Annotated in this window: 56 protein-coding genes; 42 read left to right on the top strand and 14 right to left on the bottom strand. The window is 52.9% G+C overall.

Going from position 1 to position 57,671, the window contains the following annotated elements:
- The first annotated feature begins 336 nt into the window (after positions 1–336).
- Positions 337–1,293: a 23S rRNA pseudouridine(955/2504/2580) synthase RluC gene (gene rluC, locus EDI29_RS15610; RefSeq protein ID WP_137741629.1), complete on the top strand. Its 957-nt coding sequence runs from the start codon at positions 337–339 to the stop codon at positions 1,291–1,293.
- A 58-nt stretch (positions 1,294–1,351) separates the two neighbouring features.
- Here rluC and EDI29_RS15605 read toward each other — a convergent pair whose 3' ends face one another.
- Complete coding sequence (locus EDI29_RS15605) at positions 1,352–1,936, bottom strand: Maf family protein (RefSeq protein ID WP_137741628.1); 585 nt, start codon at positions 1,934–1,936, stop codon at positions 1,352–1,354.
- A 140-nt stretch (positions 1,937–2,076) separates the two neighbouring features.
- On the opposite strand from EDI29_RS15605, the gene yceD reads away from it, so the two are divergent.
- The 14 genes from yceD (at position 2,077) to ptsG (ending at position 14,415) form a co-directional block, all read left to right on the top strand.
- A complete protein-coding gene (gene yceD / locus EDI29_RS15600; RefSeq protein ID WP_005970520.1) occupies positions 2,077–2,598 on the top strand; it encodes a 23S rRNA accumulation protein YceD in 522 nt (173 codons plus the stop codon).
- Positions 2,599–2,614: 16 nt separating this feature from the next.
- Entirely contained in the window at positions 2,615–2,785 is a 171-nt protein-coding gene (gene rpmF / locus EDI29_RS15595) for a 50S ribosomal protein L32 (protein WP_011093369.1), read from the top strand.
- Between the two features lie 29 nt (positions 2,786–2,814).
- A complete protein-coding gene (gene plsX, locus EDI29_RS15590; protein WP_137741627.1) occupies positions 2,815–3,861 on the top strand; it encodes a phosphate acyltransferase PlsX in 1,047 nt (348 codons plus the stop codon).
- Positions 3,862–3,867: 6 nt separating this feature from the next.
- On the top strand, positions 3,868–4,821 hold the full coding sequence (locus EDI29_RS15585) for a beta-ketoacyl-ACP synthase III (protein ID WP_137741626.1): 954 nt from the start codon (positions 3,868–3,870) through the stop codon (positions 4,819–4,821).
- A gap of 17 nt (positions 4,822–4,838) precedes the next feature.
- A complete protein-coding gene (gene fabD, locus EDI29_RS15580; protein WP_137741625.1) occupies positions 4,839–5,768 on the top strand; it encodes an ACP S-malonyltransferase in 930 nt (309 codons plus the stop codon).
- Positions 5,769–5,782: 14 nt separating this feature from the next.
- Entirely contained in the window at positions 5,783–6,517 is a 735-nt protein-coding gene (gene fabG, locus EDI29_RS15575) for a 3-oxoacyl-ACP reductase FabG (RefSeq protein WP_107167703.1), read from the top strand.
- Between the two features lie 154 nt (positions 6,518–6,671).
- A complete protein-coding gene (acpP, locus tag EDI29_RS15570; RefSeq protein WP_005970506.1) occupies positions 6,672–6,908 on the top strand; it encodes an acyl carrier protein in 237 nt (78 codons plus the stop codon).
- An 81-nt stretch (positions 6,909–6,989) separates the two neighbouring features.
- The gene (fabF, locus tag EDI29_RS15565; protein WP_107167702.1) at positions 6,990–8,231 is read left to right on the top strand and encodes a beta-ketoacyl-ACP synthase II; all 1,242 of its coding nucleotides are present in this window, start codon (positions 6,990–6,992) and stop codon (positions 8,229–8,231) included.
- Between the two features lie 127 nt (positions 8,232–8,358).
- Positions 8,359–9,156, top strand: coding sequence for an aminodeoxychorismate lyase (gene pabC, locus EDI29_RS15560; protein ID WP_137741624.1), 798 nt, complete (start codon positions 8,359–8,361; stop codon positions 9,154–9,156).
- A 14-nt stretch (positions 9,157–9,170) separates the two neighbouring features.
- Positions 9,171–10,190 (top strand): endolytic transglycosylase MltG, encoded by a 1,020-nt coding sequence (gene mltG / locus EDI29_RS15555; RefSeq protein WP_137741623.1) that lies wholly within the window; start codon positions 9,171–9,173, stop codon positions 10,188–10,190.
- Positions 10,180–10,839 (top strand): dTMP kinase, encoded by a 660-nt coding sequence (gene tmk / locus EDI29_RS15550; RefSeq protein WP_137741622.1) that lies wholly within the window; start codon positions 10,180–10,182, stop codon positions 10,837–10,839. Before mltG ends, tmk begins: the two co-directional genes overlap by 11 nt.
- On the top strand, positions 10,839–11,849 hold the full coding sequence (gene holB / locus EDI29_RS15545; protein WP_137741621.1) for a DNA polymerase III subunit delta': 1,011 nt from the start codon (positions 10,839–10,841) through the stop codon (positions 11,847–11,849). The genes tmk and holB overlap by 1 nt, the downstream gene beginning before the upstream one ends.
- 19 nt (positions 11,850–11,868) lie before the next feature.
- Complete coding sequence (locus EDI29_RS15540; protein ID WP_137741620.1) at positions 11,869–12,666, top strand: metal-dependent hydrolase; 798 nt, start codon at positions 11,869–11,871, stop codon at positions 12,664–12,666.
- A 315-nt stretch (positions 12,667–12,981) separates the two neighbouring features.
- Positions 12,982–14,415, top strand: a complete 1,434-nt coding sequence (ptsG, locus tag EDI29_RS15535) for a PTS glucose transporter subunit IIBC (RefSeq protein ID WP_137741619.1) — start codon at positions 12,982–12,984, stop codon at positions 14,413–14,415.
- 62 nt (positions 14,416–14,477) lie between these two features.
- Here the strand turns inward: ptsG and EDI29_RS15530 are convergent, their stop codons facing one another.
- Positions 14,478–15,275 (bottom strand): helix-turn-helix transcriptional regulator, encoded by a 798-nt coding sequence (locus tag EDI29_RS15530; RefSeq protein WP_137741618.1) that lies wholly within the window; start codon positions 15,273–15,275, stop codon positions 14,478–14,480.
- 123 nt (positions 15,276–15,398) lie between these two features.
- On the opposite strand from EDI29_RS15530, the gene EDI29_RS15525 reads away from it, so the two are divergent.
- The 9 genes from EDI29_RS15525 (at position 15,399) to EDI29_RS15485 (ending at position 23,650) form a co-directional block, all read left to right on the top strand.
- On the top strand, positions 15,399–16,853 hold the full coding sequence (locus tag EDI29_RS15525; RefSeq protein ID WP_137741617.1) for an MFS transporter: 1,455 nt from the start codon (positions 15,399–15,401) through the stop codon (positions 16,851–16,853).
- Between the two features lie 218 nt (positions 16,854–17,071).
- A complete protein-coding gene (hinT, locus tag EDI29_RS15520; RefSeq protein WP_039323234.1) occupies positions 17,072–17,422 on the top strand; it encodes a purine nucleoside phosphoramidase in 351 nt (116 codons plus the stop codon).
- Positions 17,423–17,462: 40 nt separating this feature from the next.
- Positions 17,463–17,843 (top strand): YcfL family putative periplasmic lipoprotein, encoded by a 381-nt coding sequence (locus tag EDI29_RS15515; protein WP_137741616.1) that lies wholly within the window; start codon positions 17,463–17,465, stop codon positions 17,841–17,843.
- A 21-nt stretch (positions 17,844–17,864) separates the two neighbouring features.
- Positions 17,865–18,446, top strand: coding sequence for a penicillin-binding protein activator LpoB (gene lpoB, locus EDI29_RS15510; RefSeq protein ID WP_137741615.1), 582 nt, complete (start codon positions 17,865–17,867; stop codon positions 18,444–18,446).
- Positions 18,427–19,311, top strand: coding sequence for a thiamine kinase (thiK, locus tag EDI29_RS15505; RefSeq protein WP_137741614.1), 885 nt, complete (start codon positions 18,427–18,429; stop codon positions 19,309–19,311). The genes lpoB and thiK overlap by 20 nt, the downstream gene beginning before the upstream one ends.
- A 71-nt stretch (positions 19,312–19,382) precedes the next feature.
- The gene (gene nagZ / locus EDI29_RS15500; RefSeq protein ID WP_137741613.1) at positions 19,383–20,411 is read left to right on the top strand and encodes a beta-N-acetylhexosaminidase; all 1,029 of its coding nucleotides are present in this window, start codon (positions 19,383–19,385) and stop codon (positions 20,409–20,411) included.
- 28 nt (positions 20,412–20,439) lie between these two features.
- Positions 20,440–20,982: an alpha/beta hydrolase YcfP gene (ycfP, locus tag EDI29_RS15495; protein WP_010297273.1), complete on the top strand. Its 543-nt coding sequence runs from the start codon at positions 20,440–20,442 to the stop codon at positions 20,980–20,982.
- Between the two features lie 366 nt (positions 20,983–21,348).
- Positions 21,349–22,653 carry an NAD(P)/FAD-dependent oxidoreductase gene (locus EDI29_RS15490; RefSeq protein WP_039359595.1) on the top strand — a complete coding sequence of 435 codons (1,305 nt, stop codon included), beginning with the start codon at positions 21,349–21,351 and terminating at the stop codon, positions 22,651–22,653.
- A 457-nt stretch (positions 22,654–23,110) separates the two neighbouring features.
- Positions 23,111–23,650 (top strand): glycine zipper 2TM domain-containing protein, encoded by a 540-nt coding sequence (locus tag EDI29_RS15485; RefSeq protein ID WP_137741612.1) that lies wholly within the window; start codon positions 23,111–23,113, stop codon positions 23,648–23,650.
- Between the two features lie 225 nt (positions 23,651–23,875).
- On the opposite strand, the gene EDI29_RS15475 is transcribed toward EDI29_RS15485, so the two are convergent.
- Positions 23,876–25,084 (bottom strand): MFS transporter, encoded by a 1,209-nt coding sequence (locus EDI29_RS15475; RefSeq protein WP_137741611.1) that lies wholly within the window; start codon positions 25,082–25,084, stop codon positions 23,876–23,878.
- A gap of 135 nt (positions 25,085–25,219) precedes the next feature.
- Here EDI29_RS15475 and EDI29_RS15470 point away from each other — a divergent pair, with 135 nt between their 5' ends.
- Positions 25,220–25,810 carry a TetR/AcrR family transcriptional regulator gene (locus EDI29_RS15470; protein WP_137741610.1) on the top strand — a complete coding sequence of 197 codons (591 nt, stop codon included), beginning with the start codon at positions 25,220–25,222 and terminating at the stop codon, positions 25,808–25,810.
- A gap of 53 nt (positions 25,811–25,863) precedes the next feature.
- Here EDI29_RS15470 and yegD read toward each other — a convergent pair whose 3' ends face one another.
- On the bottom strand, positions 25,864–27,216 hold the full coding sequence (gene yegD, locus EDI29_RS15465; RefSeq protein WP_137741609.1) for a molecular chaperone: 1,353 nt from the start codon (positions 27,214–27,216) through the stop codon (positions 25,864–25,866).
- A 291-nt stretch (positions 27,217–27,507) separates the two neighbouring features.
- Between yegD and EDI29_RS15460 the strand changes: the two genes are divergently transcribed.
- Together EDI29_RS15460 and EDI29_RS15455 are read left to right on the top strand one after the other, a co-directional pair.
- Positions 27,508–28,518 (top strand): AraC family transcriptional regulator, encoded by a 1,011-nt coding sequence (locus tag EDI29_RS15460; protein ID WP_137741608.1) that lies wholly within the window; start codon positions 27,508–27,510, stop codon positions 28,516–28,518.
- A gap of 187 nt (positions 28,519–28,705) precedes the next feature.
- Positions 28,706–29,545 carry an oxidoreductase gene (locus tag EDI29_RS15455; protein WP_137741607.1) on the top strand — a complete coding sequence of 280 codons (840 nt, stop codon included), beginning with the start codon at positions 28,706–28,708 and terminating at the stop codon, positions 29,543–29,545.
- Between the two features lie 113 nt (positions 29,546–29,658).
- On the opposite strand, the gene mfd is transcribed toward EDI29_RS15455, so the two are convergent.
- Positions 29,659–33,111 (bottom strand): transcription-repair coupling factor, encoded by a 3,453-nt coding sequence (gene mfd / locus EDI29_RS15450; protein WP_137741606.1) that lies wholly within the window; start codon positions 33,109–33,111, stop codon positions 29,659–29,661.
- Between the two features lie 136 nt (positions 33,112–33,247).
- Between mfd and lolC the strand changes: the two genes are divergently transcribed.
- From lolC to cobB, 5 genes are all read left to right on the top strand, one after another.
- Complete coding sequence (gene lolC, locus EDI29_RS15445) at positions 33,248–34,450, top strand: lipoprotein-releasing ABC transporter permease subunit LolC (RefSeq protein ID WP_137741605.1); 1,203 nt, start codon at positions 33,248–33,250, stop codon at positions 34,448–34,450.
- On the top strand, positions 34,443–35,150 hold the full coding sequence (gene lolD, locus EDI29_RS15440) for a lipoprotein-releasing ABC transporter ATP-binding protein LolD (protein WP_137741604.1): 708 nt from the start codon (positions 34,443–34,445) through the stop codon (positions 35,148–35,150). The genes lolC and lolD overlap by 8 nt, the downstream gene beginning before the upstream one ends.
- Positions 35,147–36,394 carry a lipoprotein-releasing ABC transporter permease subunit LolE gene (gene lolE, locus EDI29_RS15435; protein WP_137741603.1) on the top strand — a complete coding sequence of 416 codons (1,248 nt, stop codon included), beginning with the start codon at positions 35,147–35,149 and terminating at the stop codon, positions 36,392–36,394. Before lolD ends, lolE begins: the two co-directional genes overlap by 4 nt.
- A gap of 84 nt (positions 36,395–36,478) precedes the next feature.
- Positions 36,479–37,390, top strand: coding sequence for an N-acetylglucosamine kinase (gene nagK, locus EDI29_RS15430; protein WP_137741602.1), 912 nt, complete (start codon positions 36,479–36,481; stop codon positions 37,388–37,390).
- Positions 37,391–37,401: 11 nt separating this feature from the next.
- A complete protein-coding gene (cobB, locus tag EDI29_RS15425) occupies positions 37,402–38,232 on the top strand; it encodes a Sir2 family NAD+-dependent deacetylase (protein ID WP_137741601.1) in 831 nt (276 codons plus the stop codon).
- A 416-nt stretch (positions 38,233–38,648) separates the two neighbouring features.
- On the opposite strand, the gene EDI29_RS15415 is transcribed toward cobB, so the two are convergent.
- On the bottom strand, positions 38,649–39,365 hold the full coding sequence (locus EDI29_RS15415; RefSeq protein ID WP_137741599.1) for a Crp/Fnr family transcriptional regulator: 717 nt from the start codon (positions 39,363–39,365) through the stop codon (positions 38,649–38,651).
- A 116-nt stretch (positions 39,366–39,481) separates the two neighbouring features.
- Here EDI29_RS15415 and EDI29_RS15410 point away from each other — a divergent pair, with 116 nt between their 5' ends.
- The 7 genes from EDI29_RS15410 to EDI29_RS15380 all read left to right on the top strand — a co-directional run bounded on the left by EDI29_RS15410 (position 39,482) and on the right by EDI29_RS15380 (position 44,845).
- On the top strand, positions 39,482–39,823 hold the full coding sequence (locus EDI29_RS15410) for a cupin domain-containing protein (RefSeq protein ID WP_137741598.1): 342 nt from the start codon (positions 39,482–39,484) through the stop codon (positions 39,821–39,823).
- A gap of 38 nt (positions 39,824–39,861) precedes the next feature.
- Complete coding sequence (locus EDI29_RS15405; protein ID WP_052901243.1) at positions 39,862–40,626, top strand: class I SAM-dependent methyltransferase; 765 nt, start codon at positions 39,862–39,864, stop codon at positions 40,624–40,626.
- 121 nt (positions 40,627–40,747) lie between these two features.
- Entirely contained in the window at positions 40,748–41,743 is a 996-nt protein-coding gene (gene btuC, locus EDI29_RS15400) for a vitamin B12 ABC transporter permease BtuC (protein WP_137741597.1), read from the top strand.
- A 52-nt stretch (positions 41,744–41,795) separates the two neighbouring features.
- Positions 41,796–42,347, top strand: coding sequence for a glutathione peroxidase (locus EDI29_RS15395; RefSeq protein ID WP_137741596.1), 552 nt, complete (start codon positions 41,796–41,798; stop codon positions 42,345–42,347).
- Positions 42,348–43,124 (top strand): vitamin B12 ABC transporter ATP-binding protein BtuD, encoded by a 777-nt coding sequence (gene btuD / locus EDI29_RS15390; protein WP_137741595.1) that lies wholly within the window; start codon positions 42,348–42,350, stop codon positions 43,122–43,124.
- Between the two features lie 149 nt (positions 43,125–43,273).
- Positions 43,274–43,786: an NlpC/P60 family protein gene (locus tag EDI29_RS15385; RefSeq protein ID WP_137741594.1), complete on the top strand. Its 513-nt coding sequence runs from the start codon at positions 43,274–43,276 to the stop codon at positions 43,784–43,786.
- 42 nt (positions 43,787–43,828) lie between these two features.
- Entirely contained in the window at positions 43,829–44,845 is a 1,017-nt protein-coding gene (locus tag EDI29_RS15380) for a lipoate--protein ligase (RefSeq protein WP_137741593.1), read from the top strand.
- Between the two features lie 211 nt (positions 44,846–45,056).
- Here the strand turns inward: EDI29_RS15380 and EDI29_RS15375 are convergent, their stop codons facing one another.
- On the bottom strand, positions 45,057–45,464 hold the full coding sequence (locus EDI29_RS15375; protein WP_137741592.1) for a hypothetical protein: 408 nt from the start codon (positions 45,462–45,464) through the stop codon (positions 45,057–45,059).
- A 353-nt stretch (positions 45,465–45,817) separates the two neighbouring features.
- Here EDI29_RS15375 and EDI29_RS15370 point away from each other — a divergent pair, with 353 nt between their 5' ends.
- On the top strand, positions 45,818–46,543 hold the full coding sequence (locus tag EDI29_RS15370) for an EAL domain-containing protein (protein WP_137741591.1): 726 nt from the start codon (positions 45,818–45,820) through the stop codon (positions 46,541–46,543).
- Between the two features lie 187 nt (positions 46,544–46,730).
- Positions 46,731–48,182, top strand: a complete 1,452-nt coding sequence (locus EDI29_RS15365; RefSeq protein ID WP_137741590.1) for a protein adenylyltransferase SelO — start codon at positions 46,731–46,733, stop codon at positions 48,180–48,182.
- Positions 48,183–48,201: 19 nt separating this feature from the next.
- Here EDI29_RS15365 and EDI29_RS15360 read toward each other — a convergent pair whose 3' ends face one another.
- The 6 genes from EDI29_RS15360 to ppsR form a co-directional block, all read right to left on the bottom strand.
- Complete coding sequence (locus EDI29_RS15360) at positions 48,202–48,999, bottom strand: heme ABC transporter ATP-binding protein (protein ID WP_137741589.1); 798 nt, start codon at positions 48,997–48,999, stop codon at positions 48,202–48,204.
- Positions 48,992–49,996, bottom strand: a complete 1,005-nt coding sequence (locus EDI29_RS15355) for a FecCD family ABC transporter permease (protein WP_137741588.1) — start codon at positions 49,994–49,996, stop codon at positions 48,992–48,994. The genes EDI29_RS15360 and EDI29_RS15355 overlap by 8 nt, the downstream gene beginning before the upstream one ends.
- Entirely contained in the window at positions 49,993–50,811 is an 819-nt protein-coding gene (locus tag EDI29_RS15350; protein WP_137741587.1) for a heme/hemin ABC transporter substrate-binding protein, read from the bottom strand. The genes EDI29_RS15355 and EDI29_RS15350 overlap by 4 nt, the downstream gene beginning before the upstream one ends.
- Positions 50,808–51,860, bottom strand: a complete 1,053-nt coding sequence (locus EDI29_RS15345; protein WP_137741586.1) for a hemin-degrading factor — start codon at positions 51,858–51,860, stop codon at positions 50,808–50,810. Before EDI29_RS15345 ends, EDI29_RS15350 begins: the two co-directional genes overlap by 4 nt.
- Positions 51,861–52,074: 214 nt before the next feature.
- Entirely contained in the window at positions 52,075–53,121 is a 1,047-nt protein-coding gene (locus EDI29_RS15340; RefSeq protein WP_137741585.1) for a 3-deoxy-7-phosphoheptulonate synthase, read from the bottom strand.
- Between the two features lie 192 nt (positions 53,122–53,313).
- Positions 53,314–54,135, bottom strand: a complete 822-nt coding sequence (gene ppsR / locus EDI29_RS15335) for a posphoenolpyruvate synthetase regulatory kinase/phosphorylase PpsR (RefSeq protein ID WP_137741584.1) — start codon at positions 54,133–54,135, stop codon at positions 53,314–53,316.
- Between the two features lie 300 nt (positions 54,136–54,435).
- On the opposite strand from ppsR, the gene ppsA reads away from it, so the two are divergent.
- A complete protein-coding gene (gene ppsA, locus EDI29_RS15330) occupies positions 54,436–56,814 on the top strand; it encodes a phosphoenolpyruvate synthase (RefSeq protein ID WP_137741583.1) in 2,379 nt (792 codons plus the stop codon).
- 85 nt (positions 56,815–56,899) lie between these two features.
- On the opposite strand, the gene EDI29_RS15325 is transcribed toward ppsA, so the two are convergent.
- Positions 56,900–57,671 (bottom strand): IS110 family RNA-guided transposase (locus tag EDI29_RS15325; protein ID WP_137741582.1); only part of this gene is annotated, 772 nt, incomplete at its 5' end.

Raw genomic sequence — 57,671 nt, 5'->3', positions numbered from 1 at the left:
GCAGCCCGCTAACTGCTTGATTTCGCATTACGTCTTACGCCATTGCTGCGTGTGTGCGTCATCAGGCAAATTTAATAATTTCGCAATTTCCCCTTGTTCTATCGGAAATCCGCGTGGGAAACGCAAAAGCATTATTCCACTGCTGATACCGTTATAGCAAGGTGACTTTGCCTGTCTGTATAAAGATAGTTCTGTTGTGATCACCAAAACGGACAGGGTTTGGTGCTACAGCCCAACGCATCCGTAAGTGCAACAATATCTTCATAAGTCAGACACACAGTTAAGCACAGAAAAAGAAGTGGCGCTATCGGGTTGCTCTATTTAGAATCGCGCATCATGAAAACAGATAATCCTTCAGTACAATTTGTGACGATCTCCGCAGATGAAGCGGGGCAGCGTATCGATAATTTTTTGCATACCCACTTAAAGGGTGTGCCTAAAAGCATGGTTTACCGTATCTTGCGAAAAGGTGAGGTAAGGATAAATAAGAAACGGGTCAAGCCGGAGTATAAATTGCTCGACGGTGATGTCATTCGAATTCCGCCTGTGCGACAGGCAGAACGCGATGAAACACCTGTTTCTGCCAGTCTTGGCAAAGTGGCGGCATTGGCTGAGTGTATTATTTATGAAGATGACTACCTGTTGGTGCTGAACAAGCCTTCAGGTACGGCCGTGCATGGCGGCAGTGGCTTAAGTTTCGGTGTGATTGAAGGGCTGCGTGCTTTACGCCCGGAAGCGCGTTTTCTGGAATTGGTACATCGCCTCGATCGCGATACTTCAGGCGTTTTACTGGTCGCCAAAAAACGTTCGGCCTTGCGTTCTCTGCACGAACAGCTGCGGCTGAAAGGGATGCAAAAGGACTATCTGGCGCTAGTTCGCGGTCAATGGCAGTCACATTGCAAAGTTGTTCAGGCGCCACTGCTGAAAAATATCCTGCAAAGTGGTGAACGCATAGTTCGGGTAAACAGCGACGGTAAACCGTCAGAAACGCGCTTTAAAATCGAAGAACGTTTTGAACACGCGACGCTGGTGCGGGCGAGCCCTGTTACTGGGCGTACACATCAAATTCGTGTACATGCCCAGTATGCTGGGCACCCCATCGCGTTTGATGACCGTTACGGCGATCGCGAATTCGATGAACAACTAAAGGACACGGGATTAAAACGTCTATTCCTGCATGCGCAGGCGCTACGTTTTGAACATCCGAACACGGGTGAAACGCTGAGAGTCGAAGCGCCATTGGATAGCGGGCTACGGCGCTGTTTACAAGCGTTGCGCAAGACAAAAAGCTAATCATTCACGCCGCTTTTATCTATCGGGGTAGCTTTCTATTGGGCTATCCCGATTCGTTTTATACCACCAGTGGATTCACGCCTTCCTTTTGTAACATCTGTATCAGCGCGATTAAAGGTAACCCAATGAGTGTATTAGGATCTCGTCCCGACAATCGCTCAAAGAGGGCAATGCCCAATCCTTCGCTTTTAAAGCTGCCCGCGCAGTTCCACGGCTGCTCTTTCTCCAGATAACCGTCAATTTCCGCTTCCGTTAGCGTACGAAAATGCACGTCAAATGGCTCTGCGAGGCTCTGTATTTCTTGGGTTGCGCTATTGAAGAGCGCTAAACCCGTGAAGAAGGAAACACACTTTCCGCTGGCCTGCTGTAACTGGCGTGTTGCGTTACCCTTATTATGCGGTTTTCCTGTTATCGCGTTCCCAAGGACGCAAACCTGATCGGAACCGATAATCAGGTGATTGGGGTAGTGCGCGGCCAGCACTCGTGCTTTGCTTTCAGCAAGGCGGATCACGAGATCGACAGCGTTTTCTCCGGGGGGAGGGGTTTCATCGATATCTGGTGATGCGCAAACAAAAGGGATCGCGAGCTTTTCCAATAAGGCTCGACGGTAAGGTGAGGTTGAGGCGAGAACAATCTGCTGCATAATTTTTTGATAAACCGTAGCGTAATGATGAAAGGCATTTTAAACTGTGCGCCGCTCTGGAAGCGAATATTGGTGAAAGGTGGTGCATCACTGCCTTTTTCTTTGACTCTATGTCGTTACGACGTTAATATGCGCGCCCTATGCAAAAGGTAAAATTACCCTTAACCCTTGATGCGGTCCGCACTGCTCAGAAGCGTTTAGATTACGTCGGTATCTATTCGGCTGAACAAGTAGAGCGTGTTGCCGAATCAGTGGTGAGTGTGGATAGTGATGTTCAGGCCTCTTTATCTTTCAATATTGATAATCAGCGTCTGGCAGTGATTGACGGTAACGCTGACGTTACGGTCACACTGATGTGTCAACGTTGCGGAAAGCCGTTTGAACATCAAGTCCATGCGACATTCTGTTTCAGCCCGGTCGTCAATGATGAGCAGGCCGAAGCGTTACCGGAAGCGTATGAGCCGATCGGCGTTGATGAATTTGGCGAAGTCGATCTGCTGGCAATGATTGAAGATGAAATTATTCTGATGTTGCCTATCGCCCCGGTGCATGATTCTGAACACTGTGAAGTGTCCGAAGCGGACATGGTTTTTGGTCAACTGCCTGCAGAGGCGGAAAAACCGAATCCGTTTGCCGTATTAGCCAGTTTAAAGCGTAAGTAATTAAGGAGTAAGGTCCATGGCCGTACAACAAAACAAACCTAGCCGTTCCAAACGTGGTATGCGTCGTTCACATGATGCGCTGACTACCTCTTCTGTATCCGTAGATAAAGTTTCTGGCGAAACTCACCTGCGTCACCACATCACTGCGGACGGTTACTACCGCGGTCGCAAGGTTATTGCTAAGTAATTCCTGCGAATTATTTGCAAGGCAATACCTTGACACGCCTAACTCTGGCGTTAGATGCGATGGGCGGGGATTTTGGTCCCTGCGTAACAGTGCCTGCTGCATTGCAGGCACTGGCTTCTAATCCAGCTCTCAATTTGTTATTAGTCGGCGATCCTGCTGCGATTACTCCATTACTTGCCAAAGTCGATTCTGATTTACTTTCCCGCTTAGAAGTTGTTCCGGCGGAGTCGGTTATTGCTAGTGATGCGAGGCCGTCGCAAGCTATTCGCGCGAGCCGTGGTACCTCAATGCGCATCGCGCTTGAGTTGATTAAAGACGGTCGAGCACAGGCCTGTGTGAGTGCTGGCAACACCGGTGCACTGATGGGGCTGGCCAAGCTCTTGATTAAGCCACTGGAAGGCATTGAGCGCCCCGCGTTGGTGTCAGTATTACCTCACCAGCAACACGGAAAAACAGTCGTGTTGGATCTGGGAGCGAATGTTGACTGTGACAGCACGATGCTGGTTCAGTTTGCCGTGATGGGCTCAGTGATGGCAGAAGAGGTGCTGGGACTGGCGAATCCTCGGGTCGCGTTGTTGAATATCGGTGAAGAAGAAAGCAAAGGGCTGAGCACTATCCGTGAAGCAGCGGCACAGTTAAAAGAGGCACCATCAATAAATTATATCGGTTATCTGGAAGGCAACGATCTGCTGACGGGGAAAACGGATGTGATGGTCTGTGACGGCTTTGTGGGTAATGTCACATTGAAAACGGTAGAGGGTGTGGTAAGGATGTTCCTGTCACTGCTGAAATCTCCCGCTTCAGGCCCAGGGCAAAAACAAAAGCGATCCTGGTGGTTGAAATGGCTGGGGCGTTTGTTACAAAAACGCTTATCAAAGCGTTTCGGCCATTTGAACCCCGATCAATATAATGGCGCATGCCTGCTAGGATTGCGGGGAACTGTAATCAAAAGCCATGGTGCAGCAAACCAGAGAGCGTTTGCGGTTGCTATTGAACAGGCAATGCAGACGGTACGGCGGCAGCTTCCCGAGCGGATTGCCGCTCGTCTAGAAGCGGTATTACCCAAGAGTGACTAAGCGTACATGTATACAAAAATAATCGGAACGGGCAGCTACCTGCCTGAAGAAATCAGGACAAACGCTGATTTAGAAAAGATGGTGGAAACGACGGACGAATGGATCGTCACACGTACTGGAATTCGTGAGCGCCGTATTGCTGCGCCGGATGAAAACGTTGCGACCATGGGATACAGTGCCGCGCAGAAAGCGCTGGAAATGGCGAATGTCGATCCTTCTGAGGTTGGCCTTCTAATCGTTGCTACAACATCATCAAGCCATGCTTTCCCTAGCTCAGCCTGTCAGGTTCAGCAATTATTAGGGATAAAGGATACGATTGCTTTCGATCTGGCCGCTGCGTGTGCAGGTTTTACCTATGCGCTGAGCGTTGCCGATCAATATGTTAAAAGTGGCGCGGTGAAATACGCACTGGTGATCGGCTCCGATACATTGTCTCGCACATTGGACCCTGAAGATCGCGGGACGTTGATTCTGTTCGGAGATGGTGCGGGTGCCGTACTGTTAACGCCGTCAGAGCAACCGGGTATTCTTTCCACCCATCTTCATGCCGATGGTCGTTATGGCGAGTTGCTGACGTTGCCGCATCAGGATCGTAACCATACAGATACGCCTGCTTACCTGACGATGGCGGGTAATGAAGTCTTTAAAGTGGCAGTGACTGAACTGGCACATATCGTTGAGGAAACGCTGCAAGCGGCTCAACTGGACAAAAGTGAATTAGACTGGCTGGTGCCTCATCAGGCTAACCTGCGAATTATCAGCGCCACGGCGAAGAAGCTGGGTATGGGGATGGACAAGGTGGTTGTGACGTTGGATCGTCATGGTAATACCTCCGCTGCTTCCGTGCCTTCAGCGCTTGATGAAGCCGTGCGCGATGGGCGTATTCAACCAGGGCAACTGGTGTTGCTTGAAGCCTTTGGCGGCGGGTTTACCTGGGGTTCCGCGCTGGTTCGTTTTTAATTAAACAGGATTGTGATATGACGCAATTTGCAATGGTGTTTCCCGGTCAGGGCTCGCAGACGGTAGGGATGTTGGCTGAACTTGCAGCAGAATACCCGATCGTCACCGAAACGTTTGCTCAGGCTTCTGAAGCGTTAGGTTATGACCTGTGGCAGCTTACCCAGCAAGGGCCGGCTGAAGAGTTGAATAAAACCTGGCAAACTCAGCCTGCATTGCTGACCGCCTCTGTTGCTATCTGGCGTGCCTGGCAGCAGCAGGGAGGAAAAACGCCTGCGTTGATGTCTGGCCATAGCCTTGGTGAGTATTCTGCACTGGTTTGTGCAGGTGTTCTGGATTTCCAACAGGCTGTTCGTTTGGTTGAATTACGTGGCAAACTGATGCAAGAAGCGGTGCCGGAAGGTACAGGCGCAATGTATGCCATTATCGGCCTTGATAACGATGCCATTGCCAAAGCCTGTGAAGAGTCTGCGCAGGGACAGGTGGTGTCACCAGTAAACTTTAATTCGCCGGGTCAGGTGGTGATAGCGGGTAATAAAGACGCCGTTGAGCGTGCGGGTGCTGCGTGTAAAGCGGCGGGAGCGAAGCGGGCGCTGCCGTTGCCTGTCAGTGTTCCATCACACTGTGCGTTGATGGAACCTGCTGCGAAGAAACTGGCTATTGCGCTCGAGTCCGTGACCTTTAATTCTCCGGTCATCCCAGTTGTAAACAATGTAGATGCCAGCATCGAAACCACGCCGGAAGCGATTCGTGATGCGCTGGTGCGCCAGCTTCATTGCCCAGTGCGCTGGACTGACTGTGTTGAATTTATGGCCTCTCAAGGGGTTGAGTCACTGTTAGAAGTCGGGCCGGGTAAAGTGTTGACTGGCTTAACCAAACGAATCGTCGATACCCTGACAGCAGCTGCGGTGAACGATCCTGCTTCTCTATCAGCGGCGATTGAGAAATAAGAACGGAGAAGACAATGAGTTTTGAGGGGAAAATTGCACTGGTTACCGGTGCAAGCCGTGGTATAGGGCGTGCCATCGCCGAGACGTTGGTTGCTCGCGGGGCAAAAGTCATTGGTACTGCAACCAGCGAAAAAGGTGCTGAAGCCATTAGTAGTTGGTTGGGTGAAAACGGTAAAGGTTATATGCTGAATGTTGCTGATGCGGCATCAGTAGAAAGCGTATTGGCAGAAATTCGCGCAGAATTCGGGGAAATTGATATTCTTATCAATAACGCCGGCATCACTCGTGATAACCTATTGATGCGTATGAAAGATGATGAATGGCACGATATTCTGGATACCAATCTCACGTCGGTATTCCGTATGTCTAAAGCAGTGATGCGTGCCATGATGAAGAAACGTTTTGGCCGTATCATTACCATCGGCTCCGTTGTGGGAACGATGGGCAATGCAGGGCAAGCTAACTACGCGGCAGCGAAGGCGGGGCTGATTGGGTTCAGCAAATCCCTCGCGCGTGAAGTCGCTTCTCGTGGTATTACGGTCAACGTGGTCGCACCTGGTTTTATCGAAACAGATATGACTCAGGCATTGACAGAAGAACAGCGAGCAGGCATTTTGGCGTCGGTTCCAGCTAACCGACTCGGTGATGCTAAAGAAATCGCCAGTGCTGTTGTATTTTTAGCCTCTGATGAAGCTGCTTACATTACTGGCGAAACATTGCATGTCAATGGCGGCATGTATATGATCTAAAAAGCTCGAAAACTATTTGCTTTATTTGCGGTGATAACCGCAAAATAGCACAAAATCGTGGTTCGACCAGCCGAGATTTTGTTGCATCTTTTCAAACATTTTATACACTACGAAAACCATCGCGAAAGCGAGTTTTGATAGGAAATTTAAGAGTATGAGCACTATCGAAGAACGCGTTAAGAAAATCATCGTTGAACAGCTTGGTGTTAAGCAGGAAGAAGTCGTAAACAATGCTTCTTTCGTTGATGACCTCGGCGCTGATTCTCTTGACACTGTTGAGCTGGTAATGGCTCTGGAAGAAGAATTTGATACTGAGATTCCAGACGAAGAAGCTGAAAAAATCACGACTGTTCAGGCAGCCATTGATTTCATTCAGGCTAACCAGCAGTAAGCGAACATATCTAGGCGGTCATTCGACCGCCTAAGTTTTTTTGTCCCGCAGTGTCTTTTTTTCCCTCCCTGGAGGATAAGCGTGTCTAAGCGTCGAGTAGTTGTGACCGGACTGGGCATGTTATCTCCTGTCGGCAATACAGTTGAGTCTACCTGGAGTGCTCTTCTTGCCGGTCAGAGTGGTATCAGCCTGATCGACCATTTCGATACTAGTGCCTATGCAACGCGTTTTGCTGGCTTAGTAAAGGATTTTAATTCTGAGGAATTCATTTCGCGTAAAGAAGCACGCAAAATGGATGCCTTTATTCAATACGGTGTTGCTGCTGGCGTTCAGGCCATGCAGGACTCTGGTTTGGAAGTAACGGAAGAGAACGCTCCGCGTATCGGTGCGGCGATTGGTTCCGGCATCGGCGGTCTGGGTCTTATTGAAGAGAACCACACTGCGCTGGTGAACGGCGGCCCGCGTAAAATCAGTCCGTTCTTCGTACCGTCCACCATCGTTAATATGGTGGCAGGTCATCTGACTATCATGTTCGGACTGCGTGGCCCGAGTATCTCTATCGCTACGGCCTGTACGTCTGGCGTGCATAATATTGGTCAGGCAGCACGTATTATTGCCTACAATGATGCGGATGTGATGTTGGCCGGCGGTGCGGAAAAAGCCAGTACGCCATTAGGTGTCGGCGGATTCGGTGCTGCTCGTGCGTTGTCTACGCGCAATGACGATCCTCAGGCGGCAAGCCGTCCGTGGGATAAAGATCGTGATGGCTTCGTGCTGGGCGACGGCGCTGGCCTCATGGTGCTGGAAGAATATGAACACGCGAAAAAGCGCGGTGCGAAAATCTATGCAGAAGTTGTTGGATTTGGCATGAGCAGCGATGCGTATCATATGACGTCTCCGCCGGAGAACGGTTCAGGTGCCGCGCTGGCGATGGAAAATGCACTGCGTGATGCGGGTGTGTCAACGAGCCAAATCGGTTATATCAACGCGCATGGCACCTCTACGCCAGCGGGTGATAAAGCGGAAACTCAGGCCGTGAAATCCGTATTTGGTGCGGACGCCAGTCGTGTACTGGTTAGCTCGACTAAATCCATGACAGGCCACTTGCTCGGTGCAGCAGGCGCAGTAGAGTCAATCTTCAGTATTCTTGCTCTACGCGATCAAGCGGTTCCGCCAACGCTCAATCTGGATAATCCAGATGAAGGCTGCGATCTGGATTTTGTGCCGCATGAGGCGCGTCAGGTCAGCGATCTGGAATACGTACTCTGCAACTCTTTCGGTTTCGGCGGAACCAACGGTTCTCTGATCTTCCGTAAAGTTTGATTGCAATCGCGTCTATAAAAACCCGGTTTCCGGGTTTTTTTTTGCCTGAATAAAATCAGACACACCTGCTTGTGGGCGATGCCGCTTTACTGGCAAGCTGACGGCGATGAATGACGCGGAGCTTATTATGCTGTGGATTAATGGTCAGTTACAGGAACAGCTTTCGGTACTCGATCGGGGTACGCAGTATGGTGACGGTTGTTTTACGACCGCCAGAGTCAGTGCTGGCGAGATTGTTTGGTTCGATCGACATATCGTTCGGATGCAACAGGCTACGGCACGCTTGTTATTCCCGCCTGTTGACTGGGAAAGCCTGATCGCGGAAATGAAACAGGCCGCACTGGGCCGTGCAAACGGTGTAGTGAAAGTCATGCTCACGCGTGGCGTCGGCGGACGTGGTTACGGCACACAAGGCTGTGCGCAGCCAAGCCGAATAGTGATACAGGCAGACTATCCTGTACATTATGTCGACTGGCGTGAGCAGGGCATTAGCCTGAATCTCAGCCCTGTGGCGTTAGCCAAAAACCCGCTGTTGGCGGGATTAAAGCATCTGAATCGGCTCGAACAAGTGTTGATTCGTGCGCATCTTGACCAGACCTCGGCCGATGAGACCCTCGTGCTTGACACCTCTGGTGCGCTAGTGGAATGCTGTGCCGCTAATTTATTCTGGCGTAAAGGGCATAGCGTCTATACGCCGGATTTGTCACAGTCTGGCGTAGATGGCGTTGCCCGGCAGCACATTATCGCTTTGCTGGCGGGGTCTGATTTCGAGTTACAGATCGTTAGTGAACCGATTGGCGTATTGGCCGATGCGGATGAAGTGTTGATTTGTAATGCATTAATGCCGCTAGTCCCCGTGAATCAGGCGCACGTCTGGCGTTACCACTCCCGAGAGCTTTATCAATTCCTGAGTTCTAACTGCTAGTAGATGGTTGATTTATGAAGAAAAAGAAAATTGGTTTGCTGATTATCGCTGCGGTTGTGTTGATGTTGCTGGTTGCGTGGCAGAAAATGCAGCGTTTTGCTGGTTCACCATTGGCTATCGAAAAAGAAACTATTTTCACGCTTCCTGCCGGTACGGGAAGAGAAGGGCTGGAAGCGCTGCTTCTCGATCAAAAAATTATTACTGATGGCGCGTTTTTTCCATGGCTGCTGCGTATTGAACCCGAATTGGCAAAATTCAAGGCGGGTACATATCGCTTTACGACGGGAATGAGCGTGCGCGAAATGTTGGTGTTGCTGTCCAGTGGAAAGGAAGCACAGTTCACCATCCGTTTTGTCGAAGGTTCACGCCTGAAAGAGTGGCTTGTCACGTTGCAGCAGGCGCCTTATATCAAGCATGCGCTGAACGATAAAACTGAGCAGGACATCGCGACTCAGTTAGACATCAAAGATAAGACGAACCCAGAAGGCTGGTTTTATCCTGATACCTATTCATATACGGCCGGTACGAGCGATAGCGCCTTGTTACAGCGTGCGCATCAGCGTATGAAAAAAACGGTGGATGAGGTATGGAAAGGGCGTGAAGAGGGCTTACCGTACAAGACACCAGACGAGTTGCTGACGATGGCGTCAATCATTGAAAAAGAAACGGCGATCAATGAAGAGCGCACGCAGGTCGCTTCCGTTTTTATCAATCGTTTACGGCTTGGTATGCGGTTGCAAACCGATCCCACGGTAATTTATGGCATGGGGGATGACTATAAAGGTGTGATAACCCGTAAAGCATTAGATACGCCGACACCTTACAATACGTATGTCATCGCCGGCTTGCCACCGACGCCGATCGCGATGCCGGGGAAAGCGTCATTGGATGCGGCTGCGCATCCAGCCAAAACGTCGTACCTGTATTTTGTGGCGGATGGAAAAGGCGGACACAGTTTTACCACTAACCTTGCAGACCATAACCGTGCTGTGAGGGTATACCGCTCAGCGTTAAAGGAACGGGATGAACAGTAAATTTATCGTCATTGAAGGATTGGAAGGCGCAGGGAAGACCACCGCGCGCAATATTGTCGTGGAAACGCTGCGTTCACATGGTGTGAAAGAGGTGGTGTTTACGAGAGAGCCCGGTGGCACACCGCTGGCAGAGAAGCTGCGAGAGCTGATTAAGCAAGGTATGGCCGATGAGAAGGTCACCGACAAAGCGGAAGTTTTAATGCTGTACGCGGCCAGAGTGCAACTGGTGGATAATGTCATCAAACCTGCGCTGGCAGATGGGAAATGGGTTATCGGCGATCGTCACGATCTCTCGTCACAGGCTTATCAGGGCGGCGGACGTGGGATCGATCAACAACTGCTGCGCTCGCTGCGTGACACCGTGCTGGGCGATTTTCGTCCTGACCTGACGCTCTATCTTGATTTACCGCCAGCCATCGGCTTGCAGCGTGCGCGTCAACGCGGAGAATTAGATAGAATCGAGCAGGAATCACTGGCTTTCTTTGATCGTACCCGTTCCCGCTATCAGGAACTGGCGGCGGAGGATGGCAGTATCCTGACGATCGATGCCTCACAGTCTATTGATGCCGTCAGTGCAGATATTCAGGCGACGTTACAGCAGTGGTTGCAGCAACAAGGGTTGCAGCCCGTTGCGCAGGGGCAGGGCTGATGGAGTGGTATCCGTGGCTGAATGCCTCTTATCGGCAGCTTATCGGTCAATATCAGGCGGGCAGGGGGCATCATGCGGTGTTGCTGCATGCGCTGCCGGGCATGGGCGATGAATCGCTGACTTATGCGCTAAGTCGCTGGCTGATCTGTCAGCGACCAGACGGCATGAAAAGTTGCGGCCAGTGCCACTCTTGTAACCTGATGACAGCGGGAACGCACCCGGACTGGCATGTGCTGAGCCCGGAGAAGGGCAAGCACAGTCTGGGGGTCGATCCGGTGCGTGACGTCGTGGAAAAAGTGTACCAACACTCTCGACAGGGCGGAGCAAAAGTGATTTGGCTGGCTTCTGCCGAGCAACTGACAGAAGCCGCTGCGAATGCACTGCTGAAAACGCTGGAAGAACCGCCGCAGAATACCTTCTTTCTATTTGGCTGTCGGGAACCCGCGCGGTTGTTGGCAACCTTACGTAGCCGTTGCCTGTATCACTATCTGGATGTCCCTAGCGAGACGCAGAGCGTACTGTGGCTGAATGCTCGCCATCGCCATGACAGCAAGGCATTGCGCACGGCGTTGAGATTACAATCGGGCGCGCCGCTAGCCGCCGAGGCGTTATTGCAGCCAGAGCGTTGGAAACAGCGTAGCGCGCTGTGTCAGGCGTTTTCTGCCGCGCTGGCTTCGCGAGATCAGCTCTCGTTGATACCACAGCTAAATCATGACGATGTTGATGTTCGTATTCACTGGTTGGCCACGCTACTGCTGGATGCCATGAAATGGCAGCAGGGGGCAAGCGAGCATTGGGTGAATCAGGATCAGATCGAACTGGTTGAGCGTCTGGCGCGCGAACCTTCCGCACATTTGCAGTATGAGCTGCAACAGTGGTTGGCTTGTCGGCAAAAATTGCTGACCGTCACGGGTGTGAACCGTGAGCTGCTGCTGACGGAACGCCTGCTTGATGGGGAGCGCACGCTTGCTTCATCGGTTAAGCGCGACAGCCATCCTTTTTCTGTTTAATTACTATCGAGTAAATATCATGTTGTTAGTGGATTCCCACTGTCATCTTGACGGTTTGGATTATGAGTCATTGCATAAAGATGTCTCCGACGTGCTGGATAAAGCGAAAAGCCGTGATGTCGGCTTCCTTCTGGCGGTAGCGACAACGCTGCCCGGCTATCGTGCCATGGTAGAGTTAATTGGCGAGCGCGATAACGTGGCTTTTTCCTGCGGTGTTCATCCGCTTAATCAGGAAGCCCCTTATGATTATGCCGAGCTGCGTGAGCTAGCCAGCGCCAGCCGCGTGGTGGCGATGGGGGAAACGGGGCTCGACTATTTCTATCAGCAGGAGACGAAAGCCCAGCAGCAGGAGTCGTTCCGCGAACACATTCGTATTGGCAATGACCTGAACAAACCTGTCATCGTGCATACACGCTCTGCCCGTGAAGATACGCTGGCAATTCTGCGTGAGGAACACGCTGAGAAGTGCAGCGGCGTTCTGCACTGTTTTACGGAAGATTTGGTCACGGCAAAAGCCTTGCTCGATATGGGGTTCTATATCTCGTTTTCTGGCATCGTGACGTTTCGTAATGCAGAAGAATTGCGTGACGTAGCGCGTTATGTACCGCTGGATCGGATGCTGATTGAGACAGATTCCCCTTGGTTAGCGCCTGTCCCGTTCAGAGGTCAGGAAAACCAGCCTGCGTATGTGCGTGATGTAGCAGAATACCTTGCTGTAGTGAAAGGTATATCGCTGGAAACCCTTGCCGCTGCCACGACAGAAAACTTCTCCCGCCTGTTTCATATCGATCCGACTCGGTTGACCGCTGCGCAATAGTGGCTGAGAATAGCCGAGTTTTTTTTATCCGTGTAATTAATAGCGCTTCATAATCCCCTTGATCAGGTTTTTCCTCTTCAAGGGGAGGTGTTTTTTAGCGATATATCACAAAAAAGTGCAATCTCTGTTCGTTCTCAGCCTGTTGGCTTGTGGAAACGTGATAGCAATCAAACATTGTGAACGCTATTTATTTTACTCTGCGTAAAAATTAAAGGGGGCTAAGACACCCCAACTCGCAAAGGCCATCCTCCCCACCTTTGCTTATAGATGAAGTATCAGAAGTAAAAGCACTATTACTCAGGAGCACACTCAATTATGTTCAAGAATGCATTCGCAAACCTGCAAAAAGTAGGTAAGTCGCTAATGCTGCCCGTATCCGTACTCCCTATCGCAGGTATTCTGCTGGGTGTCGGTTCGGCCAATTTTAGCTGGTTGCCTACAATTGTCTCCAGCGTCATGGCACAGGCCGGTGATTCGGTATTTGCCAACATGCCGCTGATTTTTGCTATTGGTGTTGCCCTGGGCTTCACCAATAACGACGGTGTTTCCGCACTGGCGGCGGTGGTGGCTTATGGCATCATGGTGAAAACCATGGCTGCGATCGCGCCGCTGGTTCTGAATCTACCGGCTGCCGAGATCGCTGCGAAGCACCTGGCGGATACCGGTGTTCTCGGCGGGATCATTGCCGGTGCGATTGCCGCGTATATGTTTAATCGCTTCTACCGCATTCAGTTGCCTGAATATCTGGGCTTCTTTGCCGGTAAACGCTTCGTGCCGATTATTTCGGGCCTGACGGCGATCATTACTGGTGCGGTGCTGTCTTTCATATGGCCACCAGTTGGTAGCGCGATCCAAACGTTTTCACATTGGGCTGCGAATGAGAACCCGATGTTAGCATTCGGTATCTATGGGGTCGTTGAACGTTCTCTGGTGCCGTTTGGTTTGCACCATATCTGGAACGTCCCTTTCCAAATGCAAGTGGGTGAGTTCACCAATGCGGCAGGTCAGGTTTTCCACGGCGATATCCCGCGTTACATTGCTGGTGACCCGACTGCGGGTAAATTGTCCGGTGGCTTCCTGTTTAAAATGTACGGTCTGCCAGCTGCGGCTATTGCTATCTGGCATTCAGCTAAGCCAGAAAACCGCGCGAAAGTGGGCGGCATCATGATCTCTGCGGCGCTGACCTCGTTCCTGACGGGGATCACCGAGCCAATTGAGTTCTCCTTCATGTTTGTTGCGCCGATCCTGTATGTGATCCATGCGATTCTGGCGGGTCTGGCTTTCCCAATCTGTATCCTGTTGGGTATGCGTGATGGTACAAGCTTCTCCCACGGTCTGATCGACTTCGTGGTACTGAGCGGCAACGGTAGCAACCTGTGGTTGTTCCCGATTGTAGGTCTGTGCTATGCGTTGATTTACTACACCATCTTCCGCGTTCTGATTGCCAAACTGAACCTGAAAACGCCAGGCCGTGAAGACAGCTCATCTGAGCAAACCTCAAAGGACAGCACAGAAATGGCTGCCGCTCTGGTTAGCGCGTTTGGTGGTAAAGAAAACATCACTAACCTGGATGCGTGCATCACCCGTCTGCGCGTTAGCGTAGGCGATGTGGCTAAAGTTGATCAGGCTGGCCTGAAAAAACTGGGCGCAGCAGGGGTGGTTGTGGCTGGTTCCGGCGTTCAGGCAATTTTCGGTACGAAATCCGATAACCTGAAAACTGATATGGACGACTACATCCGTAACCACTGATGGGTTGTTGGGGAGTTGCAAAAAAGGGGCGAAAGCCCCTTTTTTTTATGGTCAGCGCGGCCTCATTCCTTTCCCTGAGATTGCCGGGCGTAAACCACCAGACGCAGATGGCGATCTTCATCGATGATCAGCGACGTATGCTCGAAGGCTTCAGTCTTGCCGTCGATCATCAGTTGCCGCACGCCGCTGCACGGGGCGTGTACCTCATGCTGTCGCCACCACGTTTTGAAATCTGGCGATACCTGCTCCAATTCGTCTACCAGCTCATGAATATCGGCCTCCTGCGTCGCGCGTGCGAAATCGCGGCGAAAGCTCGATAGCATCTGTGGAGCCTGTTGCTCCCAGCCGATAAATCGCTCATGCAGTAACGGATCGGTGAACAGCAGCCAGAGCAGATTACGTCTCTCGGAAGGATGCGCGTCAAAGCCGAAAAGCTGGTTTGCTGGTTCATTGAAGGCCAGCACGTCCCAGCGCAGGTTGAGTATATAGGCAGGATGCGGAGCCAGATCGTGCATCAGACGCCGTACCAGCGGCGGCACCACGCACCACGTCTTACCCGGTTCGGCTGGTGGTCGCTCATGCGCCAGCAGGAACAGGTGGCGGCGTTCAGCGGCATCGAGCTTGAGTACCCGTGCCAGGCTGTCCAGAAATGCGGCCGATACACCGATATCACGTCCCTGTTCGAGCCAGGTGTACCACGTCAGACCCACGCCAGCTAATGCCGCCACTTCCTCGCGCCGCAGTCCAGGCGTGCGCCGTCTTCCACCGCTAGGCAAACCCACATCCGTGGGTGATACCCGTTCGCGGCGTGCGCGCAAAAAAGCAGCCAGATCGTGGCGAGTTCTTTCCAATGTTCTCATCGTTTACCGCATTGCTTTTAGTAATAGCATAAGTGGTTAAATTGTAATTGTTTAAAAAGGATTTGAGAATGATGGCGTCATCACTTTCGATACGCAAACTCTCGATATGCAAGGATACATAAGATGAACTCAAATTATCGCGCGTCGGCACTGCCTACGCCGGCTGTCAATAGTCCGCCGTGGCTTGGCCTGTCTGTGCTGCTCATGGCGGGCTTTGTCACGATTTTCGATCTGTTCGTGGTCAATGTCGCTATTCCCAATATGCAGGCCGATCTGGGCGCTAGCTTTGCACAGATCGGTTTTATCGTAGCGGGTTACGAACTGGCTTTTGGTGTGCTGCTGATTACGGGCGGTCGGCTAGGGGATATGTTTGGGCGACGTCGCCTGTTTGTCGTGGGGATGGCCGGATTTACGATCGCTTCTGCGCTGTGCGGGTTAGCGCCCGGTGCCGGGCTTCTGATTGGCGCGCGCATCTTGCAAGGGCTTGCGGCTGCGCTACTGTTCCCACAGGTTTATGCCTCTATTCGCGTTAACTTTAACGGCCACGATAGCCGCCGAGCCTTTGGACTACTGGGGATGACGTTAGGGTTGGCTGCTATCGCGGGTCAGGTACTGGGGGGATGGCTGGTACATGCTAACCTGTTCGGACTAGGCTGGCGCAGCATCTTTCTTATCAATGTTCCCATCGGTTTGCTGGCTATCGTAACTGCAAGATTGATTCCAGAATCCTGCACGCCACAGCGTCCTTCACTGGATTGGACGGGGGTGGTGCTGGTTAGCGTCGGGCTGACACTGTTACTGGTGCCGCTGATTGAAGGGCCGGGACAAGGGTGGCCGGCATGGTGTCTGTGGATGCTGGTTGCTGCGGTTGCCCTGTTGGGGATTTTTTACCGTCAACAGGAACGGCGGCAAATGGCGGGGCATCTTCCGTTGGTTGATATGCGTCTGCTCGCACAGCGCTGTTTCCTGCTGGGTGTGTTGCTGGTGCTGCTGGTGTATTCCACATCCAGCTCCTTTTTCCTGTGTTTTGCCTTGCTGGTGCAAACTGGGCTGGGGCTTGATCCCTTTCTCGCGGGGAGTATTTTCGCGCCTTGTAGCGTGGGTTTTGTCCTGGCGTCGCTCGCTGCGCCGCGCCTGATTGCCCGCTGGGGTACGTCTGCCATCATCGTGGGGGCGCTGGTTTACGCGGTTGCCATTGGACTGTTGGTTACGCAGGTGCAGATCGCGGGGGCGGATCTGGTGGCTACACGACTGATCCCCGTGTTGATTGTAGTTGGCGCAGGCCAAGGTTTCATTATGACTCCGCTGTTGAATCTGGTGCTGGGGTTTGTCGATGGGCCTCAGGCCGGTATGGCATCGGGCGTGATCTCAACGGTTCAGCAGGTTGGGGCGGCGTTGGGTGTGGCTGTGGTTGGCATCTTGTTTGGCACCGAGCTGGCTACAGGCGATGGTGCCATTGCACAAGCGGATCAATACGTTTCGGCCTTTGTAGTGGGAATGCTCTACAACGTGGGCGCGGCTTTGCTGGTGTGCATCCTGTTGCTGATGTTGGTGAGAACGCCGCGGTCGTTTAACTGAAAAAGGAAAGGGCGCGGTAGACATTCGTCGACTAGTATCAAATTCTTGCCGCAGTAGTGATAGCGTGGCTATTTCTGGTATAAGACGGGTTTTTTCTGAGTGTCGTATTTTGACCACCCGCGCCAGAAATGGATAAAGAAGGTTGAAAGAAATGGAATATGTCACTCATACTGCCTACATGACGTCGTTCAACGCCAGCTTTAACAAGGAAATCAATCATGGCTGAAGAAACCATTTTTAGTAAAATCATTCGCCGGGAAATTCCTGCCGATATCGTGTATCAGGATGAACTGGTCACCGCCTTCCGTGATATCGCGCCCCGTACGCCAACGCATATTCTGATTATCCCGAATGTATTAATCCCTACCGTTAACGATACGGCCCCCGAGCATGAAGCGGCGCTGGGACGTATGGTGACGGTTGCGGGAAAAATTGCACAGCAGGAAGGCATTGCAGAAGACGGCTATCGCCTGATCATTAACTGCAACCGGCACGGCGGACAGGAGGTTTATCACATCCACATGCATTTGGTTGGCGGTCGTGCATTAGGGCCTTTGCTGGCGGATTAAGTTAGACAATCAGGTGAGAACACCATCATGCGAGTAAACCATGCGTAACCCGATGCTTTTTCTGTCTGCGTGTTTGATGATGGGAATGCTGGCGGGCTGTAGTGCGCCAAAGGTGCTGACCATCAATGAGCGGCAAACGCTGGTATTGGATGCGCCGGTGCTGTCAGCCGGTATTACGGCGGGGAATCCGTCGCTGGATTCAGAAAATGGCCGACTGCGTGCTTCTTCCTCCGTCAGCAATGATGCTTCACACGCGGTGACCGTGCATTATCGCTTCTATTGGTATGATGAGAACGGGCTGGATGTGCTGCCTTTTGAAGAGGTGCAGTCTATTGAAATCCCGCCACAGACGGAAATGACGGTTTTTTCAACGCGCAGTAGTCCCAATGCGCGTCAGGTTCGTCTTCATCTGTTTTTGTAATGGTGTGCTGAGAGAGAAAATATGAAAAAGTATCTAGGGGTGATACTGGCGGCATTGGTACTGACTGGGTGCCCCAGCCGTCCGCCGGAGCCCACCGAACCGCCTGCGACGATTGAGCCGGTTGAGCCTCAAGTGCCGACCACACCAACGCCGCCGCCGGGGGAATCTGTACCGCAACCGCCTAAAATCCAGACATTGAACTGGGAAGCCAGCATTAACCCGCTGGTGGCACAGATGTTGAAAGCTGATGGCGTCACGCCAGGCAGCATACTGTTGGTGGATAGCGTGAAAAACAACACCAATGGTTCACTGCCAATAGCGAAAGCGACAGGGGCGTTGTACAGCGCGCTATCCTCCGGTAAGGCCTTCACGCTGGTGCCGCGTGAGCAACTGGCTACCGCAAAACAAACGCTGGGTTTGTCGGTTGACGACAGTCTGGGGTCGCGCAGCAAGGCAATTGGTCTGGCACGTTATGTCAGCGCGCAGTATGTGCTGTACAGCGACGTCAGTGGCGACGTGAAATCGCCGCAGATCGACATGCAGCTGATGCTGGTGCAGACCGGTGAAATTGTGTGGTCAGGCAATGGCGCCGTTCAGCATTAAACAGGCGGGTATCCAGCAGCACCTGACTACGGCGATCCAGAAACATTTTCCAGCCGTGGAGATGGATGATATTCGCTTTGAATTAGTTGGCGGATTAAGCAGTAAAAGTTGGCGTATCCGTGGTCCTGGCATTGAGTGGCTTGCGCGGCGACAGTCGCCAACTGAGCGAAAAATGGGCGTTAATCGCCAGCGAGAGTTCGCTTTGCTACGGCAGATGTCAGCGATAGGGCTTGCGCCACGGCCACTGCTGTGGCGCGATGGCTGGCTCATTGTTGAGTGGGTGCCGGGGCGTATTGCCACCTCTGATGAGTTCCTGATGATGCTGGTGAATGGCGAAGTAGCGCGGACATTGTCCCTGCTTCATCGTCTGCCGTGTAGCGGCCATCCTGTCGATCTCAAAACGCTATTTGCTCAACATTGGCAGTTGATGGACCCACGGCGCCGTTCGCCTGCGCTGTTGCGCGCCCACCATTATTTTCAGCGTACTGCATTACCCACGCCGTTGGCTCTGGCTCCCCTTCATCTGGATGTGCATGCGGAGAATCTACTGATTACGCAGCAAGGCACGATGCTCATTGACTGGGAATATGCCTCAGATGGCGATATCGCCTTTGAGCTGGCGTTCATTGTGCGAGCTAGTCAGATGGAAAGCGTGGCGCAAAGGCGTTTTCTACAAAACTATCAGCAGTATCGGCGAGGGTTTTCCGTGAGCCGCCTCCAGCAACAGATGACGCGGTGGTTTCCCTGGGTCGATTATCTGGTATTGATGTGGTTTGAAATTCGCTGGCAGCAAACAAAGAACCCCGAATTTTTAGCAGAAATCCCCGCACTCTATCAGCGGCTACAGCTGGTCCATCGGCTCTAGTCTGGTTGACGGCGTGATGTTGCGGTAGTGACCATTTTACTCAGTTGTACTATCTAAAGAATGAGGTTTTTGTGGGTCCGGTAATGTTAGATGTCGCCAGCTATGAGCTGGATGCAGAAGATCGTGAAGTGTTGGAACATCCGCTGGTTGGCGGCGTGATTCTGTTTACCCGTAATTTTCATGACGCGGCGCAGTTACGTGAACTTGTACGCCAAATCCGCGCCGCATCGCGCGAACGTCTTGTCGTTTCTGTGGATCAGGAAGGTGGACGCGTTCAGCGTTTTCGTGATGGGTTTACCCGTTTGCCTGCTGCACAGGCATTTGCTGCATTAAATAGCCTGTCGGAAGCTCAGCGGTTAGCGGAAGAGGGCGGCTGGCTGATGGCGGCAGAAATGATTGCGATGGATATCGACATCAGTTTTGCACCGGTGCTGGATATCGGTCACCAGAGTGCGGCGATTGGAGAACGCTCGTTTCACGAACAGCCAGAAACGGCGTTAGCGGTGGCGCAGAGTTTTATTCGCGGTATGCACTGCGCGGGTATGAAGGTCACGGGTAAGCACTTTCCCGGCCACGGAGCGGTCAGCGCCGACTCACATAAAGAAACGCCGCGCGACCCGCGTCCGCTTGCGGAGATTCGCGCACACGACATGCTGATTTTTAAAGAATTGATCCAGCGCCAGCAGTTGGATGCGATCATGCCTGCCCATGTGATTTACACTGAAGCCGATCCGCGTCCCGCCAGCGGCTCACCCTACTGGCTTAAAACGGTACTGCGTGAAGAGCTGGGTTTTGATGGCATCATTTTCTCTGACGATCTCTCGATGGAAGGTGCCGCCGTGATGGGCAGCTATCCCGAGCGGGCTCAGGCGGCGTTGCAGGCTGGATGTGACATGATTCTGGTCTGTAACCATCGTGAAGGGGCGGTCAGCGTGCTGGATAACCTGTCCCCGGTCAAAGCGGAGCAACTGACGCGCTTATATCATCAGGGTTCGTTTTCTCGTCGGGAACTGCTGGATTCGCCACGCTGGAAGCAGGCTAATCAGGCGCTCACATTACTCAGCGAGCGCTGGCAGGCGCATAAAAATGGCGAGAAATAGGCAACTTAGTCTGCGGTGAGGATGAAAGATGATTATCTATTTACACGGTTTTGACTCGACCAGCCCCGGCAACCATGAAAAGGTCCTGCAGCTTCAGTTTATTGATGAAGATGTTCGGCTGATTAGCTACAGCACGTTGCATCCGCGTCATGATATGCAACATCTGCTCAAGCAGGTGGATAAGACGATTCAGCAGTCTGATGACGATCGCCCGCTGATCTGTGGCGTGGGGTTGGGGGGCTTCTGGGCCGAACGCGTCGGTTTCCTGTGTGATATACGACAAGTTATCGTTAATCCTAACCTTTTCCCGCAGGAAAACATGAGCGGGAAAATCGATCGTCCAGAAGAGTATCTGGATATCGCCACGAAGTGCGTGGCGAACTTTCGTGAAAAGAACCGCGATCGCTGCATGGTGATGCTCTCTCGTCAGGATGAAATGCTCGACAGCCAGCGTAGTGCGCAGACGTTGGGAACGTATTATGAGATCGTCTGGGACGATATCCAGACGCATAAATTTAAAAGCATCTCCCCCCATTTGCAGCGAATAAAAGCCTTCAAAACGCTCGGTTAACCCTGCGTTAGCGATGACTTGTTAACGGCTGCTGTCGTTCCTTCTGGTATCCTTTTTTGAGGGGGATCAGGAGGAATGACGCAGTTTATTTACTTTCCTTATTTCATCCAGCGGCGCAGATGCGCACGATTCAGCATTTTCTCTTCGCGCAGATTTCTGCTAATTCACTGAAATAAAGATGGAATTTTCTCGCTAAAAACCTGCTCGACAAAATAAATTGATATATATCAATTTTGGTATGACCAAATAACCTAGCGTGCTATTCTTGCAGCAGATATCAGGCTTAACTTACGCGAACCCTATGTTATATAAGGATATTATTTTTTACTCTTTATTAACGATTGGTTCACATTTTAGGGGGTCATTTTGACATCACCAACCAAAAAAATTGTCATTGTCGGCGGGGGAGCTGGCGGACTTGAACTTGCTACAAGTTTAGGCCACAAGTTAGGACGCAAGAAAAAAGCGGAGATCACGCTGGTGGATCGTAACCATAGCCACCTGTGGAAACCGCTGCTGCATGAAGTGGCAACCGGCTCGCTGGACGACGATATGGATGCGCTGAGCTATCTGGCGCACGCCCGCAATCACTATTTCCAATTCCAACTGGGCATGTTGACGGATATCGATCGTGAACAGCAGCAGATTCAACTGGCTGAGGTGTGTGACGAGCAAGGCGATGTGCTGGTCGCAGCACGCCGTATTCCGTATGACATTTTGGTGGTGGCATTAGGCAGCGCCTCAAATGACTTCGGCACGCCGGGCGTGAAAGATCACTGTATTTTCCTGGATAACCCGAAACAAGCCCGTCGTTTCCATAATGAAATGCTGAATTTGTTCCTGAAATTCACGGCAAATCAGGAAGAAAAAGAGCGCGTGAACATCGCGATTGTGGGCGGCGGCGCGACAGGGGTCGAGTTGTCTGCGGAATTGCATAACGCGGTGAAACAGCTGCACAGCTACGGCTTTGACGGGCTGGATAACCAAACGTTGAATGTGACGCTGGTTGAAGCGGGCGAACGTATTCTGCCTGCGCTGCCGCCGCGTATTTCAGCGGCTGCACATCACGAGCTGAACAACATTGGCGTCCGCGTGCTGACGAAAACCATGGTAACCAGCGCAGAACGTGGCGGTCTGAATACCAAAGACGGTGAATTTATCGACGCCGACCTGATGGTTTGGGCGGCGGGCATCAAAGCACCGGATGCGATGAAAGAGATTGCCGGTCTGGAAACCAACCGGATTAACCAACTGGTGGTTGAGCCGACGTTGCAAACAACGCGCGATCCCAACATTTTCGCTATTGGCGACTGTGCATCCTGCCCGCAGGAAGGCGGCGGGTTTGTGCCACCGCGTGCGCAGGCGGCTCACCAGATGGCATCACGCTGCCACAGCAATATCATCGCGTTGCTGAACGGGCAAACGCTGAAACCTTACGTCTATAAAGATCACGGTTCGCTGGTTTCGCTGTCTAAATTCAGTACGGTGGGTAGCCTGATGGGGAACCTGATGCGGGGTTCTGTGATGGTAGAAGGGCGGATTGCACGTTTCGTGTATATCTCCCTCTATCGTATGCACCAGGTTGCTCTGCATGGCTATGTTAAAACTGGCCTGATGATGTTGGTCGGTGGGATCAACCGGGTGATTCGCCCGCGTCTGAAACTGCATTAATCCATCGCCGCTGACAGCTTTCTGATACGGGCGCGAATGCGATTTCGCGCCCGTATTCTTTTCTGTCAGCAGCCATCTTTTTACTTACTCAGTAACCCCCTCTTTCCGTCAATCTACTCACTCCTCTGTTTCTGAGCCGTAGCGCGATGGACTACTTCTCTGCTATGGCAGTATAAAATATCGTCCTATTGGCAATTCTAGTTAAGATAATTCCCAAATGACGCTTTTATGTTACGAATCTGACACTTTTGGTTAATGAGTCTTATTGCGAGAGTGTGAAACATTGTGCAGACTTTCCACTGTTTACAGATGGCGTAGCACGCACGCCGAAAATTCTGAATGCTGATATTCAGAAGGAACCATCGGATTCATCGCGTTAAACGCGAGTTGGCGTAAAACAATGTTTCGCCAGGATTGCAGGTGGGGAATGCGTGAGAATAGATTCGGGAGGTATCCTGTGAACAAATCAATGTTAGCGGGTGTAGGTATTGGTGTGGCTGCGGCATTGGGTGTGGCGGCGGTGGCGAGTATGGACGTCTTTTCCTCTAAACCTCAGTATGCACAGGTGCTAACGGCAACACCGATTAAAGAAACGGTCAAAACACCTCGCCAGGAGTGCCGCAATGTTAGCGTGACTCACCGTCGTCCGGTACAGGATGAAAACCAGATTGCTGGATCGGTATTGGGTGCTGTGGCTGGTGGCGTTCTGGGACATCAGTTTGGTGGCGGACGCGGTAAAGATGTCGCGACGGTAGCGGGGGCGCTGGCAGGCGGTTATGCAGGTAACCGCGTACAAAGTGGTATGCAGGAAAATGATACGTACACGACACAGCAGCAGCGTTGTCAGACGGTGTACGACAAATCACAAAAAGTTTTAGGTTATGATGTCACCTATAAAATCGGCGACCAGCAGGGCAAAATCCGCATGGATCGCGATCCGGGTACACAAATTCCAGTAGATCGAAACGGGCAATTAATTCTGAATCAACAGAGCTGATTGACCCCAACATCTACGGTTTTGCGCTGACACCATCTCTAAAAACCGCGAGCGACCTGAAGAAGGTGCTCGCGTTTTTTTTATTATACGATCTTCCTGCTCTCAGCCAGTTTCATGCTCAACGATAACAATATGGAGACAGCTGCAAATCCAGCGGCCAGCCAAAGCGTCGTAATCAGGCCAGAGCTATCGACTATCTGACCGCTTACCTAAGCGGTTTAACCGTCAAACGGCCTTGGGAAGGGAGGCTGGATGTTCCCGAAAACGCAGGTATCCCCATAGCGCGACCAGCAGCACTAAAACGCCAGCGCACAGCGCCACGGCGAATCCGGCTTGGGTTCCATCGTCATCAACAATGTGGCCTGATAAGGCTGCGCCCACCGCCACACCGATGTTTAGCCCCGCCAGCAGCCAGCTCATGCCTTCGGTTAAACGGTGTTCAGACACCAAACGTTCGACCAGCGACATCGCTACGATCATGGTGGGGGCGAAGAACAGCCCGGCAATCAGTACGGCCGCAGCCAGTGCAGGAAGACTGCTAACCAGCAACAGGGGGAGTGTGGTGATTGCCGTTGCCAAACCGCCTAGCAATAGCAGGTGATGCAGTGCAGTTCGCAGCTTGAGAGCACCGAACAGCAGGCCAGCCAGACAGGAACCGACCGCATAAGCCGACAACACCAGACTGGCCGATGCCGGTTGACCACGCTGTTCGGCGAAAGCGACGCTGACGATATCCACAGTGCCAACGATGATGCCCATCGCGACCATCAACAGCGCTAGCAGGCGGATGTTTGTCTGCTTGATCACCGACCCTGAACGATCCGTGCTGACATCCTGCGCTTCTACCGGCGGTTCGGTGCCGCGCTGTGTCACCAGTGCGAACACGCCAACAATCAGCAAAAGTGTCGCTGCCAATGGGCCCGCCTGAGGGAACACGGCTACGGATAGCCCGACAGCTAGCGGGGGGCCGGCGATAAAAGTGACTTCATCGAGTACCGTCTCCAGCGAGTAAGCGGTTTGCAAACGAGGCTGCCCGCGATAGATGGCTGTCCAGCGGGCTCTTACCATCGCGGACATGCTGGGCATGAACCCCGCCAGCAAGGCTCCGATGAATAAGCTCCAGTCAGGCGCTTGCCACCAGGTGCTGGCGAGCAGAAGCAGCATGCCGATCGTACTGACGGTGGTTGCAATCGGTAGCACGCGGCCTTGCCCGTGGCGATCGACCAGACGGGAAGTTTGCGGTGACAGCAGCGCGTAGGCCAGCACAAAGGTGGCAGATACCGCTCCCGCCAGCGCGTAGCTGCCACGCAACTGCGACAGCATGGTGATAATGCCGATACCTGTCATGGGCAGTGGCACCCGTGCTAACAGGCCAGCTAGCGCAAAGCCCTTGGTGCCGGGTGCGGTGAAAAGTTCTCGATAAGGATTGACCATCTCATTCTCCAAAGTGAATCCACTTGCCACCGCGCTGTGGCACAGCGACAATACATACAGAGCGTATGAATAAAAGCATATATTCATACGGATTGAATGTAAATAATCATACGATGTGTATGTAAGGATGTGTCGATGGTTCGTCGTACCCGTGCTGAAATGGAAGAAACCCGCGCTACGCTGCTGGCGACCGCCCGTAAGGCCTTCAGCGAACGCGGCTATGCGGATACTTCAATGGACGATCTCACTGCGCAGGCGAGCCTGACCCGTGGGGCGCTTTATCACCATTTTGGTGACAAGAAAGGATTACTGGCTGCGGTGGTGGCGCAGATTGATGCTGAGATGGATGAGCGACTGCAAGCGATCTCCGATACTGCCGAAGATGATTGGGAAGGTTTCCGCTGTCGCTGCCGCGCCTATCTGGAAATGGCACTGGAGCCGGAAATCCAGCGTATCGTGTTGCGTGATGCGCGTGCTGCGTTGGGTGGTGCATCGCCGGATTCACAGCGCCATTGCGTCGAGTCGATGCAGCGGCTGATCGACAATCTCATACGCCAAGGTGTAGTGGCTGAAGCCGACCCACAGGCGCTGGCATCGTTAATTTACGGCAGTCTGGCCGAAGCGGCGTTTTGGATCGCGGAGGGAGAGGAGGGCAATGCGCGGCTGGCACAAGGCACTGCCGCGCTGGAATTGCTGCTGCGTGGGTTGTTAGTTAAGCCACGATAGTTGATCAAACTACCACAGTTAATAAAACTATAGCCTTACGTCCCGTATTTGACTTAACGGCGAAAGATGACCTCTGCCCAGCGTGCCAGACCGGCGGTAACGGAGCCAAAATCATTGCCGCTGGCGATAGGAATATCAGGCAGCAACTGCTGAATGGTCTGGCGCAGCAGAGGTGATTTGGCGCTACCGCCGGTCAGGTAGATCACTTCTGGTCGGGTCTGGCTGGTTTCTAACGCCAGCGTCACCTGTTGCTGAATACGCGTGAGCGGGTTATCGATCGCGGCGTTGAGTTCATCAGCATGAATGCGCGTTGCCAGACCTGATTCGATAAAGTGTAAATCGGCTGCCGTTTCCGATTGGTTGGAAAGCGCGATTTTGCTCTCTTCCGCCAGTTGAATCAGGCGGTAGCTCAGGCGCTGTTGCCACACGGTCAGCAATCTTTTCACTAATTCTGGCTGGCGAGCATCGCGGATCATTTCGTTGATTAACGCGCGGCTAGCGGTGCTATGAAACTCTTTTTGCGCCGGAATATCGTTAATTGCGACCGCATTCCACCAGGTCATGATCGGCAGAGCGATGCCTTTTTCCGTCTCGCTATTCATGCCAAGCAGCGGCATTAACTGTTTGAACGCGAGCATGATGTCCAGATCGTTACCGCCAACGCGGCAGCCGCTGTGTCCTAACAGGCTTTGCGAACGTTCGTGTTGCTTGTGCCACTCCGGTCCCATCAGCAGCATGGAACAGTCGGTGGTGCCGCCGCCGATATCCACAACCAGCACGCGCGTTTCTTTCGTCAGCGTAGATTCGAAATCCAGCCCGGCGGCCACGGGTTCAAACTGGAAGACAACGTCTTCAAACCCAGCACGGTGGGCGGCGCGATCTAAAATTCCTTGCGCCTGCTGGTTGGCTTCTTCGCCACCGATACTTTGAAAGTTAATCGGGCGACCAATGACGGCTTGACGAATAGGCTGATCAAGCTGGGTTTCTGCCTGCTTGCGGATATGCAGCATCATGGCGCAGACCAAATCCTCAAACAGCGCAATCTGCTGTGCTTTCAGCCCGACGGCACCGAGGAAGGATTTCGGCGATTTAACGAACCAGGTCTCTTCCGGGTCATCCATGTAGTGCCGTAATGCTTCGCGCCCGAACTTCACGCTATCGGGCTGCACGCGAATGTCTTCCTCGCGGTTGTAGCTAATCGCGCGTTGTAGCAGCAGCCCGTTCTCACCTTCTGCGTTGACCTGATGGTGCCGCCATAGCCACTCGCTCACCGCTTCACGCACGGGCGCGCACAGCAGGGAAGAAAGATAAGGCGAGCCATTTTCCAGCGACAGGAGCCGTGGCGTCCCTGCCTCCATAACCGCCACTGAACAGTTGGCTGTACCGTAGTCAAAACCGATAAACATAGTGAGGCCCATGCCATAAAAAATTTCCGGGAAAAATTTTTAACGTCGCACCAGCGACGGCCCGGAAGGGAGGCCGCCAAGAATGGCGGGCCATAAAAAGGGTGGCGACTTTACTGCGTTACGGCAGTGCTTGTAAAGGCGGATGTATTAGTCAGCGGTAGGGCATGTTTATATGGCATGAATTGCTACTATCCTGGCGTATATAGCAAGTTTTCTGCCTTTCTTTTACCCTAGAATGACAACCTGTTTATCAACCGACGATTCCATCACCTGATGGTCCAAGAAGCGAAGATGACACGTAGCGAGATATTTTTCCTCAATGCAGGCTGGAAGATCCTGTTTAAGGATCTGGGTGTGCGGCCTGTTAATGTAATGCGCAGGGCTGGTCTGCCGGATGATTTACTGTCGAGAAGTGCGGTGGGGCTATCTACGGCAGAATATTTTCGCTTTTGGCAGGGGCTTGAAGATGAAGTCGGAACGCCTTTATTTCCTCTGGATATCGTGAAAAAAGTGTCCGCTGACTTTTTTGATCCTCCCCTCTTTGCGGCCTTATGCAGTACCAGCCTGATGCAGGCTGCCCAGAGATTGGCAAAGTATAAGCAGTTGATGGCACCGATGAGTTTGGATATCCGGGTGGATCAGGAAGGCGATATGACGCTCGTACCTTCCTGGCTCTATGCACAGAGCGAGGTGCCGCTCTCATTGCAGATTGCCGAACTCGCCTTTTTTATTCGTTTAGCAGAGCTGGGTACGCGTGAATCTGTAAAAGCACGCAGTGTCGTTCTTCCTGTGCTCCCTGCGCAGCCGTATTCCCGCCATTACACCCATTTTTTTGGGTGTGACATTGTGCATGGTCCACAGCCGTTAATCACGTTTTCAGCGGCCGACAGTTTGCGTCCTTTCCTGACGGCCAGTGACGGAATGTGGAAAATTTTCGAGCCTGAACTTCGCCGCCGCCTGAGTGAACTTGATGAAAAGGCAAGTATCGCCGAGCGTGTCCGTGCGCTGCTATTGGAATTGCTGCCCAGCAATACGGCGGGGGTGGATGTCGTCGCTAGTCGATTGGCGATGAGCAGGCGAACTCTCCAGCGTCGCCTTGAAGAAGAAGGTGAAAGCTTTCGCTCGCTGCTGAACAGCACGCGTGAAAAACTGGCGCGACATTATCTGGAGAGCACGTCAATGCCCGCAGGTGAAATCGCTTTTCTCCTCGGATTCGACGATCCGAATTCCTTTTACCGAGCGTTCCATGAGTGGACAGGCCAGACGCCGGACAGTATCCGTAATACGGCGCGGTTACATTGATTGGCATCCTTACGTCACAACATCGTCACACCTGAATATCGGGAGCTTGCTGCTGGCGCATAAAGCAAGTGACATGGCGCAATACGCTATCCCAGCGGCCGACCTTATCGCCTAAAGTGCATGACAAGGACGGTGATGAACGCATGGCGTGCACCACCGCATTATGTCAGCAATAAGGGCCCGATATATGAAATCAAAAGTTATTCTGGTGACTGGCGCCTCCTCGGGGATTGGTGAAGCGACTGCTCTGCGTTTAAAGGCCTCTGGTCATACTATTTATGCTGCTGCACGCCGGATAGAGAGGATGCAGAAACTGGCAGATGCGGATATCCGGGTACTGCCGCTAGATGTGACTGATAGTGTCTCGGTACAGACAGTGGTGGATACCATCATTGCTGAATGTGGACGTATCGACGTGCTGGTGAACAATGCAGGCTATGGCTCCTACGGTACTGTGGAAGAGGTGTCTCCAGAGGAAGGCCGCGCCCAGTTTGATGTGAACGTCTTTGGTGCAGTACGGCTAACGCAGTTGGTTCTTCCTCATATGCGGGCACAACGCTCTGGCACGGTGATGAATATCACCTCAATGGGTGGGAAGATTTATACCCCGCTCGGTGCCTGGTATCACGGAACCAAGTTTGCCCTGGAAGCGATCAGCGACTGCCTGCGTCTGGAAGTGGAGCCTTTCGGCATTGATGTCGTCGTCATTGAACCCGGTGGTATTAAAACCGAGTGGGCAGATATTGCCGCCGCGAAACTGCTTGAGGTATCAGGGCGCGGAGCCTATGCAAAACAGGCAGAGGCGATGGCTGATTCAATGGTGGGTGAAAGCAGTCGGAAGCGCCAGTCTTCCCCGCAGGTGATCGCTGACACTATCGCTCAGGCGGTGAGTGCCCGCCGGCCCAAAACTCGCTATGCCGTCGGCTTTGGTGCAAAACCGATGATAGGCATACGTCGTCTACTGTCAGACCGCCTCTTTGACCGCTTCATGCGTATGGCGACCGGTATCTCCCGCCACAGCCAATGAGGTCAAAAGGAAATGCGGTGAATTCCGGCGTGACGTAGCCTGCAACAGGGTAGCCGTTGCTACAACACGGTAACGGGAACCCGAAGGTTCCCGTTTAGTGTGATGAAAGTGAGTTACGCCGCCAGCGTATGCTGCGCCATGTTCCCCAGCAGTGAGCCGATAAACTCGATGCGCTGCGGACGGTCGCTCAAATCTTTCATGAATTTCAGGCGGGTTGGACCATCAAGGCGGTAGGTGCCCGGATCGCGCTGTAACAGGCCGATAAGATGGGTCGGATCGACGCGATTTTGCTCGCCGAATTCGATAAATCCGCCTTTCTCATTGCCTTCAATACGGCGAATACCCAGCGCCTGCGCCTGCTGGCGCAGGGCGGCAATCTGCAACAGGTAACGGCTTGCATCGGGAAGCAGACCGAAGCGATCGATTAGCTCGACTTTCAGCTCATCCAGTTCGGTGGCGGTTTTCGCACTGGCAATACGTTTGTATAACGACAGGCGCGTATTGACATCGGGGATGAAATCGTCGGGCAGTAGGGCGGGCAATCGTAGTTCCACGTCAGTCTGGCTGTTGATCAAATCTTCCAGTGACGGCTCCCGGCCTGCTTTCAGAGCGTCGACCGCGCTTTCTAACAGTTCCATATACAGTGAAAAACCGACGCTGGTCATCTGTCCGCTCTGATCGTCTCCGAGCAGTTCGCCCGCGCCGCGGATCTCCAGATCGTGTGTTGCCAGTGCAAAACCGGCACCGAGGTCTTCCAATGAGGCGATCGCTTCCAGACGTTTCTGCGCGTCGGTGCTCATCGCTTTAGGGTTCGGCGTCAGCAGGTAAGCGTAAGCCTGATGATGAGAACGCCCTACGCGACCGCGCAACTGGTGCAGTTGTGCCAGGCCGAAGTGATCGGCACGCTCAATGATGATGGTGTTGGCGCTCGGTATATCGATCCCGGTTTCGATGATGGTGGTACACACCAGCACGTTAAAACGCTGGTGGTGGAAGTCGTTCATCACCCGTTCCAGCTCGCGTTCACGCATCTGGCCGTGGCCGATCGCAATGCGTGCTTCCGGCACCAGTTCTGCCAGCCGCTGGGCGGCTTTTTCGATATTTTCCACATCGTTATACAGGTAGTACACCTGCCCGCCGCGCAGCGTTTCACGCAGGATGGCTTCGCGTACCACCAGACTGTCATACTCGCGCACGAACGTTTTTACCGCCAACCGACGAGCAGGGGGCGTGGCAATAATCGACAGATCGCGCATCCCGCTCATCGCCATATTGAGCGTTCGCGGAATCGGCGTGGCGGTCAGCGTCAGAATATCGACATCCGCACGCATCGCCTTGATACGCTCTTTGTGGCGGACGCCGAAGCGGTGTTCTTCATCCACAATCAGCAGGCCTAAATCGCGCCAGCGCACATCGCTCTGCAACAGCTTATGAGTACCGATCAGAATATCGACTTTGCCTTCCTGCGTTTCTTCCAGCACCTGAGTTTGCTCACGCGCACTGCGGAAACGGGAGATCATCTCAATCTTCACCGGCCAGTTGGCAAAGCGATCGCGGAAGTTATCAAAATGCTGCTGTGCCAACAGCGTTGTTGGCACTAAAACGGCAACCTGCTTATGGTTTTCTACCGCCAAAAATGCGGCACGCATCGCTACTTCGGTTTTACCAAAGCCGACATCGCCACACACCAGACGATCCATCGCCAGCGGCTGGCACATATCGCTCAGCACGGCGTTGATGGCCTGTGCCTGATCGGGTGTGGTTTCGAAAGGAAAGCTTTCGCAGAACAGTTGGTACTGTGTTTTGTCGTGCTTAAAGGCAAATCCGCTCTTTGCCGCTCGCTGGGCATAAATATCCAGCAGTTCGGCGGCGACATCGCGCACTCTTTCCGCTGCTTTCTGCCGCGCACGTGACCAGGCATCGCCACCCAGCTTATGCAGTGGCGCATTCTCATCAGCACCGCCTGCGTAACGGCTGATCAAGTGCAGCGAAGAAACCGGAACGTACAGTTTGTCCTCGCCTGCATAGGTTAAGATCAGGTATTCGGCCTTAATGCCGCCCGCTTCTAGCGTGGTCAGCCCGGCATAGCGACCCACTCCGTGTTCGAGATGAACGACGGGCTGCCCCGGCCGCAGTTCCGCCAGGTTGCGGATCAGCGTATCGGTATTAATCGTGCGGCGGCTATCCTGACGGCGGCGGCTGACGCGTTCGCCCAGCAAATCGCTTTCGCAGATCAGGGCGCGCTGGCGCAGAGTATCAATAAAGCCATGTTCGCTGGCGCCGATGATCAGATAAGCGCCACGCCCCTGTGCCTGTTCGAGCGTATTGATGAGCTTAGGATTCAGCTTGATACGTGCCAGCAGCTCTTGTAACGTCTCGCGCCGACCTTCGCTCTCAACAGAGAAAATGACCTGACCGTCGAACTGTTCGATAAAACGACGCAGTGCATCCAGCGGCGATTTCTGCTGGTGTTGAATCGCGAGATCCGGCAGTGGCAGATAGGCCAGATTCACGTTGGCGGCTTTTTCCGGCAGCGTATCGGTTCTTAACTGCACGCGCGGCCACGCTTTTAGCTCCGTAAACAGGCCATCGACGCGTAGCCAAAGTGAATCCGACGGTAAAAGGGGTCGCATCGGATCGACACGGCGGCTTTCAAAACGCTGCTGAATATCCTGCCAGAAACGCTCGGCGCTCTGTTCGATATTGCCCGTGTTGACGATCAGCGTGTTGTTCGGGAAGTAGCTGAACAGCGACGGCAGCGGCTCACTAAAGAATAATGGCTGCCAGTATTCGATCCCGGCGGGCCAGACGCTCTTGCTGACCTGCTGATAAATGTGCTCGGCATCGCGTCGTACTTCAAATTGTTCGCGCCACTGGCTGCGGAAAAGCTCGATTGCAGTTTTGTCGGTCGGGAATTCATGCGCGGGCAGCAGGTTAATGTGCGGTACTTCATTCAGCGTCCGCTGCGTATCGACATCGAACAGGCGCAGGCTGTCGATTTCATCGTCGAAGAAATCGATGCGATAGGGTTCTTCACTCCCCATTGGGAATAGATCCAACAATGCACCGCGCGTCGCATATTCACCGTGCTCCATGACCTGATCGACGCTGCGATAGCCCGCCTGCTCCAACTGTGTCCGCAGTTTATCACGCGAGAGGCGCTGGCCTTTTTTCAACACCAGCGCATGGCCGTGCAGGAAACTGTGCGGGCAAACGCGCTGCATCAGCGTATTGACTGGCAGAATCAGAACGCCGCGCGTCATGTTGGGCAATTGATAGAGCGTAGAAAGGCGGGTCGAAATAATTTCCTGATGCGGAGAAAAACTATCGTAGGGCAGCGTTTCCCAGTCAGGCAATGTGGTGACGTGCTGGTCGGTAAATTGCTGAATTTCGTCACGCAATCGCAGGGCATTTTGCATATCAGGGGCGATAAGCACCACCAGTCCGGCGTGGCGTTCAACGATTTCTGCACATTCAACGGCGCAGGCAGCGCCGGTTAACTCGCCCAGCAGGCGCTGCTCACCCGCTTTGGGCGGCAGCGAATAACGGTAATTTTCAGGTATCATCTGATTATCGGGTCTCGCCTCCCTGCATCCGACCAAGAAAAAGCCGTAGAGTGAGGGTGTTAGGGTTCCATAAAGCAGTACTACCCTTTATTATCCTTGATCACTTTGCTTTGGCAACCTTATCCAGACGGATTTCATGTATCAACCTGTCGCTTTATTTATTGGCCTACGCTATATGCGTGGGCGTGCATCAGACCGCTTCGGGCGGTTTGTCTCCTGGTTATCTGCTATTGGCATCACGCTTGGCGTAATGGCGCTGGTCACCGTGCTTTCCGTCATGAATGGCTTCGAGCGCGAGCTGGAAGGCAATATTCTCGGCGTGATGCCCCAGGCGGTGATCTCTACGCCACAAGGCTCGCTGAACCCCGCGTTGATGCCTGCTTCCTCTTTAGACTCGCTGGACGGTGTGACGCGTATCGCGCCGCTGACAACGGGCGATGTGGTGCTGCAAAGTGCCCGCAGCGTCGCGGTCGGTGTGATGTTAGGGATTGATCCTGACGAGAAAGAACCGTTATCGCGCTATTTGGTCAACGTCAAACAGCAGCAGCTTCAGCCAGGTCAATATCACGCTATCTTGGGTGAGAAACTGGCTGAGCAACTGGGCGTGAAAACGGGCGATCAGGTGCGCATGATGGTAACCAGCGCCAGCCAGCTGACGCCGATGGGGCGTATTCCCAGCCAGCGTATTTTCACCGTCGCCGGAACCTTTGCTGCCAACAGCGAAGTGGATAGCTACCAACTATTGGTGAATCAGCAGGATGCCTCACGGCTGATGCGTTATCCGGCGAACCAGATTACCGGCTGGCGTTTGTGGCTGGAAAAGCCGCTGTCGGTCGATTCGCTGAGTACGCAAACGCTGCCGGAAGGCATGGTCTGGAAAGACTGGCGCGAGCGTAAAGGTGAGCTGTTTCAGGCGGTGCGCATGGAGAAAAACATGATGGGGCTGTTACTCAGCCTGATCGTAGCGGTGGCCGCGTTCAATATTATTACCTCACTGGGTTTGCTGGTGATGGAAAAACAGGGAGAGGTCGCCATTCTGCAAACGCAGGGGCTGACTCAACGTCAGGTGATGGCGGTATTTATGGTGCAGGGGGGCAGCGCTGGCGTTGTTGGCGCGCTGTTAGGGGCATTGCTGGGGGCGCTACTGGCCAGCCAACTGAATACGCTGATGCCTGTGCTGGGCGTATTGCTGGATGGGGCCGCGTTGCCAGTGGATATTGATCCCATGCAGGTGGTAACGATCGCGATTTCCGCGATGGTGATTGCTCTCTTATCGACACTTTACCCATCATGGCGTGCTGCCACCGTTCAACCCGCTGAGGCTTTACGTTATGAGTGATTTATCATTATTGCAGTGTACTAACCTGTCCAAGCGCTATCAGGACGGCAAGCTCTCTACCGACGTGCTGCGCGATGTCTCTTTTGAGATGAGCAGCGGCGAGATGATGGCAATCGTCGGGAGTTCTGGCTCGGGTAAAAGTACGCTGTTGCATATGCTGGGCGGATTAGATACGCCAACGTCAGGCGAGGTTATTTTCAAAGGTCAATCGCTGAGCACGCTTTCGGCGGCGGCAAAAGCGGATTTGCGTAATCGCGAGCTGGGTTTTATTTATCAATTTCACCATCTGCTGCCAGATTTTACCGCATTGGAAAACGTGGCGATGCCGCTGCTGATTGGCAAAGTACCCACGTCACAGGCGCAGGATAAAGCACGTGAAATGCTCGCAGCCGTTGGGCTGGAATCGCGTAGCCACCACCGTTCGTCGGAATTGTCCGGCGGTGAGCGGCAGCGTGTCGCCATTGCCAGAGCGTTGGTCAACAGCCCCTCACTGGTGCTGGCGGATGAACCAACCGGTAACCTCGATCAGCGCACAGCTGACACCATTTTCGAACTGTTGGGAGAACTGAACGTTCGACAGGGTACGGCTTTTCTGGTGGTGACGCATGACCTGCAACTGGCTGGTCGACTGAACCGCCAACTGGAAATGCGCGACGGTCAGTTGCAGCAGGAACTGACCCTGATGGGAGCGCGGCAATGACTTTTCCTCCGCTCTCGTTGCAGATTGGCCTGCGATTTAGCCGTGGCCGTCGGCGTGGCGGCATGGTTTCGCTGATCTCCATCATTTCAACGCTGGGTATCGCCCTTGGCGTAGCGGTGTTGATTCTCGGCCTAAGCGCGATGAATGGGTTTGAGCGTGAACTGAATAACCGCGTTCTTGCCGTGGTGCCACATGGCGAGATTGCTCCGGTTAATCAGCCTTTTGACGGCTGGCAGGATATCTTGCCGAAAATCGAACAGGTTCCCGGCGTTGCTGCCGCTGCGCCTTATATCAACTTCACCGGGCTGCTGGAAAACGGCGCCAAGCTTCAGGCGATTCAGGTAAAAGGCGTCGATCCACAGCAGGAAACACGCCTTAGCGCGCTGCCCAACTATGTGCTTAATAACGCCTGGCAGCGGTTCCGCGCGGGTGAACAGCAGGTCATTATTGGTCAGGGCGTGGCAAAGGCGCTGAATGTGGTGGAAGGGGACTGGGTCACGGTGATGATCCCGAACAGCGACCCGGAAATGAAGCTGATGCAGCCGAAACGCATCCGGCTGCACGTCAGCGGTATTTTACAGCTGAGCGGCCAGCTCGATCACGGCTTAGCGCTGATTCCGTTGACGGATGCCCAGCAGTATCTGGACATGGGGCAGAGCGTAACGGGGATCGCTATCAAGGCGAAAGATGTCTTCTCCGCCAATAAACTGGTGCGCGATGCGGGCGAAGCCACGAAATCTTATGTCACTATTCGCAGTTGGATTGGCACCTATGGTTATATGTATCGGGACATCCAGATGGTGAGAACCATCATGTATCTGGCGATGATTCTGGTGATCGGCGTGGCCTGTTTTAATATTGTTTCAACGCTGGTGATGGCGGTGAAAGATAAAAGCAGCGATATCGCGGTTCTACGTACGCTGGGTGCATCTGATGGGCTGATTCGGGCTATCTTTATTTGGTACGGGCTATTGGCCGGGCTGTTGGGCAGTGTGATTGGGGCTGTGGTCGGCGTGATTGCCACCTTGCAATTGACGCCGATTATTCGCGGTATTGAAGCACTCATCGGCCATAAGCTGCTGTCCGGTGACATCTATTTTATTGATTTCCTGCCGTCGGAATTACATCTGATGGATGTGTTTATCGTATTGAGTACATCGCTGGTGCTGAGCCTGATTGCCAGCTGGTATCCGGCGCGGCGCGCCAGCCGTATTGACCCAGCCCGCGTGTTGAGCGGACAGTAAGACAAGCCAACGCACATGCGGCTTGAGAGATGACGGGGATAGTCCCTATCGTGTGGTACGGTGATCACACCCTAAGGAGCAGTCATGTACTACGGTTTTGACATGGGCGGCACGAAAATTGAGCTGGGCGTGTTCGACGCTACGTTGAATAAGGTGTGGCAAAAGCGGGTACCGACCCCGCGCACGCATTATGATGAACTGCTCACTACGCTGATCGATCTGGTGCATGAAGCCGATGCTCAGGTTGGCATGCAGGGGAGCGTGGGTATCGGCGTACCGGGTATCCAAAATGAGAGCGGGGCGTTATTCACCGCCAACCTGCCTGCGACGATGGGAAAACCGCTACGTATTGACTTGTCACAGCGCTTGCAGCGCGACGTTCGCATTAGCAATGACGCCAACTGTTTTGTGCTTTCTGAAGCCTGGGACGCAGAATTCCGTTCCTATCCTGTCGTATTCGGGTTGATTTTAGGTACGGGATTGGGTGGCGGTCTGGTGATTAACGGGCGTCCGGTCGACGGGCGCAACGGTATCGCGGGTGAATTCGGTCATCTCCGCCTGCCGTCCGACGCGTTGGATATCATCGGCATAGATATTCCCCGCGTGAAATGCGGCTGTGGGCAATCAGGCTGTATCGAGAACTATATTTCCGGTCGCGGTTTTGAATGGCTATATGAACATCTGTATGGTGAACCTCTACCCGCTGTCACTATCATCCGGCACTATCGTGGCGGAGAAGAAAAAGCGCTGGAGTTTGTCGACCGTTTTATGGATTTGCTGGCGGCCTGTCTGGGCAATCTCCTGACTCTGTTCGATCCGCATTTGTTGGTATTGGGCGGTGGTTTGTCGAATTTTGACGAAATTTATCAAATTTTACCGACGCGTCTTCCTGCGCGACTTTTACCGATCGCGAAACTGCCACGTATAGAGAAAGCGCGTCATGGCGATGCGGGCGGCGTACGTGGCGCGGCATTGCTACACTTAATGGATAACTAGCTGGAGTAAGTATGTATACGCGTCAACGATTAGGGCGTTTTCACAAGGGAAAGCGACTGCGGCAACAGCGTCTTCGGGCGCGTATTTTCCATCGTGATTATCTGGCAGCAAGCGAAGTAAAAAAGCCGCGCGTTGTGGTACTGACGGGCGCAGGCATTTCGGCAGAATCTGGCATTCGTACCTTTCGCGCAGCCGATGGCCTGTGGGAAGAACACCGCGTTGAGGATGTCGCGACGCCTGAAGGCTTTCAGCGTAATCCCGGACTGGTACAGGAATTTTATAATGCCCGTCGTCGTCAGCTACAGCAGCCGGAAATTGTGCCTAATGCCGCGCATCTGGCGTTGGCGAATCTGGAAGCGATGTTGGAAGACAATTTCCAACTGATTACACAGAACATCGATAACCTGCATGAGCGTGCTGGTAGCCAGCGCGTCATCCATATGCACGGTGAACTACTGAAAATACGCTGTAGCCAAAGTGGACAGATTTTTGAGTGGACGGACGATCTCGCCGTCGGCGAACGCTGCCACTGTTGTCAATTTCCCGCGCCGTTACGCCCGCATGTGGTGTGGTTTGGTGAAATGCCGCTGTACATGGATAAGATTTACCATGCGCTGGCGCAGGCCGATTACTTTATTGCGATCGGCACCTCGGGGCATGTCTATCCCGCCGCGGGTTTTGTCCATGAAGCCCATTCACACGGTGCCTACACGCTGGAATTGAATCTGGAGCCGAGTCAGGTAGAAAGCCAGTTTGATGAAAAAATTTACGGCCCCGCGAGCACCGTGGTACCCGAATTCGTCGGTGCCTGGCTGACGCGTGGTCAAAGCATCAAGTTTTAACCGTCAAGCACAACGTGAAAACGTCATGAATGGTATGAGGATGACGTTTTCTCTTGCCGATCGTTGCCGCAGCAACATTCGTCAAGCTGGTCGAATGGCAACATCGCGGCGTGGTTAAAGAAACAATACTCACTCTCGCTACAGTGAGTATGCGAAACGGTTTCTGTCGGCGAGTCCGCCTGCGGATGCGGTGGCCGTGCCCCATGAAGAGATAAGGTTCGTCGGAAAAAGCCCAGCATAGCGTTACCTCACAGCGTCTTATAAAGACAGATATGTTAATGAGAGTTATTCTCATTAATGTAAGTTAAGCGTAGTCGATAATCCGGTAATACGGGAATGACAATTGTCAAAATCTATATCCAAAATTGTTCTATAGCACCGCCATGCTTCATTTTACAAAGCCTTAGCATGATCAGTCAGAATGTCCGCCGGGCCTCGGCAGCCAGTTCTTCTAGATAATTCAGATCGCACAATTCCACCTGATGGCCTCGATAGGTTATGTGGCCTTGCCGCTTCCAGTCGGACATCAATCGACTCAATGTTTCACTGCGCATCCCCAATGACGTGGCGAGTTGACCACGGCTCACGGGTAATGTTAGATGCTGAGTTTGTTGAATGTGATGCTGCCGCAGCAGGTAATCTGCCAGGCGCTGTGGCGCGGAGCTGGAGGTCAGCCAGTCGATTTGGTTGATGGTCGAATAGAGCTTCTTGCCCAGATAATTCAGCAAACGCAGCGCCAGCTCCGGGCGCTGTAAACAAAACTGGTGAATATCCTGCCGTGGAATCATCAGCGTGTGACCATCGCTCAGCGCACGGATGTTCATTGGGAAGCGACCGTGATCCATGAATACAGCAGCAATAGCGACAAACTCACCGCGTTCAAACTGCCCGAAAATTTTCTCATCTCCACCATAGGTATGGCGAAAAGCCTGCAATTTCCCCGTTTCAACCAGCAAACAGTGCTGCATTTTGTCGCCCTCGCGAAACAGAACATCGTCCTGCCGGAAAAACAGGCGCTCGCTTTTGGCTAATAGTTCACACACCACGTCGCTGGGTTCGCCGTGCATCCAGTCATGCTGAAACAGCACTTCGCCGTATTCATCGGGCGATAGCGCCTTTTTGACAAATGTCATTTGCCCTCCCAGAGGCGGGTATTACCATTAAGCTAGTAAATGAAAATAATAATCACTTGCATGAATTCAGCAAGCAAAATCACGGCACGCTGAATCGAAAATAGCGGAGCGTTTCCATGAAAGACAATACTCTTCCGGCGGCACAGGCGCTGGTTCTCCATGAATTAATTACCCCAACCGAACACGGTATTGCCAGCCGCGTGTTGGCCCGTACCGACGGCGGCAACGTTACGCTGTTTGCCTTCGATCAGGGGCAGGGGTTGAGCGAACACAGTGCGCCTTATGATGCACTGGTTATGGTACTTGAAGGTGAATTATTGCTGACGATCGGTGGCGAGCCGGTTATCGCACAGCCCGGCACGTTGGTACGTATGCCCGCCAATATCCCTCATGCCGTTGATGCGCAGCAGTCGTCACGTATGTTACTGACTATGTTGAAGACGCTGAAAACGCAGTAAATAGCGAATGCGATAACACAGAATTAAGGAGTGACAGTATGAGCGATCATGAAGCAGGACATAAATTTTTAGCCCGATTGGGGAAAAAACGTTTGCGCCCCGGCGGCAGAAAGGCAACTGAATGGCTGCTCAGTCAGGCCGGGTTCCGGCAGGACAGCGTAGTATTAGAAGTCGCCTGCAATATGGGCACTACGGCGATGGAAATTGCACGTCGATTTGGCTGTCAGGTTATCGGCGCGGATATGGATAAAGTCGCGCTACAGAAGGCGCAGGAAAATGTGGCAGCGAACGGTCTGGCTTCGCAGGTCACGATTATGCAGGCGAATGCGCTGGAACTGCCGTTTCCCGATAATCACTTTGACGTAGTGATTAATGAAGCCATGCTGACGATGTATGCCGACAAGGCCAAGAGCCGCATTATTGCCGAATACTATCGCGTGCTGAAGCCAGGCGGTCGTCTGATTACCCACGATATCATGCTGCTTTCCGAGAAAGATACCGGGGCATTGCAGGCGGTGGAACAGATGCATAAAGCGATTAACGTACATGCACAGCCGATGCTGCGTGAACGCTGGGTGACGCTGTTTCAAGAATGTGGTTTTAGCAAGGTTAACTATGATAACGGCGCGATGACGCTGCTGACGCCACAAGGGCTGATTTATGATGAAGGCGTAGCGGGTGCGGCGCGTATCGTAAAAAATGCGCTGAAAAAAGAAAACCGCAGCATGTTCTTCAACATGTTTCATACCTTCCGCCGCAATCGGAACCAGCTCAACTATATTGCGGTATGCAGTACCAAGTAATGGTCGTATCCATTTTGACCGCGGAGCGGTAGCAAGGAAAAAGCGTGTAAGGCAGGCAAAATCGTTTACCATACATGACTATACTTAACTACCGCCGGGTGATATCCCGCTAAAGCACGCGATGCCGTTACCTCACTACAGCCAGCTAAAACAACAGCAGTGCAGACGCGATCGTCGGAGTCTGGCACTGCTGTTGGCGTTTCTCGTGCTCACGCTGGTTATCAGCCTGTGCGCCGGGGAACGCTGGATTTGGCCGACAGCCTGGCTGGATGACGCACAGCAGCTCTTTGTCTGGCAACTGCGTTTGCCCAGAACGCTGGCCGTCATGCTGGTGGGGGCCAGTCTGGCGATGTCAGGCACCGTGATGCAGGCCGTCTTTGATAATCCGCTGGCGGAACCGGGATTACTGGGCGTAGCGAACGGTGCCGGCGTAGCCTTAGTGTTGACGGTGTTGCTGGGACAGGGACTGCTGCCCGTCTGGGTGTTAAGCCTGAGTGCTATCGCTGGTGCGTTGCTGATCACCTTTCTATTACTCCATTTTGCCCGCCGTCATATTTCCAATACCCGTTTATTACTCATTGGCATTGCGCTTGGGATTATCTGTAGCGCGGTGATGACCTGGGCGGTCTATTTCAGTACCAGCCTCGACTTACGCCAACTGATGTACTGGATGATGGGCGGCTTTAGCGGTATTGACTGGCGACACGGCTGGCTAATGTTGACGCTATTGCCGCTGCTATTGTGGTTGAGCCGTCAGGGCGCGGTGTTGAATGGACTGACGCTGGGTGAGATTCAGGCGCGCCAATTGGGTATCCCAGTTTACCGCTGGCGGACAATTCTCGTGCTGGTCATGGGCGTACAGGTCGGCCTGAGCGTGGCGCTGGCCGGTATCATCGCGTTTATTGGATTGGTGATTCCGCACATGTTGCGATTGTGTGGATTGACCGATCAGCGTTATTTATTGACCGGATGTGCGCTAGCCGGTGGTGGTATTCTGCTGCTGGCGGATACGGTTGCGCGCGTGGCGCTGAATTCAGCCGAGTTGCCGATAGGCGTGGTTACCGCTACGCTGGGATCGCCATGGTTTATCTGGCTGTTATTACGTAATCGACTGTAGCGAGATGTCTTGTTTTACCAACTCTTGTTTTATTACTGAAGGGAGCAAAACGATGAGCACTGAAATCTATGCCATTCCGCTGACCACCATCGACGGGAAAGCGACAACGTTTGAAGCGTTTAAAGGGCAGGTGGCTTTAGTCGTCAACGTCGCCTCTCAATGCGGCCTGACTAAACAATACGACGCGTTGGAAAAACTCTACGAAACCTATCGCGACAAAGGTCTGGTCGTGCTGGGATTCCCCTCCAATGAATTTGCAGGGCAGGAACCAGGCTCGGAAGAAGAAATTCAGGAATTCTGCCGTGGGACATTTGGCGTTCAGTTCCCGATGTTCAGCAAAATTGAAGTGAATGGTGAGAACCGCCACCCGCTGTACCAGTTATTGATTCGTCAGCAACCGGAAGCCAATGGAACCTGGAAAAGTGACTTTTTTGCGCGTTTGGTCAATAAAGGCCGTAAACCCAAGAATCCAGAAGACATCCTGTGGAATTTCGAAAAATTCCTGGTGGATCGCGAAGGGCGCGTGATTGATCGCTTTGCGCCGGATATGGCTCCTGACCATGACACCATCGTGAAAGCGATCGACGCGGCGTTGGCAAAATAATTGACGCAGCAGACTTCCCCGGTATTGCAGTTGCGGCAGGCCAGTGTCTTGCCGCGTTTGTCACCAACGACTGCGGAATTTCATCGCGGTGAACTGCTGCACATCATTGGCCCAAACGGTGCAGGAAAGAGCACGTTGCTGGCAAGGGCGGCGGGTTTGCTGGCAGGAGAAGGTGACGTGTTGCTGGCTGGTACGCCGCTGTCGCAGTATACGGCAGCGGATTTAGCCGTGCGGCGTGCCTATCTGGCGCAGCAGCAACCGCCGCTGGCGTTGATGCCGGTATTTCAGTATTGGCAATTGCATCAACCACCACTGGCGCAGGAATACGCGGTTGAAAAGGTGGTGCACTCTCTGGCGGAACGCCTGATGTTAACCGACAAGCTGGCGCGTCCGCTCACTCAACTATCGGGCGGTGAGTGGCAGCGTGTTCGGCTGGCTGCGGCGCTATTGCAGGTTTGGCCGACGATCAACCCGCACGCGCGTCTGCTGCTGCTGGATGAACCGACCAACAGTCTGGATGTGGCGCAGCAGGTGGCGCTGGATGCGTTACTGAGTGAACTCTGTCGCTTGGGGATTGCCATCGTGGTTTGCGCACACGATCTCAACCACAGCGCCCACCATGCGGATCGCGTCTGGCTGTTGTCAGCAGGCGTTTTGGTGGCACAGGGCGAAACGGCGAATGTCATGCTGCCGGAGGTGCTGTCTCCTGTATTCGGTGTCGCGTTTCAGCGGCACGTGGTCGATGGCAGAAACTGGATTATCACGCGCAGCGCCTGACTGCTGCCGTAAGAGAATCTGCGTCGCCAGAAAATGGGAAAAATCACCTTTACTTGCCAGCAACCCTGATTAAACGCTAAATTAATCCAATACCTAGCATTTTCAGACGCCAGAGGTTTATGGCCTCGGCGGTTTTATGGTAATCGCGCATGATACCTTTACGACAAGGGTTGACTTTACAATACAGAGTGACTCTACGATATGCTTTGCTCCTCGCCAGCCTGATTTTGGTTGGCTGTAGCAGTAGTCGGCATAATAATCCGCCGCCGAATGCGCGTCTGAGTGATTCGATCATGGTGATGGTGCAGCTAAACGATCAACTGGGGCAATGGTACAGAACGCCTTACCGCTATGGCGGCCTGGATCGTAACGGCATCGATTGCTCCGGTTTCGTCTACCTAACGTTTCGCGATAAGTTTGGTATGCAATTACCACGTACCACAGAAGAGCAAACCGAGCTGGGTGAGCGCATTGACCGTGATAATTTGCTGCCGGGCGATTTGGTCTTTTTCAAAACGGGCAGCGGCAGTAGCGGGCTGCACGTCGGTATTTATGACAAAGATGACCAGTTTATTCACGCGTCCACCAGCCAAGGCGTCATCCGCTCGTCGCTGGATAACGTGTACTGGAAACGGGCGTACTGGCAGGCCCGCCGTATCTAATTTTCCTTCCTTATTTTGTTGACGGCACGGAGCTACCCACTTATGTCCTCTCTGCGTTTACTCATCTCTGACTCTTACGATCCCTGGTTTAATCTGGCCGTTGAGGAGTGCATCTTTCGTCAGATGCCCACCACACAGCGGGTGCTGTTTTTGTGGAGGAATGCGGAAACGGTGGTCATTGGCCGCGCCCAGAACCCGTGGAAAGAGTGCAATACGCGGCGGATGGAAGAGGACGGCATCAAGCTGGCACGGCGCAGCAGCGGCGGTGGGGCGGTCTTTCACGATCTCGGTAATACCTGCTTTACCTTTATGGCCGGTAAGCCGGAATACGATAAAAGCGTCTCAACGCAGATTGTTCTGGATGCACTCAGTGCGCTTGGGTTAAAAGCCAGTGCGTCTGGGCGTAACGATCTGGTGGTAGAAACGGCTGATGGCGTGCGCAAGGTATCCGGCTCTGCCTATCGTGAAACCAAAGATCGTGGTTTTCATCACGGTACGCTACTGCTGAACGCAGATCTCAATCGTTTAGCAGACTATTTGAACCCGGATATTAAAAAATTACAGGCGAAAGGGATTACGTCCGTGCGTTCCCGCGTCGCCAATCTGGTGGAATTACTGCCTTCTGTCGATCATTTGGTCATTTGCCAAGCCGTGACGCAGTCCTTCTTTGATTATTTTGGCGAACAGTGCGAACCGGAAATTATCTCGCCTTCTGCCCACCCAGATTTACCGGGATTCAGTGAACAATTTGCGCGTCAAAGTAGCTGGGAATGGAATTTCGGTCAGGCACCGGATTTCTCGCACTTGCTCGATAACCGGTTTACCTGGGGCGGCGTTGAATTACATTTCGATGTGGAACGCGGTGTGATTGTTCGGGCGCAGATTTATACCGATAGCCTGAATCCGGCGCCATTAGAAGCACTGGCGTCCGCATTACAGGGAACAGCATATCGCCCGGAAGCCTTGGCAGCCGCGTGTCAGGAACTGATGGCTCCCTTCCCTGAACAGCAAAACGAACTACAGGAACTGGCTGATTGGCTGGCGCAAAGTTTGCGTTAATGCGATACAACGGTGGTCCTCGAAAGAGGATACAACCTGGGGGATCGTCATATCATATGCGATAAAGCCATCGAGTTATCCAAACCGCGTACCAGTACAGACTTGGAAGGTTGACTCGATAAGGACGTGCTGGAGCGGTGAAGATGAGCCGTTTTATTGTCACGTTCGGTGATCGCTTGAGCGATCACCCTGGACGATAGTAATTATTTAATTAACACTTGCCGATAATGTCGCTGACCCAGACCGTTACGGTATTCATTTCTGGAGTATCATGGTATTCAAGGGTTTCTGTGAGTAATAATTTATTATCCTTAGTAATTAACCATTGCTCCAACGTGGTCATGCCTAATGCTGTACTGTTTCCCACAAATGCATTTTTAGCAACAACGTCATACCCTATAGTCATATCAAAAGCGGATGAATTATCCTGTTTTATCTTGACCTTATCGCCAGTAATATCAATGTAAACGTTTCCTTTGCTCGCTCTGCTATTTTCTATAAATTGATATTTTGATCCATGCGATGCGGTATAACCTTTAAAGTCACCATTTGCAATCCAGCATTGCGCATAGGAGGACATAGAGAGCAACATCGAACATACAAATAAAAATCCTTTCATAATTAATTCCTTAGGTTATGTAAACTCGATGGCATTATATATAAAATAATTTAATTAGTAAGGTTATTAAATGGAAAATCAACCAGTTAATTCATGGATTAATACGGCATAATCCGTTCTCTCAAATACCCCATCTGCAATTTTTCTACTTTTTCTCATTTCTAGAGAGATCAATTTCAGCAGAGGTCTAACCTTATCCTGCACTTTGCCATAGATATCAGGCATAGAGACGGTTGCGCTGCGCGACGACATCACAGAAAAACGCTTTTCGTGCGGTATGCGAGCAAGCGCGGTGGATTTGGCTATAATAATAACGTAATGTGATTATTATTTGTTTTGTGTAGTACAGGATCATGCGCATCCATCTTGCTGTTGATTACACCAGTGATTACGTTTTTTGGCCGATATTTAGGCTGGATGGAACGTTGCTGGCTGTTGAAATGATCAGCCATTTTAACGGTCTTGCGGGTAAATTGAGTATGCCTGCCGATCTTCTTCTCATGCAGTTAAGCCCGCGACAACAATATGATTTTATTCATGAGCAGCTTCTTTTTATCAAAGAAAAATCCGCATGGTTTATCGATAATCACATCCAACTGGTGTTGAAGGTAGGGCGGCAGATAACAGAGATGTTAATTAAATCCGACGTACTGCGTGGTGAAATCAAACACCTCAATTTTGTTTTGTTGGAAATTAATGAGCTTTTCCCACAGCTATCACAGGGAAAAGAAAACGCTGCACTACTGAACCTGAGTCAATCCGTTCCTTTGTGGTTGGATAATTTTGGCTCTGGAAAGGCCACGTTGAAACCTTTGCACGATGGGCTAGTGCGCGGTGTGAAGTTGGATCGTCAGTTTATCGGGCAGCTTTTATCGCGGCCGACCAATACGCTGATGATGGAGCCGTTATTACGGACGATTAAAAACAGCTATTCAGGCATCAGTATTATCGCCAAGGACATTAATAATATGGCGATTTTGAATAAAATTGGCCAACTGAATGTTGATGCCGTTCAAGGACAGATGTGGCCTGCGGTGCATTTCGAACGGCTTGAGCAGCGCACGTCGCTTATCGGCTAATTCAATAACCTTGTTGCTTTCGGGAGTGAGGGTTCTTTCCTGAATGTGAGTGATGGAAATAATACCCCTGTGTTTCCTCCGTGTTAATTTCACTGCCATCCCTCTACACTTTCTGCCTACCCGTTAGTCGTTGTGTGGTGAGCGTGTGGCTCTCTTCACCTGAACAGGGTGGTATTAGGGAGACAGGATGCAGCAAACACCGTTATTTAAAAATCACTACTTTCATCAGTTGCCGGGGTTCTATACCGCGCTACAGCCGACGCCGTTGCAGGGGGCTCGTCTGCTTTATCACAGCGAAGGTCTGGCTACTGAGCTTGGTTTATCTCCCGACTGGTTTACGTCAGAACAGGATGGCATCTGGAGTGGAGCGCGTTTACTGCCGGGAATGGCGCCGTTGGCGCAGGTGTATAGCGGCCATCAGTTTGGCATGTGGACCGGTCAACTGGGCGACGGGCGTGGCATCTTGCTGGGGGAACAACAGCTGGCGGATGGCCGCAGTATGGACTGGCACCTCAAAGGTGCGGGGCTAACACCGTATTCACGCATGGGCGATGGTCGTGCCGTACTACGTTCGGTGATACGTGAATTTCTGGCTTCGGAAGCGATGCACCATCTGGGGATTCCCACCACGCGGGCGCTAACGATTGTTACCAGCGAACATCCGGTGCAGCGTGAGCAGGAAGAAAAGGGCGCAATGCTGCTGCGCGTGGCGGAAAGCCATGTGCGTTTCGGCCATTTTGAACACTTCTACTACCGTCGTGAACCGGAAAAAGTGCGTCAGTTAGTGGAGTATGTGATTGCTCGTCATTGGCCGCAGTGGGAGAACGACGAGCGTCGTTATGAACTGTGGTTCGGCGATGTAGTAGAACGTACCGCTCGGCTGATTACACATTGGCAGGCGGTTGGATTTGCGCACGGTGTCATGAATACGGACAACATGTCGATTTTGGGATTGACCATCGACTATGGCCCTTATGGTTTTTTAGATGCCTACCAGCCGGGCTTCATTTGTAATCACTCCGACCACCGCGGTCGCTACGCGTTTGATAATCAGCCAGCGGTTGGGCTGTGGAACCTGCATCGTCTGGCGCAGGCACTCTCTGGGCTGATGGATACCGATACGCTAGAACGCGCGCTTGCGCGCTATGAACCGGCGCTGATGCAGCACTATGGCACCCTGATGCGCGCCAAACTGGGCTTATTTACCGCGAGTTCTGAAGATAATGACGTGCTGGTCGGGCTGTTGCGTTTGATGCAGCAGGAAGGCAGCGATTACACCCGCACGTTCCGCCTGCTGGCAGATAGTGAGAAGCAGGCATCGCGCTCGCCGCTCCGTGATGAGTTCATCGACAGAACGGCATTCGACAGTTGGTTTGCGACCTATCGCCAGAGGCTGATGCAGGAAGAGCAGGGCGATGAGGAACGCCGTCGGTTGATGAATACGACGAACCCGAAATATATTCTGCGTAATTATCTGGCGCAAATGGCGATTGAACGGGCGGAAAGTGACGACATCAGCGTGCTGGCTCGTTTGCATCAGGCTCTGTGTCGACCGTTTGATGAACAGTCGGATAACCATGATTTGGCAGCGTTACCGCCAGAGTGGGGTAAGCATCTGGAGATATCCTGCTCCAGCTAAGCCAGAGCAGGCATACAGGCTATTGCCGCAGATAAACCTGCGGAATGGCGTAGTCAGGATGTGAACCTACGCTAAGATCGGCACGATACCAGTGCGCCAGCGTCTCTGCCTGTAGTACGTGGGTAGGCGATCCTTGTGCGACCAGTTTGCCTTCGTGCAGCAGCAGAATGCGGTCGGCATACAGCGCCGCCAGATTCAGGTCGTGCAGAACACAGCACACGGCTAGCGGTTGTTCACGCGTGAGTTGCTTGAGCAGCCGTAAGAGGTGCTGCTGATGGTACAGATCCAGCGCCGAGGTTGGTTCATCGAGAAATAACCAGCCCGGCGTCGGTTCTGGATGCCACAGCTGCGCCAGCACGCGAGCCAATTGCACTCGCTGCTGCTCTCCGCCGGAAAGATGGCGATAGTCGCGTGTTGCCAGTTCCAGGCAGCCCGTTTGCGCCATGACCTGTTGAACCACGTCATCATTTTTCGGGTAACGCCCATGAGGAGAACGTCCCATTGCGACGACATCCTGTACGCTAAACGCAAACGCCATGCCGCTATACTGACGCATCACCGCACGCGTTTTTGCCAGTGCGCCGGGCTGCCAGTGCGAAAAGGGTTGTCCGGCTAACAGACACTCGCCTTCATCGGGTGTCAGATAACCGGTCAGTAAGCGGAGCAGGGTAGATTTCCCCGCGCCGTTAGGACCAATAATCGCCACGATTTCCCCACAATTTAGTTCCAGAGAAACATCATCGGTCAGATAGCGCCCGTTGGTCTGAAAGCGCAAATTGTGGGCGGATAAGGTCCGGTCGAGCGCTGAGTCAGTCATTGCCGCGTCCTTTATGCTGAACGATCAGCCATAAGAAATAAGGGCCGCCAATCAGGCTGCTTAATAACCCAACGGGCATTTCCGCCGGAGAAAGCAGCGTGCGTGCCAGCGTATCGGCAAACAACAGCAAACAGGCACCGCCGAGTATAGATCCAGGAAGGAGCCAGCGATGATCGGCACCCAGATGCATGCGCATCAGGTGTGGGATGATAAGCCCGATAAACCCGATTACGCCGCTCACCGCCACCGCCACACCAACCAGCAGCGAACTCAGCAACAAGAGCGTGTATTTAGTGCGCTTCACGTTAACGCCGAGGTAGTGCGCTTCTTCATCTCCTAACTGCAATAGGTTCAGACGACGCGCATAATATAAGGTGGCGATCATCGCGGGAATGGCTAGTGTGCTGGCGACGAGCAGCATGGGCCACTGCGCTTGTCCGAGACTCCCCATACCCCACAGTGAAAACTGCCGCAACTGCTGATCGGTACTGAGGTAGGTCAAGACGCCGATGAGGGCAAGACACAACGCATTGAGCGCGATACCCGCCAGCAATAGCCGTGTTAATCCACCCTGTTCGGAACGGCTGAGGATGAAGATGATGGCAGTAATCGCCAAACTCCCGGCAAAGGCGGCGAACATCGGGCCATAAAGCGCTAACAGCGGAGGCAAACCAAGCGGCAGTACGATGGTCAGTGCGACGCAGAGCGCGGCACCGCTGCTGATCCCCAAAAGGCCAGGATCGGCGAGCGGATTACGAAACAGCCCTTGCATAATCGCGCCGGAACAGGCCAGCGCCCCGCCGACGAGTATCGCCAGCAGTACGCGGGGAACGCGGATATTCAGCCAGATATGCCAAATCGGATCGTCAAACGGCGTTTGCCAGAGCATGTTTAGCGACAGGCTTAACGCGCCCATGTTGGCGGCACCCACCATCAGTGCCACCATCAGCAACAGCAGCGCGATCAACCAAGAGCGCGGATGAAACCGTGACGTCATTTTATCGCTTCGGCTGTCTGACGCAGCGTTGCCATCAGCGCCGGGGTTTCGAGCGTAAAGCCGAGCATCGCCATGTCATCGACGACTAACAAACGCTTGTTTTTACCGGCTGGGGTCAGTTCCAGACCAGGTAATTTCCAGACCTGTGCGTCGCCGCCCAGCGTTTTCAGTCCCTGACTGGAGATCATAATCAGATCCGGCGCGCTGGCAATCACACCTTCCTGCGACAGTGGCTGGTAGCGCTCAACGTTTTGCATGGCATTTTTCAGACCCGCGCCGCGGATAATGGTGTCTGGCGGGGTGTTTTTACCCGCGGCCAGCGCAGTCATACCGCCGTGGCTGAGAATGAAGAGCACGTTAACCGGCAGCGGCGACGTTTTTACTGCCGCCAATTTCTGCTGATAGGCTTCCGTCAGTTTTTTACCTTCAGTCTCTTTTCCTAGCGTCTGAGCGATAGCACTGATTTTCTTCGGCACGGCATCCAGCGACGGCTCGGCGGTCACATGAACCACTTTGGTGCCGCTGTCCGCAACCTGCTGTAAAGTCAGCGAGGGCTGAGACAGATCGCTGGCAACAACCAGAGAAGGTTTCATTGCCAAAATACCCTCGGTATTGAGGTGACGCATGTACCCTACATCAGGCAGTTTCTTCACGGCTTCTGGGTGCAGACTGGTGCTGTCGCGTGCAACTAAATCTTTCTCTGCGCCGAGCGCGTAGATGATTTCCGTGACGTCGCCGCCGATAGAAACGACACGTTCGGCAGCAGACACCCCCAACGGGAGTGTCAATAACAGAGGGAATAACCAGTTTTTCATGCGGCAAGATCCTTACGCGGTTTCAGGGCATCGACCTGGTCGCGCCACTGTTGTTGTTCCGGCGTGCCTTCGGTACGTTGTCCAAAGAGTTGTGCAATTTGAGAGCCGTCTGCGGCGTAGAGTTCCAGGCTGGTCACGATACCGTCGACCGTTGGTTTACGCGTGATCCAACTTTCAGCAATCGCGCCTTCGATCAGGTGCAGCGTGAAATCTTTATTAAAGATATTGATCCATTCCGCGTGTTGCTCCATGCGCTCTACACGCTCAAGCGTACCCGTGAAGATTTGCACGCAGCCACGGTTACCGACAAATACCATGATTTCGTTCTGATCTTCACGTGCGGCAAACAGAATCTGTGACAGGGCGTCGTTTTCTACACGGTAGGCCAAATCGTCAGCGACCGAGTTAAACGCCTGCTGACGTGTCAGATTGTAACGCTTGAGCAGGATGAAGAAATCATGTACGTCCGTCATCGCACGCCAGTCTGCTTCAAACTGAGGATTATGGGCAACGACCTGCTCGGCTGCGGCGTTATTACTTGCTGGACGAAGTGCTAATGCTGGGTTTTCGCTGCTGGTAAATTTCTCAACGAATAGCTGCCAGGCGGCCATGTCGGTGGTGTCGGTCGTATAGACCTTCAGAATGGCATCACCCTGATGATCGAAGAATTGAATGCTCTGGCGTTCACCGCGAGCGGTGTTTTCACGCAGTTCAAAGGCTGAAGCCCACTGAGAAAGGAACAAACGCAGGTCCAATTCGCGTGGATTGAGGATAAGACCGGCATGCCCATCCAGCGTCTGATTTTGATAGTAGCCAGTATGTTCATGCACGGCGTACTCGTTGCGGGTGATCGACTTGGTATTACCAACCTGCTCCAGTGCACTGAGCCACACTTTGGCGTCACCCTGTAGGCGCTGCGCATCGTGTCCAACACGGGCGTGCGTCAGCTCCGCTTCGCTGATGCCGAGTAGCGCAGCGAGATCGCGTGCGTATTTACGCGGATGTTCAACTTTAGCCTGGAGGTATTGTTGGTAAATGGACGTCTGCATCGGGTTCCCTTAATCGTTGTCGTAGAGATTATAGCAATGAATGAGAATCATTTTCATGTAACAAAAACGCAACCTCAAGTGAAGTTTTCTTAATAAGTGGAATAAGAGGAATCGTAAGAGGTATTTACGTGCTGCGAGATAGCGAGATGGGCGGGGGAAAGCAGGAAAATGGCTGACACACTACCGGGGACGGTGTGTGCCAGCGCGTATTGCGTTAAAAACGACAGTCGACGGCGCTTGCCAAACGCGCCAGCAGCGTTTCGGTGTCCTGCCAACTGAGGCACGGATCGGTAATGGATTGTCCATACGTCAATGCCAGAGGGTTAATGGCGGACTGGTTCCCTTCGATTAAGAAACTTTCCGCCATGATGCCCGCGATAGCGCGCGATCCTGCGCGGATTTGCTGGCAGATGTCATCGGCGACGTCGAGCTGACGACGATGTTGTTTCTGACAGTTAGCATGGCTGAAATCGATCACCAGATGCTCAGGCAGAGAAAACTCGCTGAGATGCGCACAGGCGGCGGCGATATCTTCCGCATGGTAATTCGGCTTTTTCCCGCCACGCATAATAATGTGGCCAAACGGATTACCCTGGGTCTTGTAGACGGACATGAAACCCTGCTTATCCGGCGAGAGAAACATGTGCTGGGCGCGCGCGGCACGGATCGCATCGACGGCGATACGCGTATTGCCGTCTGTCCCGTTTTTGAAGCCGACAGGGCAAGACAGCGCCGAGGCCATTTCACGGTGGATTTGGCTTTCGGTGGTTCTCGCGCCAATGGCACCCCAGCTAACCAGGTCGGCAATATATTGACCGGTGACCATATCGAGGAATTCCGTCGCGGTCGGCAGTCCAAGCTGGTTGATGTCCAGCAGCAGGCGGCGGGCAATCTCCAGACCTTCGTTCACCTTAAACGTACCATTAAGCGAGGGATCGGAAATCAGCCCCTTCCAACCCACGACCGTGCGTGGTTTTTCAAAGTAGGTGCGCATGACGATTTCCAACCGATCCTGATACTGCGTGCGTAGCGCAGCCAGACGGCGTGCATAGTCTAATGCGCTGTCGGTGTCATGGATTGAACACGGGCCAATCACGACGAGTAAACGGGCATCGTGGCCGGAGAGAATAGCTTCAATTTTCTTGCGTGATGAGGTGACATTTTCGGCAACGGCAGGGGTAATCGGGAGTCTGGAAAGTAACGTTTGGGGCGTAACCAGACTCTCGATGCGCGCGCTCCGCAGTTCATCTGTTTGTAGCATGTTTTGTCTCTAAATACGGTCAAGTCGAAAATCGGTTGTCATCGAAAAAACGTGGATATGGCAGTATTTTCAGGCAATGTTTCCGACTAAATGGGTTGCTTCGCAGCGGCGAAATGCCGGGAAGTGATGGTGCACACAATAAACGAAATGGCACACATTACAACCGTATCAGGACAAAAAATCTATCATGTACTAGTACATTCTTCGACTCATGCCGAGAATGTCGATGATTTTGGCGGAAATTTCCTCAACGGAATAATTGGTGGTGTTGAGATATTTAATCTGATGCTTGCGAAATAGAGCTTCAACTTCACTGAGTTCCATACGGCATTGGCGCAGCGAGGCGTAGCGACTGTTGCCCCGACGCTCTTCCCGAATGGCCGCCAGCCGTTCGGCATCAATGGTGAGCCCAAATAGTTTGTGCTGGAAGGGTTTCAGCGCATCTGGCAGGCGCAGGTTGTCCATATCATCGGCAATAAAAGGATAGTTGGCGGCGCGGATACCGAACTGCATCGCCAGATACAGGCTGGTCGGCGTTTTACCACAGCGTGACACACCCAGCAAAATAACCTGAGCCTGATCGAGGTTGCGCAGAGAAATGCCGTCATCGTGCGCTAGCGTATAGTCGATAGCCGCGATACGCGCGTCGTATTTGCCTAGGTTATTGGCTGTCAAACCGTGAGTGCGGTTGGCAACGGGCGTCGGAGGAGTATTTAATTCTTCCTGCAAGGGCGCAACCAGCGCTTGTACAATATCCTGACAAAACCCGTCGCTGCTGGTAATAATGTTACGAACGGTGGGGGTGACGATGGAATAAAACACCAGTGGGCGAACACCGGTTTGCTGATACAACGTATTGATTTGTTCACACACGGCTTTAGCGCGGGCTTCACTTTCAACGAAGGGTAAGGTATAGCTAACCGTGTTAACGGGGAATTGGGATAAGACCGCATGACCCAATACTTCAGCCGTAATTGCCGTGCCGTCCGAGACATAAAATACGCTTCTTTCCACATAACCTCCTGATGATATTTCCGACAGTTCGAACACCTTAACCTCGTCAAAAATTGTGTTTTACGAATAGTTTTATTAAAACACCATTTCATTATCTTTATGATAAAGAATGCTAATCTTCTACGATATTGGATTTTTACTGCGTTAGGCAATCATTCGCCATGAAATCAGTTTTTTTTCATAGGTTGATCGATTCACCTGTCCATGTTCATCAAAACGCTATGCTAACCTGATTGCGTTGAGGCGATTCTCAACCGAACTCTTTCATACCCTAATTGTATGCAGAAAGGATTATTTTCGATGTCCAATAACGGCCCTGATTTGCGTAATGTCCTTTGGTATAACCAGCTCGGTATGCACGATGTTGAAAGGGTAGGGGGCAAAAATGCCTCTTTGGGTGAAATGATCACCAACCTTTCAGATTTGGGCGTAGCCGTTCCCAACGGTTTTGCGACAACGGCGCAGGCGTTTAATGATTTTCTTAATCAAAGCGGGATCAATCAGCGCATTTATGAGCTGCTCGATCGCACCGATATTGACGATCTGAGCCAATTGGCCAGCGCTGGCGCGCAGATTCGCCAGTGGATTATTGATACGCCGTTCCAGCCAGAACTGGAGAAGGCAATCAGTGATGCCTATCAGCAACTGGCTGATGGTGAAAAAGAGGCGTCATTTGCGGTGCGTTCTTCTGCCACGGCGGAAGATATGCCGGATGCGTCCTTTGCAGGCCAACAGGAAACCTTCCTGAACGTGCAGGGCATTGACGCGGTAATGGTCGCGGTGAAACACGTATTTGCGTCGCTGTTTAACGATCGCGCGATCTCCTATCGTGTACATCAGGGGTATGACCACCGTGGCGTGGCGCTGTCGGCGGGCGTACAACGTATGGTGCGCTCCGATCTGGCTTCCGCGGGGGTGATGTTTACCATTGATACCGAATCCGGTTTTGATCAGGTGGTGTTCATCACCTCGGCTTACGGTTTGGGTGAAATGGTGGTGCAAGGGGCGGTGAACCCAGACGAATTCTATGTTCATAAGCCGACCTTACAGAACAACAAGCCTGCGATCGTGCGCCGTAACATGGGATCGAAGAAAATCCGTATGGTTTATGCCGCGAGCCAGGAACATGGTAAGCAGGTGCGGATTGAAGATGTGCCGGCAGAACAAACGGCGCGTTTTAGTTTGACGGACGACGAAGTGCAGGCGCTGGCGCGTCAGGCACTGCTGATTGAGAAACACTATGGTCGTCCGATGGACATCGAGTGGGCGAAAGATGGTCACACGGGCAAACTCTATATCGTGCAGGCGCGTCCAGAAACGGTACGTTCCAACGGTCAGGTTATGGAGCGTTATCACCTGCCAGCCAGCGGCACGGTGCTGGTGGAAGGCCGCGCAATCGGCCACCGTATCGGCGCGGGTGAAGTCAAAGTGATTCAGGACATCAGCGAGATGCACCTGATCAATGCGGGCGACGTGCTGGTAACCGACATGACCGACCCGGACTGGGAACCGATCATGAAGAAAGCGGCGGCGATTGTTACCAATCGCGGCGGACGTACCTGCCACGCGGCGATTATCGCACGCGAGCTGGGCATCCCTGCCGTTGTGGGCTGCGGTGATGCGACCGAGCGTTTGCGCAAGGGGCAGAAAGTGACAGTGTCCTGTGCGGAAGGCGACACCGGTTATGTGTATCAGGATCTGCTGGACTTCTCCGTGAAGAGTTCACAGATTGATGAAATGCCTGAACTGCCGCTGAAAATCATGATGAACGTAGGTAACCCTGACCGCGCGTTTGATTTTGCCTGCCTGCCAAACGATGGCGTCGGTCTGGCGCGTCTGGAATTCATCATCAACCGCATGATTGGCGTGCATCCGCGTGCGCTGCTGGAATTCGATCAGCAAACCCCGGAGCTGCAACGTGAAATTAAAGCGCTGATGCAGGGCTTCGACGATCCGGTGGAATTCTACGTCGGTCGTCTGGTGGAAGGGATCGCGACGCTGGCAGCGGCATTCGCGCCGAAGCGCGTTATTGTCCGTTTGTCCGATTTTAAGTCGAACGAATACGCCAATCTGGTCGGCGGTGAGCGCTATGAGCCGGAAGAAGAAAACCCGATGCTGGGCTTCCGCGGTGCGGGTCGCTATGTGTCGCCGGACTTCAAAGCCTGTTTTGCGCTGGAATGTGAAGCGGTCAAACGCGTGCGTAACGTGATGGGTCTGAAGAACGTCGAGATCATGATCCCGTTCGTTCGTACCGTGGCGCAAGCGGAAGCGGTGATTGCCGAACTGGCGAGTCAGGGGCTGCGCCGTGGCGAAGACGGCCTGAAAATCATCATGATGTGCGAAATTCCGTCCAATGCGCTGTTGGCCGATGAATTCCTGCAACACTTTGATGGTTTCTCCATCGGTTCAAACGACATGACGCAGCTCGCGTTGGGTCTGGATCGTGACTCCGGCGTGGTGTCATCACTGTTCGACGAACGTAACGATGCGGTGAAGGCGCTGCTGTCGATGGCAATTAAGGCTGCCAAAAAGCAGGGTAAATATGTCGGTATTTGCGGTCAAGGCCCGTCAGATCATGAAGATTTCGCGATCTGGCTGATGGAGCAGGGCATCGATAGCCTGTCGCTTAACCCAGATACCGTGGTGCAAACCTGGCTAAATCTGGCGGAGCACAAGTAGTCCGTACTGTGGATGCCATGACGCTCGGTAGTTAGCGGGCGTCACGGTCGCCAGCGATGTCAGATTTTAGATACCGTCTTGCCAGCTATCTGGCAAGACATATCTCAGCATCGAACGGACGACCCGATTTCAGCACCCCGTAAGCCAGTTGCAGCAGCTTTTTCATTGCTGCACACACCACCACTTTCCCTGACTTATTACGGGCATTCATCCGCTCTCTCAACGCAGCTACCGCCGGGTTATACTGCATCGCAACTATCGCTGGCATATACAGTGAGCGGCGCATTATGCTGTTACCCATCTTCGAGATCCGACTTTTTCCCTTCCACTGTCCTGACTCCTGCTGCATCGGATTCAGCCCTGTCCACGCCACCACCGCCTTACTGCTGCTGAACCTCGACATATCGCCCAGATACGCCAGCAGCGTACTGCTCAGCACACCTGCTATCCCGGGGATCGACTCCAGCAGTTTCCTGTTTTTCCTCAGCCCCGGGTCATTATCGATATGGTCGTTTATTGCCCGCCGTGTCTCTTCTGACTGGGCATCCAGCATGGCTATCACTTCGCTGATGGAAGGCTGCACCACTGCATCCGCTGTCTCCAGACGATTTTCTTCCATCTGCTTCATCTCCAGCAGATTATTCAGGCGGTTTACCAGAGCCCTGAGTTTTCTTTCATTCAGCGGGATCGGCTGCCATTCCACCGGAGAGTGCTGACCGCAATAGCGCGCTATCATACGTGCATCGCCTTTGTCCGTTTTGTTACGGCTCAGCTCGCTGCGACCGAAGGATTTAATACGCGCCGGATTTTCCACGCTGACGACATAACCCGCATCACTCAGGAAGGTGGCCAGCGGC

The organism is Pectobacterium polonicum (genome assembly GCF_005497185.1).
GTDB classification, from domain to species: Bacteria; Pseudomonadota; Gammaproteobacteria; order Enterobacterales; family Enterobacteriaceae; genus Pectobacterium; species Pectobacterium polonicum.
This window is presented reverse-complemented; position numbering and strand designations above follow the sequence as displayed.

What these genes read in the sequence shown, in the direction of transcription:
- EDI29_RS15340 (WP_137741585.1), bottom strand. Translation starts at nt 53,121, where the DNA reads ATGCTACAAACAGATGAACTGCGGAGCGCGCGCATCGAGAGTCTGGTT.
- lolD (WP_137741604.1), top strand. Translation starts at nt 34,443, where the DNA reads ATGAGTGATTTATCATTATTGCAGTGTACTAACCTGTCCAAGCGCTAT.
- yegD (WP_137741609.1), bottom strand. Translation starts at nt 27,216, where the DNA reads ATGTTTATCGGTTTTGACTACGGTACAGCCAACTGTTCAGTGGCGGTT.
- rluC (WP_137741629.1), top strand. Translation starts at nt 337, where the DNA reads ATGAAAACAGATAATCCTTCAGTACAATTTGTGACGATCTCCGCAGAT.
- EDI29_RS15405 (WP_052901243.1), top strand. Translation starts at nt 39,862, where the DNA reads ATGAGCGATCATGAAGCAGGACATAAATTTTTAGCCCGATTGGGGAAA.
- ppsA (WP_137741583.1), top strand. Translation starts at nt 54,436, where the DNA reads ATGTCCAATAACGGCCCTGATTTGCGTAATGTCCTTTGGTATAACCAG.
- EDI29_RS15455 (WP_137741607.1), top strand. Translation starts at nt 28,706, where the DNA reads ATGAAATCAAAAGTTATTCTGGTGACTGGCGCCTCCTCGGGGATTGGT.
- mfd (WP_137741606.1), bottom strand. Translation starts at nt 33,111, where the DNA reads ATGATACCTGAAAATTACCGTTATTCGCTGCCGCCCAAAGCGGGTGAG.
- EDI29_RS15585 (WP_137741626.1), top strand. Translation starts at nt 3,868, where the DNA reads ATGTATACAAAAATAATCGGAACGGGCAGCTACCTGCCTGAAGAAATC.
- EDI29_RS15475 (WP_137741611.1), bottom strand. Translation starts at nt 25,084, where the DNA reads ATGGTCAATCCTTATCGAGAACTTTTCACCGCACCCGGCACCAAGGGC.
- EDI29_RS15345 (WP_137741586.1), bottom strand. Translation starts at nt 51,860, where the DNA reads ATGCAGACGTCCATTTACCAACAATACCTCCAGGCTAAAGTTGAACAT.
- nagK (WP_137741602.1), top strand. Translation starts at nt 36,479, where the DNA reads ATGTACTACGGTTTTGACATGGGCGGCACGAAAATTGAGCTGGGCGTG.
- lpoB (WP_137741615.1), top strand. Translation starts at nt 17,865, where the DNA reads ATGAAAAAGTATCTAGGGGTGATACTGGCGGCATTGGTACTGACTGGG.
- fabG (WP_107167703.1), top strand. Translation starts at nt 5,783, where the DNA reads ATGAGTTTTGAGGGGAAAATTGCACTGGTTACCGGTGCAAGCCGTGGT.
- yceD (WP_005970520.1), top strand. Translation starts at nt 2,077, where the DNA reads ATGCAAAAGGTAAAATTACCCTTAACCCTTGATGCGGTCCGCACTGCT.
- EDI29_RS15380 (WP_137741593.1), top strand. Translation starts at nt 43,829, where the DNA reads ATGTCCTCTCTGCGTTTACTCATCTCTGACTCTTACGATCCCTGGTTT.
- ycfP (WP_010297273.1), top strand. Translation starts at nt 20,440, where the DNA reads ATGATTATCTATTTACACGGTTTTGACTCGACCAGCCCCGGCAACCAT.
- lolC (WP_137741605.1), top strand. Translation starts at nt 33,248, where the DNA reads ATGTATCAACCTGTCGCTTTATTTATTGGCCTACGCTATATGCGTGGG.
- hinT (WP_039323234.1), top strand. Translation starts at nt 17,072, where the DNA reads ATGGCTGAAGAAACCATTTTTAGTAAAATCATTCGCCGGGAAATTCCT.
- EDI29_RS15540 (WP_137741620.1), top strand. Translation starts at nt 11,869, where the DNA reads ATGTTGTTAGTGGATTCCCACTGTCATCTTGACGGTTTGGATTATGAG.
- EDI29_RS15460 (WP_137741608.1), top strand. Translation starts at nt 27,508, where the DNA reads ATGACACGTAGCGAGATATTTTTCCTCAATGCAGGCTGGAAGATCCTG.
- EDI29_RS15350 (WP_137741587.1), bottom strand. Translation starts at nt 50,811, where the DNA reads ATGAAAAACTGGTTATTCCCTCTGTTATTGACACTCCCGTTGGGGGTG.
- EDI29_RS15375 (WP_137741592.1), bottom strand. Translation starts at nt 45,464, where the DNA reads ATGAAAGGATTTTTATTTGTATGTTCGATGTTGCTCTCTATGTCCTCC.
- EDI29_RS15605 (WP_137741628.1), bottom strand. Translation starts at nt 1,936, where the DNA reads ATGCAGCAGATTGTTCTCGCCTCAACCTCACCTTACCGTCGAGCCTTA.
- fabD (WP_137741625.1), top strand. Translation starts at nt 4,839, where the DNA reads ATGACGCAATTTGCAATGGTGTTTCCCGGTCAGGGCTCGCAGACGGTA.
- EDI29_RS15365 (WP_137741590.1), top strand. Translation starts at nt 46,731, where the DNA reads ATGCAGCAAACACCGTTATTTAAAAATCACTACTTTCATCAGTTGCCG.
- EDI29_RS15525 (WP_137741617.1), top strand. Translation starts at nt 15,399, where the DNA reads ATGAACTCAAATTATCGCGCGTCGGCACTGCCTACGCCGGCTGTCAAT.
- rpmF (WP_011093369.1), top strand. Translation starts at nt 2,615, where the DNA reads ATGGCCGTACAACAAAACAAACCTAGCCGTTCCAAACGTGGTATGCGT.
- EDI29_RS15360 (WP_137741589.1), bottom strand. Translation starts at nt 48,999, where the DNA reads ATGACTGACTCAGCGCTCGACCGGACCTTATCCGCCCACAATTTGCGC.
- thiK (WP_137741614.1), top strand. Translation starts at nt 18,427, where the DNA reads ATGGCGCCGTTCAGCATTAAACAGGCGGGTATCCAGCAGCACCTGACT.
- acpP (WP_005970506.1), top strand. Translation starts at nt 6,672, where the DNA reads ATGAGCACTATCGAAGAACGCGTTAAGAAAATCATCGTTGAACAGCTT.
- ptsG (WP_137741619.1), top strand. Translation starts at nt 12,982, where the DNA reads ATGTTCAAGAATGCATTCGCAAACCTGCAAAAAGTAGGTAAGTCGCTA.
- EDI29_RS15415 (WP_137741599.1), bottom strand. Translation starts at nt 39,365, where the DNA reads ATGACATTTGTCAAAAAGGCGCTATCGCCCGATGAATACGGCGAAGTG.
- EDI29_RS15355 (WP_137741588.1), bottom strand. Translation starts at nt 49,996, where the DNA reads ATGACGTCACGGTTTCATCCGCGCTCTTGGTTGATCGCGCTGCTGTTG.
- cobB (WP_137741601.1), top strand. Translation starts at nt 37,402, where the DNA reads ATGTATACGCGTCAACGATTAGGGCGTTTTCACAAGGGAAAGCGACTG.
- EDI29_RS15530 (WP_137741618.1), bottom strand. Translation starts at nt 15,275, where the DNA reads ATGAGAACATTGGAAAGAACTCGCCACGATCTGGCTGCTTTTTTGCGC.
- EDI29_RS15370 (WP_137741591.1), top strand. Translation starts at nt 45,818, where the DNA reads ATGCGCATCCATCTTGCTGTTGATTACACCAGTGATTACGTTTTTTGG.
- tmk (WP_137741622.1), top strand. Translation starts at nt 10,180, where the DNA reads ATGAACAGTAAATTTATCGTCATTGAAGGATTGGAAGGCGCAGGGAAG.
- btuC (WP_137741597.1), top strand. Translation starts at nt 40,748, where the DNA reads ATGCCGTTACCTCACTACAGCCAGCTAAAACAACAGCAGTGCAGACGC.
- pabC (WP_137741624.1), top strand. Translation starts at nt 8,359, where the DNA reads ATGCTGTGGATTAATGGTCAGTTACAGGAACAGCTTTCGGTACTCGAT.
- EDI29_RS15515 (WP_137741616.1), top strand. Translation starts at nt 17,463, where the DNA reads ATGCGTAACCCGATGCTTTTTCTGTCTGCGTGTTTGATGATGGGAATG.
- EDI29_RS15395 (WP_137741596.1), top strand. Translation starts at nt 41,796, where the DNA reads ATGAGCACTGAAATCTATGCCATTCCGCTGACCACCATCGACGGGAAA.
- EDI29_RS15470 (WP_137741610.1), top strand. Translation starts at nt 25,220, where the DNA reads ATGGTTCGTCGTACCCGTGCTGAAATGGAAGAAACCCGCGCTACGCTG.
- lolE (WP_137741603.1), top strand. Translation starts at nt 35,147, where the DNA reads ATGACTTTTCCTCCGCTCTCGTTGCAGATTGGCCTGCGATTTAGCCGT.
- mltG (WP_137741623.1), top strand. Translation starts at nt 9,171, where the DNA reads ATGAAGAAAAAGAAAATTGGTTTGCTGATTATCGCTGCGGTTGTGTTG.
- EDI29_RS15385 (WP_137741594.1), top strand. Translation starts at nt 43,274, where the DNA reads ATGATACCTTTACGACAAGGGTTGACTTTACAATACAGAGTGACTCTA.
- EDI29_RS15410 (WP_137741598.1), top strand. Translation starts at nt 39,482, where the DNA reads ATGAAAGACAATACTCTTCCGGCGGCACAGGCGCTGGTTCTCCATGAA.
- holB (WP_137741621.1), top strand. Translation starts at nt 10,839, where the DNA reads ATGGAGTGGTATCCGTGGCTGAATGCCTCTTATCGGCAGCTTATCGGT.